54 protein-coding genes, 2 tRNA genes and 2 riboswitches (1 of these 58 cut by a window edge) are annotated in these 55,819 nt (G+C 57.3%); of the genes, 26 read left to right on the plus strand and 30 right to left on the minus strand.

From position 1 onward, the window contains the following. Window positions 1-175: 175 nt before the first annotated feature. Window positions 176-260, minus strand: a tRNA-Leu gene (locus LKR43_RS09845). Window positions 261-376: 116 nt separating this feature from the next. Between LKR43_RS09845 and rnr the strand changes: the two genes are divergently transcribed. The 10 genes from rnr to LKR43_RS09895 all read left to right on the plus strand — a co-directional run bounded on the left by rnr (window position 377) and on the right by LKR43_RS09895 (window position 10,178). Continuing rightward, complete coding sequence (gene rnr, locus LKR43_RS09850; RefSeq protein ID WP_227683887.1) at window positions 377-2,836, plus strand: ribonuclease R; 2,460 nt, start codon at window positions 377-379, stop codon at window positions 2,834-2,836. Window positions 2,837-2,982: 146 nt separating this feature from the next. Beyond that, window positions 2,983-3,732, plus strand: a complete 750-nt coding sequence (gene rlmB / locus LKR43_RS09855; RefSeq protein WP_227683888.1) for a 23S rRNA (guanosine(2251)-2'-O)-methyltransferase RlmB — start codon at window positions 2,983-2,985, stop codon at window positions 3,730-3,732. Window positions 3,733-3,774: 42 nt separating this feature from the next. Then, window positions 3,775-5,004, plus strand: a complete 1,230-nt coding sequence (locus LKR43_RS09860; protein WP_227683889.1) for a cystathionine gamma-synthase family protein — start codon at window positions 3,775-3,777, stop codon at window positions 5,002-5,004. 333 nt (window positions 5,005-5,337) lie between these two features. Beyond that, window positions 5,338-5,610, plus strand: a complete 273-nt coding sequence (locus tag LKR43_RS09865) for an HU family DNA-binding protein (protein ID WP_113931454.1) — start codon at window positions 5,338-5,340, stop codon at window positions 5,608-5,610. A gap of 145 nt (window positions 5,611-5,755) precedes the next feature. Continuing rightward, a tRNA-Val gene (locus tag LKR43_RS09870) sits at window positions 5,756-5,831 on the plus strand. A 236-nt stretch (window positions 5,832-6,067) separates the two neighbouring features. After that, complete coding sequence (locus tag LKR43_RS09875) at window positions 6,068-6,982, plus strand: energy transducer TonB (protein WP_227683890.1); 915 nt, start codon at window positions 6,068-6,070, stop codon at window positions 6,980-6,982. Window positions 6,983-6,995: 13 nt separating this feature from the next. After that, window positions 6,996-7,871, plus strand: a complete 876-nt coding sequence (locus LKR43_RS09880; protein ID WP_227683891.1) for a MotA/TolQ/ExbB proton channel family protein — start codon at window positions 6,996-6,998, stop codon at window positions 7,869-7,871. Then, complete coding sequence (locus LKR43_RS09885; protein WP_227683892.1) at window positions 7,872-8,372, plus strand: biopolymer transporter ExbD; 501 nt, start codon at window positions 7,872-7,874, stop codon at window positions 8,370-8,372. Between the two features lie 47 nt (window positions 8,373-8,419). Then, the gene (locus LKR43_RS09890) at window positions 8,420-9,094 is read left to right on the plus strand and encodes a response regulator transcription factor (protein WP_227683893.1); all 675 of its coding nucleotides are present in this window, start codon (window positions 8,420-8,422) and stop codon (window positions 9,092-9,094) included. After that, the gene (locus LKR43_RS09895) at window positions 9,075-10,178 is read left to right on the plus strand and encodes a HAMP domain-containing sensor histidine kinase (protein WP_227684103.1); all 1,104 of its coding nucleotides are present in this window, start codon (window positions 9,075-9,077) and stop codon (window positions 10,176-10,178) included. The genes LKR43_RS09890 and LKR43_RS09895 overlap by 20 nt, the downstream gene beginning before the upstream one ends. Window positions 10,179-10,201: 23 nt before the next feature. On the opposite strand, the gene LKR43_RS09900 is transcribed toward LKR43_RS09895, so the two are convergent. The 7 genes from LKR43_RS09900 to LKR43_RS09930 all read right to left on the minus strand — a co-directional run bounded on the left by LKR43_RS09900 (window position 10,202) and on the right by LKR43_RS09930 (window position 16,904). Continuing rightward, window positions 10,202-10,726, minus strand: coding sequence for a hypothetical protein (locus tag LKR43_RS09900; RefSeq protein ID WP_227683894.1), 525 nt, complete (start codon window positions 10,724-10,726; stop codon window positions 10,202-10,204). A gap of 123 nt (window positions 10,727-10,849) precedes the next feature. Beyond that, window positions 10,850-11,236: a monovalent cation/H(+) antiporter subunit G gene (mnhG, locus tag LKR43_RS09905; protein ID WP_227683895.1), complete on the minus strand. Its 387-nt coding sequence runs from the start codon at window positions 11,234-11,236 to the stop codon at window positions 10,850-10,852. Continuing rightward, window positions 11,233-11,514 (minus strand): K+/H+ antiporter subunit F, encoded by a 282-nt coding sequence (locus LKR43_RS09910; protein WP_227683896.1) that lies wholly within the window; start codon window positions 11,512-11,514, stop codon window positions 11,233-11,235. Before LKR43_RS09910 ends, mnhG begins: the two co-directional genes overlap by 4 nt. Continuing rightward, window positions 11,511-11,999, minus strand: a complete 489-nt coding sequence (locus LKR43_RS09915; RefSeq protein ID WP_227683897.1) for a Na+/H+ antiporter subunit E — start codon at window positions 11,997-11,999, stop codon at window positions 11,511-11,513. Before LKR43_RS09915 ends, LKR43_RS09910 begins: the two co-directional genes overlap by 4 nt. After that, on the minus strand, window positions 11,996-13,630 hold the full coding sequence (locus tag LKR43_RS09920) for a monovalent cation/H+ antiporter subunit D (protein ID WP_227683898.1): 1,635 nt from the start codon (window positions 13,628-13,630) through the stop codon (window positions 11,996-11,998). Before LKR43_RS09920 ends, LKR43_RS09915 begins: the two co-directional genes overlap by 4 nt. Next, a complete protein-coding gene (locus LKR43_RS09925; RefSeq protein WP_227683899.1) occupies window positions 13,627-13,971 on the minus strand; it encodes a Na+/H+ antiporter subunit C in 345 nt (114 codons plus the stop codon). Before LKR43_RS09925 ends, LKR43_RS09920 begins: the two co-directional genes overlap by 4 nt. Next, window positions 13,971-16,904, minus strand: coding sequence for a monovalent cation/H+ antiporter subunit A (locus LKR43_RS09930; protein WP_227683900.1), 2,934 nt, complete (start codon window positions 16,902-16,904; stop codon window positions 13,971-13,973). The genes LKR43_RS09925 and LKR43_RS09930 overlap by 1 nt, the downstream gene beginning before the upstream one ends. Before the next feature lie 219 nt (window positions 16,905-17,123). Here LKR43_RS09930 and hemN point away from each other — a divergent pair, with 219 nt between their 5' ends. Next, the gene (gene hemN, locus LKR43_RS09935; protein WP_227683901.1) at window positions 17,124-18,545 is read left to right on the plus strand and encodes an oxygen-independent coproporphyrinogen III oxidase; all 1,422 of its coding nucleotides are present in this window, start codon (window positions 17,124-17,126) and stop codon (window positions 18,543-18,545) included. Window position 18,546: 1 nt separating this feature from the next. On the opposite strand, the gene LKR43_RS09940 is transcribed toward hemN, so the two are convergent. Next, window positions 18,547-18,933, minus strand: coding sequence for a YbaN family protein (locus LKR43_RS09940; RefSeq protein WP_370632090.1), 387 nt, complete (start codon window positions 18,931-18,933; stop codon window positions 18,547-18,549). Window positions 18,934-18,985: 52 nt separating this feature from the next. Here LKR43_RS09940 and LKR43_RS09945 point away from each other — a divergent pair, with 52 nt between their 5' ends. Then, complete coding sequence (locus LKR43_RS09945) at window positions 18,986-19,669, plus strand: Crp/Fnr family transcriptional regulator (RefSeq protein WP_227683902.1); 684 nt, start codon at window positions 18,986-18,988, stop codon at window positions 19,667-19,669. On the opposite strand, the gene LKR43_RS09950 is transcribed toward LKR43_RS09945, so the two are convergent. After that, entirely contained in the window at window positions 19,650-20,990 is a 1,341-nt protein-coding gene (locus tag LKR43_RS09950) for a hypothetical protein (RefSeq protein WP_227683903.1), read from the minus strand. The two genes, LKR43_RS09945 and LKR43_RS09950, sit on opposite strands and share 20 nt — an antisense overlap. Beyond that, window positions 20,990-21,223 (minus strand): DUF2249 domain-containing protein, encoded by a 234-nt coding sequence (locus tag LKR43_RS09955; RefSeq protein ID WP_227683904.1) that lies wholly within the window; start codon window positions 21,221-21,223, stop codon window positions 20,990-20,992. Before LKR43_RS09955 ends, LKR43_RS09950 begins: the two co-directional genes overlap by 1 nt. 174 nt (window positions 21,224-21,397) lie before the next feature. Here LKR43_RS09955 and LKR43_RS09960 point away from each other — a divergent pair, with 174 nt between their 5' ends. From LKR43_RS09960 to LKR43_RS09980, 5 genes are read left to right on the plus strand one after another with little or no spacing between them, the layout of a single operon-like run. After that, window positions 21,398-22,603: an NAD(P)H-dependent flavin oxidoreductase gene (locus tag LKR43_RS09960; protein WP_370632091.1), complete on the plus strand. Its 1,206-nt coding sequence runs from the start codon at window positions 21,398-21,400 to the stop codon at window positions 22,601-22,603. 27 nt (window positions 22,604-22,630) lie between these two features. Then, window positions 22,631-23,680, plus strand: coding sequence for a peptidase U32 family protein (locus tag LKR43_RS09965; RefSeq protein WP_227683906.1), 1,050 nt, complete (start codon window positions 22,631-22,633; stop codon window positions 23,678-23,680). 55 nt (window positions 23,681-23,735) lie between these two features. Next, a complete protein-coding gene (locus LKR43_RS09970) occupies window positions 23,736-24,623 on the plus strand; it encodes a U32 family peptidase (protein ID WP_227683907.1) in 888 nt (295 codons plus the stop codon). Between the two features lie 14 nt (window positions 24,624-24,637). Beyond that, a complete protein-coding gene (locus tag LKR43_RS09975; RefSeq protein ID WP_227683908.1) occupies window positions 24,638-25,255 on the plus strand; it encodes a hemolysin III family protein in 618 nt (205 codons plus the stop codon). Between the two features lie 27 nt (window positions 25,256-25,282). Continuing rightward, complete coding sequence (locus tag LKR43_RS09980; RefSeq protein ID WP_227683909.1) at window positions 25,283-25,768, plus strand: SCP2 sterol-binding domain-containing protein; 486 nt, start codon at window positions 25,283-25,285, stop codon at window positions 25,766-25,768. Between the two features lie 10 nt (window positions 25,769-25,778). On the opposite strand, the gene LKR43_RS09985 is transcribed toward LKR43_RS09980, so the two are convergent. Further along, entirely contained in the window at window positions 25,779-26,018 is a 240-nt protein-coding gene (locus tag LKR43_RS09985) for a DUF2249 domain-containing protein (RefSeq protein WP_227684105.1), read from the minus strand. A 119-nt stretch (window positions 26,019-26,137) separates the two neighbouring features. Next, a complete protein-coding gene (locus LKR43_RS09990) occupies window positions 26,138-27,286 on the minus strand; it encodes a YbfB/YjiJ family MFS transporter (protein WP_227683910.1) in 1,149 nt (382 codons plus the stop codon). 213 nt (window positions 27,287-27,499) lie between these two features. On the opposite strand from LKR43_RS09990, the gene LKR43_RS09995 reads away from it, so the two are divergent. From LKR43_RS09995 to LKR43_RS10010, 4 genes are all read left to right on the plus strand, one after another. Further along, window positions 27,500-27,700, plus strand: coding sequence for a CsbD family protein (locus LKR43_RS09995; RefSeq protein WP_227683911.1), 201 nt, complete (start codon window positions 27,500-27,502; stop codon window positions 27,698-27,700). A gap of 206 nt (window positions 27,701-27,906) precedes the next feature. After that, window positions 27,907-29,076, plus strand: a complete 1,170-nt coding sequence (locus LKR43_RS10000) for an acetyl-CoA acetyltransferase (protein WP_227683912.1) — start codon at window positions 27,907-27,909, stop codon at window positions 29,074-29,076. Continuing rightward, complete coding sequence (locus LKR43_RS10005) at window positions 29,073-30,698, plus strand: acyl-CoA synthetase (protein WP_227683913.1); 1,626 nt, start codon at window positions 29,073-29,075, stop codon at window positions 30,696-30,698. The genes LKR43_RS10000 and LKR43_RS10005 overlap by 4 nt, the downstream gene beginning before the upstream one ends. After that, entirely contained in the window at window positions 30,685-31,539 is an 855-nt protein-coding gene (locus LKR43_RS10010; RefSeq protein WP_227683914.1) for a PCC domain-containing protein, read from the plus strand. Before LKR43_RS10005 ends, LKR43_RS10010 begins: the two co-directional genes overlap by 14 nt. 29 nt (window positions 31,540-31,568) lie before the next feature. Here LKR43_RS10010 and LKR43_RS10015 read toward each other — a convergent pair whose 3' ends face one another. Beyond that, a complete protein-coding gene (locus tag LKR43_RS10015) occupies window positions 31,569-33,011 on the minus strand; it encodes a sodium:solute symporter family protein (RefSeq protein WP_227683915.1) in 1,443 nt (480 codons plus the stop codon). A gap of 87 nt (window positions 33,012-33,098) precedes the next feature. Then, window positions 33,099-33,207, minus strand: a riboswitch (TPP riboswitch). Between the two features lie 56 nt (window positions 33,208-33,263). Next, a riboswitch (TPP riboswitch) is annotated at window positions 33,264-33,365 on the plus strand. Between the two features lie 42 nt (window positions 33,366-33,407). Between LKR43_RS10015 and LKR43_RS10020 the strand changes: the two genes are divergently transcribed. Beyond that, a complete protein-coding gene (locus tag LKR43_RS10020) occupies window positions 33,408-34,190 on the plus strand; it encodes a 3-oxoacyl-ACP reductase (RefSeq protein ID WP_227683916.1) in 783 nt (260 codons plus the stop codon). A 22-nt stretch (window positions 34,191-34,212) separates the two neighbouring features. Continuing rightward, on the plus strand, window positions 34,213-35,499 hold the full coding sequence (locus LKR43_RS10025; protein WP_227684106.1) for an LLM class flavin-dependent oxidoreductase: 1,287 nt from the start codon (window positions 34,213-34,215) through the stop codon (window positions 35,497-35,499). Between the two features lie 30 nt (window positions 35,500-35,529). Here the strand turns inward: LKR43_RS10025 and LKR43_RS10030 are convergent, their stop codons facing one another. The 6 genes from LKR43_RS10030 to LKR43_RS10055 form a co-directional block, all read right to left on the minus strand. Further along, on the minus strand, window positions 35,530-36,066 hold the full coding sequence (locus LKR43_RS10030) for a cytochrome b (RefSeq protein ID WP_227683917.1): 537 nt from the start codon (window positions 36,064-36,066) through the stop codon (window positions 35,530-35,532). Beyond that, on the minus strand, window positions 36,063-37,424 hold the full coding sequence (locus LKR43_RS10035) for a saccharopine dehydrogenase family protein (RefSeq protein ID WP_227683918.1): 1,362 nt from the start codon (window positions 37,422-37,424) through the stop codon (window positions 36,063-36,065). The genes LKR43_RS10030 and LKR43_RS10035 overlap by 4 nt, the downstream gene beginning before the upstream one ends. A gap of 40 nt (window positions 37,425-37,464) precedes the next feature. Next, window positions 37,465-38,568 (minus strand): carboxynorspermidine decarboxylase, encoded by a 1,104-nt coding sequence (locus LKR43_RS10040; RefSeq protein ID WP_227683919.1) that lies wholly within the window; start codon window positions 38,566-38,568, stop codon window positions 37,465-37,467. A 6-nt stretch (window positions 38,569-38,574) separates the two neighbouring features. After that, on the minus strand, window positions 38,575-38,895 hold the full coding sequence (locus LKR43_RS10045; RefSeq protein WP_227683920.1) for a helix-turn-helix transcriptional regulator: 321 nt from the start codon (window positions 38,893-38,895) through the stop codon (window positions 38,575-38,577). 331 nt (window positions 38,896-39,226) lie between these two features. Further along, window positions 39,227-41,173, minus strand: a complete 1,947-nt coding sequence (locus tag LKR43_RS10050; protein ID WP_227683921.1) for a PhoX family phosphatase — start codon at window positions 41,171-41,173, stop codon at window positions 39,227-39,229. A gap of 112 nt (window positions 41,174-41,285) precedes the next feature. Beyond that, window positions 41,286-41,468: a hypothetical protein gene (locus tag LKR43_RS10055; protein WP_227683922.1), complete on the minus strand. Its 183-nt coding sequence runs from the start codon at window positions 41,466-41,468 to the stop codon at window positions 41,286-41,288. 189 nt (window positions 41,469-41,657) lie between these two features. Between LKR43_RS10055 and LKR43_RS10060 the strand changes: the two genes are divergently transcribed. Beyond that, window positions 41,658-42,098, plus strand: a complete 441-nt coding sequence (locus tag LKR43_RS10060) for an NUDIX hydrolase (RefSeq protein WP_227683923.1) — start codon at window positions 41,658-41,660, stop codon at window positions 42,096-42,098. 26 nt (window positions 42,099-42,124) lie between these two features. Here LKR43_RS10060 and LKR43_RS10065 read toward each other — a convergent pair whose 3' ends face one another. The 9 genes from LKR43_RS10065 to LKR43_RS10105 form a co-directional block, all read right to left on the minus strand. After that, the gene (locus tag LKR43_RS10065) at window positions 42,125-43,135 is read right to left on the minus strand and encodes a YeeE/YedE family protein (RefSeq protein ID WP_227683924.1); all 1,011 of its coding nucleotides are present in this window, start codon (window positions 43,133-43,135) and stop codon (window positions 42,125-42,127) included. Window positions 43,136-43,151: 16 nt separating this feature from the next. Next, on the minus strand, window positions 43,152-44,447 hold the full coding sequence (locus LKR43_RS10070; protein WP_227683925.1) for an NAD(P)/FAD-dependent oxidoreductase: 1,296 nt from the start codon (window positions 44,445-44,447) through the stop codon (window positions 43,152-43,154). Next, window positions 44,447-44,806, minus strand: coding sequence for a c-type cytochrome (locus LKR43_RS10075; protein WP_227683926.1), 360 nt, complete (start codon window positions 44,804-44,806; stop codon window positions 44,447-44,449). Before LKR43_RS10075 ends, LKR43_RS10070 begins: the two co-directional genes overlap by 1 nt. Before the next feature lie 136 nt (window positions 44,807-44,942). Further along, complete coding sequence (soxZ, locus tag LKR43_RS10080; RefSeq protein WP_227683927.1) at window positions 44,943-45,269, minus strand: thiosulfate oxidation carrier complex protein SoxZ; 327 nt, start codon at window positions 45,267-45,269, stop codon at window positions 44,943-44,945. Window positions 45,270-45,282: 13 nt separating this feature from the next. Beyond that, window positions 45,283-45,789 (minus strand): thiosulfate oxidation carrier protein SoxY, encoded by a 507-nt coding sequence (locus tag LKR43_RS10085; RefSeq protein WP_227683928.1) that lies wholly within the window; start codon window positions 45,787-45,789, stop codon window positions 45,283-45,285. After that, window positions 45,776-47,104 (minus strand): FAD-dependent oxidoreductase, encoded by a 1,329-nt coding sequence (locus tag LKR43_RS10090; RefSeq protein ID WP_227683929.1) that lies wholly within the window; start codon window positions 47,102-47,104, stop codon window positions 45,776-45,778. The genes LKR43_RS10085 and LKR43_RS10090 overlap by 14 nt, the downstream gene beginning before the upstream one ends. 132 nt (window positions 47,105-47,236) lie before the next feature. After that, window positions 47,237-47,983, minus strand: coding sequence for a ParA family protein (locus tag LKR43_RS10095; RefSeq protein ID WP_227683930.1), 747 nt, complete (start codon window positions 47,981-47,983; stop codon window positions 47,237-47,239). After that, the gene (locus LKR43_RS10100; RefSeq protein WP_227683931.1) at window positions 47,980-49,512 is read right to left on the minus strand and encodes a CHAD domain-containing protein; all 1,533 of its coding nucleotides are present in this window, start codon (window positions 49,510-49,512) and stop codon (window positions 47,980-47,982) included. The genes LKR43_RS10095 and LKR43_RS10100 overlap by 4 nt, the downstream gene beginning before the upstream one ends. Next, window positions 49,512-49,691: a hypothetical protein gene (locus tag LKR43_RS10105; protein WP_227683932.1), complete on the minus strand. Its 180-nt coding sequence runs from the start codon at window positions 49,689-49,691 to the stop codon at window positions 49,512-49,514. Before LKR43_RS10105 ends, LKR43_RS10100 begins: the two co-directional genes overlap by 1 nt. 121 nt (window positions 49,692-49,812) lie before the next feature. Here LKR43_RS10105 and yghX point away from each other — a divergent pair, with 121 nt between their 5' ends. Then, window positions 49,813-50,703: a YghX family hydrolase gene (gene yghX / locus LKR43_RS10110; RefSeq protein ID WP_227683933.1), complete on the plus strand. Its 891-nt coding sequence runs from the start codon at window positions 49,813-49,815 to the stop codon at window positions 50,701-50,703. Between the two features lie 17 nt (window positions 50,704-50,720). On the opposite strand, the gene LKR43_RS10115 is transcribed toward yghX, so the two are convergent. Beyond that, complete coding sequence (locus tag LKR43_RS10115; RefSeq protein WP_227683934.1) at window positions 50,721-52,682, minus strand: bifunctional UDP-sugar hydrolase/5'-nucleotidase; 1,962 nt, start codon at window positions 52,680-52,682, stop codon at window positions 50,721-50,723. A gap of 432 nt (window positions 52,683-53,114) precedes the next feature. Between LKR43_RS10115 and LKR43_RS10120 the strand changes: the two genes are divergently transcribed. Then, window positions 53,115-55,819, plus strand: partial view of a hypothetical protein gene (locus LKR43_RS10120; protein WP_227683935.1) — the 5' portion only. The gene runs 85 nt beyond the window's last position; 2,705 of the gene's 2,790 nt are visible here — the first part of the coding sequence; it begins with the start codon at window positions 53,115-53,117; its stop codon lies off the right edge, out of view.

A 55,819-nucleotide genomic window follows, 5' to 3' on the forward strand; every position in this document is an offset into this window, starting at 1 on the left:
GCGTATGGATTCAGGAACTTTGAGAATTACCGTATGAGAGTCTTGGCTCAATGCGGTTGGAATGGTGTAATTAACCGAGTGTGATGAATGCCCTGATCCCCCGATAACGGAGTAGAGCCCACAAAACAAAAACCCCGTAAATCAATGAATTACGGGGTTATCTGTTACTACTGAGTGGTGCCCAGGAGAGGACTCGAACCTCCACACCTTGCGGCACATGGACCTGAACCATGCGCGTCTACCAATTCCGCCACCTGGGCATAAAGTGTATGCTAGCGCTTTACCGTGTTTGCGATAATACTGCTCTTTGCGTTTTGCACAACATCTTTAAGAGGCGCAAAGTATAACCCATATTTTTAATAAATGGAAATCACCGTTGATCAAACGATCTAAAAAAGACACAAACACCCACGAAAGTGGCTCCAGGCATGAGTTGCCGCCGGATTTCGATCCGGATGTGCCCAGTCGGGAAGTCATTTTGCAGTATTTGCGCGCCAATCCGGCACCCGTTGCACCCGAGGTGCTGGCAAAGGCTCTCGGCAGTTCCGCCGCATCCGTTGGGTTCGACCGTCGCCTGAAAGCCATGGAGCGCGATGGTCAGGCTTTCTTCAATGCACAGGGTCAGGTGCTTTTGAACAATCAGCTGGAATTCATTGCAGGCAAGGTGCAGGGGCACCGTGATGGTTTCGGGTTTCTGCTGCGCGACGACGGCGGCCCCGATCTATTTCTTTCCCCGCATGAAATGCTCAAGGTTTTGCACGGCGATCGTGTTTTGGCAAAACCCGACGGCGAGTACCGGGGCAAGCCCGAGGCCACTATTGTTGAAGTGGTCGAGCGGCGTACCAACAAGCTGGTAGGGCGTTTTCTTAAGGAACGTGGCGCCTTTATTGTTGCGCCCGAAGATCAGCGGATCAAGCACGACATCCTGATCGCCTCGTCCGATACAGGCGGGGCCGAGCACGGGCAGGTCGTAACTATTGAAATCCTGCAACAGCCCACGCGTCATACGCAGCCTTTGGGGCGGGTGGTGGAAGTGCTGGGAGAAATCGATGATCCCGGCATGGAGATCGAAATTGCAGTGCGCAAGTTCGACGTTCCGCATGAGTTTTCCGAGGCCACGCTGCAACAGGCTGCAAAGATCCCCCCCACAGTCAAACCGTCCGAACTGAAAGGCCGTATCGACTTGCGTGACATTCCATTCGTCACCATAGATGGCGAAGATGCGCGTGATTTCGACGACGCCGTATTTTGTATGCCTGTGGATCTGGGCACTGAAAAGCGCAAGCGCCCCGGATGGCGTTTGCTGGTTGCTATTGCAGATGTCAGTCATTATGTACGGCCGGGCGACAGTCTGGACGACGACGCCATAGACCGTGGCACCAGCGTGTATTTTCCGCGCAGGGTCATTCCCATGCTGCCCGAGTCCTTGTCCAACGGAATTTGTTCGCTGAATCCCGATGCCGACCGCCTGGTGCTGGTATGCGATATGGTGATTGCAGCCAGTGGAACCAAGGCGGGCAGTATTACCGCCTACCAGTTTTATGAAGCGGTCATACATTCCCACGCGCGTACTACCTATACCGATGTTTGGGCGGCGTTGCAGCAGCCGGGCGGTCCGGCAGGGCAGGCCATGCTGCCTGTCTTGCCTCATATACAGAACCTGTACGAGCTCTATCAGCTGTTTGCCCAGGCCCGTGTCAAACGCGGGGCCATAGATTTCGACACACTCGAGACCCGTATAGTTTGCAATCTGCTGGGCAAGATCGAGCGCATCGAGGCATATTCCCGCAATGATGCGCACAAGCTCATTGAAGAGTGCATGCTGGCAGCGAATACGTGCGCGGCCGAGTTCATGAAGCGTAACAGGCGCCTGGGGCTATATAGGGTGCACGAAGGCCCTACGCCTGAAAAACTGAAAACCTTGCGCGACTATTTGCGCAATCTGGGCCTGACCCTCGGGGGTGGCGATGATCCCACCACGACCGATTACGCCCGCCTGATCAAAGAGGCGCGCCCTCGTCCAGACTTCGAGGTCATACAAACCATGTGCTTGCGCTCATTGCAGCAAGCCATCTACAGCCCGGAGCAGTCCGGACACTTTGGCCTGTCCTACGATAACTACGCCCATTTCACATCGCCCATAAGGCGCTATCCCGACTTGCTGACACATCGGGTCATCAAGGGCGTCCTGCATGACAAGCGCTATATCCCCCAGCTTGACGATATCTCAGCTGCCGCCGCCTTGCCCAAAGGCGAGCGCGAACACGCCATATGGGAAAAATTGGGGCTGCTCTTGTCAGCCCGCGAGCGTCGTGCCGACGATGCCTCGCGCGATGTCGAGGCATGGCTAAAGTGCTGGTTTGTCAAAGAGCATGTGGGCGAGGTGTTCAGTGGTCGGGTCACGGGCGTTGCCAGCTTTGGTGTTTTTATTACGCTCGATACCTTGTATGTCGAGGGGATGGTGCATGTCTCCGAGCTCGGATCCGACTATTTTCAGTACAACGAAGCGATGAATGAATTGCGGGGCGAGCGTACCGGTATCCGTTACCGTCTGACAGATGCTGTCCAGGTGCAGGTGTCACGGGTTGATCTCGAGGCCCGTCGTATTGAGTTCCGCCTGGTCAAGGGCACGGGTTTCAAACAGCTGAAAGCTTCCATAGAGCCCGAAGCATCAGGAGCCCGGCGCGTCAAGCGGGCTGCATCGACAAAGCCTCCGGCCCTGAAGGGCACGACCGCGCAACAGCGCAGGGCGGCTGCCAAGCGTAGTGCCAAGGCCGCGGCCTCAGGCAAAACCAGCAGGTCAGGCAAAGGCAGTAAAACCAGCCGCAAACGCTGAGTTGCGGCTCCTTCGGTGTGAGCGCATCGCGGCGCCAGGCCAAGCGCGATAAAATACAGCTGCCTGTTTCAGGCTCACATGGCAGTGCCATCCGTTGATTCGGGTGGCATGCCATGCACCCATCAAGCCTATTTCAAAGGAAAACAATGTCGTCTCATCAGGTTCTGGCCGGTTTTCATGCCGTGGTTGCCCGCTTGCGGCATGCGCCAGACTCCATCAAAGAGCTGTACGTTGAAGCGTCCCGACGTGACAAGCGCATGCAAACGTTTATTGAACAGGCCCAGGCGGCCAATATCCGTGTGCGTCCGGTTCCTGCCGAGCGGCTCGACGGGCTGGCCCGGGGTACCCGTCATCAAGGCGTTGTGGCGCTGGCCGAAGCGCGCGAGATTGCAGCCGATGTCGATGAAGTGCTTGATTTGCTGGAAGACAAGGGCGAACCGGCGTTGCTGTTGATTCTGGATGGCGTGACCGACCCGCATAATCTGGGGGCATGTCTTCGAACCGCAGATGCTGCGGGCGTGCATGCCGTTATCGCACCAAGAGATCGTTCGGTCGGGCTGAACAGTACCGTTCAGCGGGTGGCGTGCGGAGCGGCCGAAACAGTCCCTTATATTATGGTGACCAATCTGGCCAGAACGATGCGTAACCTGAAGTCGCGCGATGTCTGGCTGGTTGGCACAGACGACCAGGCTACCGGCAACTTGTATCAGGTTCAGGCCCGTCGTGCGATGGCGTGGGTGATGGGAGCCGAAGGTGAGGGCATGCGCCGCCTTACCCGGGAAACCTGCGACGAACTGGTAACGATACCCATGCTGGGGTCGGTGGAAAGCCTTAACGTCAGCGTAGCCAGTGCAGTATGCCTATATGAGTCGGTGCGTCAACGCACCACTGTCTGAGTCCACCAGCGACCCGTCATTTCACTTACTTCTTTTCCCATCATGGATAAAAACGGCTTTACCACCACAATAGTACATTCCGACCGACGAGCCTCGGTCGAGCACGGCGCCATTCACAAGCCCATGCACCCCTCATCGGAATACGCGTTTGCCGACGCTCGGGAATTGGCGGCTGTGTTTCAGGGCAAGGCTGGTTTTACTTACGCGCGTCAGGGCACGCCCACCACGACGGCGCTTGAGCTCAAGGTCACGCAGATGGAAGGCGGAACGGCGACGGTCAGCTTTGCAACCGGCATGGCCGCCCTGGCCGCCATCTTTTTTACCCTGCTCAAAGCGGGCGATCACCTGATCAGCAGCAAGCATATTTTTGGCAATACAAATAGTCTGCTTGGAACGCTGGCAGGTCTTGGTGTGCAGGTAACCCTGGTTGATGCGACCGACGCCCGCAATCTCGAGCAGGCCTGGCGTCCGGAAACCCGCATGGTATTTACCGAGGCTTTGGCAAATCCCGGAACACAAATCGCTGACCTCGCGGCGATAGGTGAGTGGTGCAAAAGCAAGGGTCTGGTATATGTAGTCGACAGCACACTGGTGACGCCGTTGCTATGCCAGGCCAAAAACGTGGGCGCGTCCCTGGTGATGAACTCCTTGTCCAAACATATTGGCGGACATGGTAATGCCTTGGGTGGTTCGGTTACCGATACCGGTCTCTATGATTGGTCGGCTTATCCAAATATTGCTGAGCCCTATCGCAAGGGCAATCCCACTTCCTGGGGCTTGACCCAGATCAAGAAAAAAGGGCTGCGCGATATGGGGGGCACATTATCCTCGGAAGCGGCGCACCGCCTGGCGACCGGTGCGGAAACATTGTCTTTGCGTATGCACCGGATTTGCGAGAACGCCCTGGCATTGGCGCAGGCCTTGAGCCAGCATCCCAAAGTTGCCAGGGTGCATTATCCGGGCCTTCCCGATCATCCCCAGCACGAACGTGCCCGACAGCTGTTTGGTGGCTTGTATGGGGGCCTTATGGGCATCGAGCTGATCGACGATCTTGATGTATTCGAATTCCTGAATCGTTTGCGTGTTCTTGCGCTGGCCACGCATCTGGGCGATAACCGGACACTCGTGTTGCCCATGGCGCACACCATTTACTATGAAATGGGCCCCGAGACAAGGGCTTTGATGGGTATTTCCGATAACTTTCTGCGTGTGTCTATAGGTATAGAAGATATTCAAGATCTTATCGGCGATTTTGAGCAGGCCCTGGTGTAATTATTGCCTGAGCCTTACATCCGTTCCGGCCATGGCATCGAACGCCTGGCAGGTGCTGCCGGCACGTGTGCAAAAAATCGTCAATGTTGCAGTGTAAAAGTATAAAAGTCAGCAACGATGCGGGTTTTGGGAGCTTTTTCGCTTGACACGCTCCTTATTCAAAGGCTTAATACGCGGTAGCCAACCAAGACTGCTTTGCTGTGATGCAAGCTGGTTGTGCTCACAGGATCTTTTGTGAGTAGTACGAATTGCGTCCTTAAGTATTTTTCAATCAAATGCCGGGCCAGCCGTCAGGCGGCGTCGGCTAAAAATAATTTTTAGGGGTAAACCTTAATGAACAAAACCGAGCTCATCGAACACATTTCCACCAAAGCAGATTTGTCGAAGGCCGATGCAGGCCGCGCACTTGAAGCGTTCATCGGTGCCGTCAAAACAACGCTGAAGAAGAAGGGCAGCGTTACGTTGGTCGGTTTTGGCACATTTGCTGTTTCCGAACGCGCTGCACGTACAGGCCGTAATCCTCGCACTGGTGAAGCCATCAAGATCAAGAAAGCCAAGGTGCCTAAGTTCCGTCCTGGCAAGGCACTGAAAGACGCCGTTAACTAAACTACCCGGCAATTGCATTTTGCGGCGCGATGATATATAATTTTTTTCTTATCGCGTTTTGCAGCAAGTGCAATACCCGAATTTGCATAGGTTTACCGGCCAATAGCTGGTTCGTATGAACAATTGGTTTATACGAATGCAAAAAGGGTGCTTAGCTCAGCTGGTAGAGCGGCGCCCTTACAAGGCGTAGGTCGGCGGTTCGAACCCGTCAGCACCCACCACTTAAAGCAAAACGAAATCAGGCACTTAAGGCAACTTAAGTGCCTTTTTTGTTTTTCAGCTTCAGTGCTTGTTTGTCGTTGGCAATAACGTTGATAAAACGCAAAACCTCGCCAGTAAGGATCCCGGATTTATTATTGCGAACAATTCGCATTATTGTTAATATATTCACCTCGAATAAGTAGCAGCTGTTAGTTCACGACGCCGACGCTGTTCAACCCTTACTATTGCTGGATACATGTCGCGTTTTCGTGCCCAACCCAAGTCCTCGTCCATGCTTGTCAAAGTGTCGGGAGCTATTATTGTCGTGGGCCTGCATCTGGCGGTGGTTGCGGCCATCATTAGCGCCAAGCCGCCTGCCAAGCCCGAGCTTGAACTGCCAGAAACTGTAGAAATACGCTTTGTCGAGATCGCGGACGAGGTCGTTGATGCTGCGCCGAATATCGAGCAGCCAGAAGAGCCCGTCGAGGCCGAGATTCCTCCGCCGGAAGAGATTCCTTATCCGCCGCCTGAACCTGATATCACCCCGGAACCGCCCGAGCCCGAGCCCGAGCCCGAGCCAGAGCCCGTTGAGGCCGAGATTCCTCCGCCGGAAGAGATTCCTTATCCGCCGCCCGAGCCAGAGATCATTCCCGAGCCTGAGCCTGAGCCTGAGCCGGAAACTATCATCGAGCCCAAACCGGAGCCGCCGCCACCGCCGCCCAAGCCCAAGCCCAAGCCGAAACCGGAGCCACCCAAACCCAAGCCCAAACCAGAGCCTAAGCCTAAGCCGGTCATCAAACAGGCCCCTGCGCCCAAGGCGGCACCACCTTCGGGCAAGGCGGCAGCGCCTGCCGTTCCCAAGGCGCCGACCAAGCCGGTCGATCCAAACCGTCCGCGCATGATTGGTAAGGTTGACTATCAGGGCAAGCGGCCGATGCCGGTTTATCCGCGTGCGTCCGAACGGCGTGGAGAGCAGGGCAGAGTGGTGATTCGTGTGTTGATTTCTGCACAGGGAGGTGTAGTCAACGCTTCCGTGCGTACATCGTCGGGCTATAGCAGGCTGGATGAGGCTGCTCTAAAGGCCGCTCGGTCGGCACGCTTTAAACCTTACACGGAGAACGGCATTGCCTATAAAGCCATGGCCGATATCCCTTTTGATTTTGTTTTATAGGACCTAAGCAACCATGTTCGATTTACTAAATAGCGCGATGCATGTGCTTGCACAACTGGGTGAGGCAGCGCCCGCTGTGCAATCGGGCGCAGCCGAGGCCGCGGGTCTGGCTGTTTCTGCAGCGCCTGCCGCTCCGGTGGGCACCACGGCTGCAGATGTAGCCCAGGGTGGCATGCTGCACTTTATCGCCGGCAGCGATATTGTCGGGAAAACACTTTTCGGAATTCTTGTGCTGATGTCGTTGATCAGCTGGTATCTGATTTTCGTAAAGTCGTTCACCAACATGCGTGTCCAGATTCGATCCAACAAGTTCTTGCGTGAGTTCTGGGCAGCCAGCTCGCTGGAGCAAGTCGAGAATGAAATTGCCACGCATGGTGCGAATGAACCGTTTGCCCATCTGGCCAGCCATGCCATTCATGCACGCAATCATCATGCCAAATACGGTGCGCTCAAGCTCGAAGAAAAAGGCTCTACCAGTGCATTCATTACGCGCACGATACGCAAGGTGATCGATGAAGAAACCGCCAGGCTTGAAAATGGCCTGACGGTACTGGCATCGATAGGTTCCACCGCGCCATTTGTAGGCTTGTTTGGTACGGTCTGGGGGGTTTACCATGCCTTGGTCGGAATAGGCCTGTCCGATGGCGTGACGGTCAACCGGATTGCGGGTCCTGTAGGCGAAGCGCTCATCATGACTGGACTCGGGCTGGCTGTTGCGATTCCGGCAGTGCTGGCTTATAACGGATTTGTTCGCGGTAACCGTGTTTATCTGGCTCGTCTCGACGCCTTCGCGCATGATTTGTTTACTTTCCTTTCTACCGGGCAGCAGGTCCATGAAACGTCGGGCAAGACGCGTCGCGTAACGCTTGCCGCTTCCAAGGGTGAATAAATGGCATTCGGCAGCTTTGACAATGGCAACGGGCGAAGCCATGCAGTCTCCGAGATCAACATGGTCCCGCTTATAGACGTGATGCTGGTTCTGCTGGTGATCTTCATCATCACTGCGCCTTTGCTCAGTCATTCCATCAAGATCAATATCCCTCAGGCAACGGCACAGCCCGTAGAGCAGGAGCCCAAGATTGTCGACCTTGCGGTTGATGCCGACGGCATGCTGTTCTGGAACGAGCAGCCCATAGGCATGGATGAGCTTAAAGAGCGATTTGCGGCTGAAGCTGCGCTTGACCCGCAGCCCGACCTGCGTATACGCGCCGACCTGAACACGCGTTATGAAGTGCTGGCCCAAGTCATGAGCAGCGCACGCACCGCAGGAATGAAGCGGCTGGGCTTCATTACACGGCCCGGCGCCGACGCGCAGGCCGGGGCTGACGTGCCGTCCGGTACGCCGGCAGCAGCACCGGCTCCAGCACCAGCGACGGCTGCGCCGGGCTGATGCCTTTCTGATCGGCACGGCGTGGTACTTCGATATAGAATCACGGAATGCGAGTTCTAGTTATTGAAGACGATACGACGCTGGGTCACGCCCTGCAGGAATTTCTGGTTGAGCAGGGTTACGCTGTCGACTGGCTGGCCGATGGCGATCAGGTGCCGGGCGCGGTGGCTGGTCAAAGCTATGATCTGCTGCTGCTCGACCTTAACCTGCCCGGACAAAGCGGGCTCGAAATCCTGGCCAAACTACGCGCCGCCGGCGAGCAGGTTCCCGTACTTATCCTTACTGCACGTGATGGTGTGGAAGACCGCGTTGCCGGGCTGGATGCGGGGGCGGATGACTATGTCACCAAGCCCTTTGAACTGAGCGAGCTGGCCGCCAGGGTACGCGCTTTTGGTCGCAGGCGAGCCGGGCAGGCGCAACCCTTTATCGAAGCGGGCCCGTTGCTGTTTGACTCGGTAGGGCGCGAGGTAAGGGTAAACGGCGAACGCTTGTCCTTGTCGGTGCGCGAGATTTCGGTACTCGAGATGCTCATGGCACGCGTCGGTCGAGTCGTGACCAAGCGCCAGATTGTCAATTCCTTGTCAGCCTGGGATGCAGACTTCAGCGAAAATGCCGTCGAGGTCTATGTATATCGCCTGCGCAAACGGCTGGAAGGAACCGGCGCCACCATACAGACCGTGCGTGGTTTCGGTTATCTGCTTGATGTGGAAAGTGCTGGCTAAGCTTCGCGCGGCGGTGCCGCCGCCAGGGTCTCTGGCCCGCCATTTGGTATTGCGGCTTTTTCCTGCCGTTATCGTGCTGGTTATCCTTGACCTGGCTGCCACCTGGGTCATGACGCGCAAGATCGATTTTGATACCTGGCTGCTGCGGGATATTTTCTGGGCCATGATTCTCAGCCAGATTATCCTGATTTCGATTTTTGCCTGGGTGCTGATTTCAGGTGTTCGCTCCGGCCTGGCCTCCATTAACCGTTTGTCACACGAAATTTCCCAGCGCTCGGTCGACGATTTGCAGCCACTGGACATGGCTGGCCTGCCTGCAGAAGTGGCACCGTTGGTTACGCACTTCAATGATTTACTACTGCGACTGGATGATTCCATGCAGGCTCAGAAGCGCTTCATAGGTCAGGCCGCCCATCAGCTGCGTACGCCCCTGACCGGACTCAAGCTCGAGTCTGAACTCATGTTGACCCGCAACTTGCCCGATGACGTGCGCGAGCGTGCAGAGCGTATCAAGTCCGTGAGTGACCGAATGATCAGGCTGGGGCAACAGTTGCTGGTGCTGGCCAAAGCTGACCCCAGTGCCCGGCGCCCGCAGGACAGCTTCAAGCGTATGGATTTGTGTGAGTGGGTCAGGGTCAGTGGTGCCGAGTGGATACCTGCGGCCAGAGCGCAGCAGATCGACCTGGAGTTGTCAGCACCTGACGAACCAGTCTGGGTAGACGTCGACCCCTTGCTGCTGGAGGAACTGCTCAGCAACCTGATCGACAATGCCATGCGATATGGCGTGGGAGCTACGGTGATCACCCTCAGAGTGACTGCAAACCCTCCCTCTCTTTCCGTCGGAGATAACGGACCAGGCATAGATCCGGCAGATGCCACGCGGGTTTTTGAGGCTTTCTATCGCTCGCCGCGCGCAGGTGCGGGGGGATCGGGGTTGGGACTGGCCATCGTAAGGGAAATAGCGCGCGCGCATGGAGCCTGGTGGAATCTGGTCAGCAGACCAGAATTCCCCGGTACCCGCATCACGGTGGTATTTCCGGGCCCGCGAATAGGGGCCAGACTAACCCGGCAAGAGCAGGAATAGCTGCTTGCCGGGGAAATGGGAATTTACTGTGAGTTTCCCGGCATGGGGCTGACGTGGGTGCCCGGGACGGGTATTGCCGGGGTTGCCGGTGAGGCAGGCATTGCCGGTGTAGCCGGTGACGTTGTCGGAGCGGCTGGCATTGTGATGGTTGTTTCACGCAGCACGCCACCACCACCGACGCTGCCGGTAACTGTAGTGGACTGTGTAGCGGTGTTGGGTGCCGACATCTGCAGCAGGCAATCTTCACGCTCGCTGGCCGGCAATGCTTCGCATCGCTGGGTCTGGTTCTTATCGTAAGCCTGGTTGCTGCTGGTCAGGCGATGACGGTTGGCTTCATCACGGGCGGCGCCGGCTTCCTGCAGGCAGGTAGCTTTGTCCTGGTTGGTTTGTCCCGAGTTGCAGCGCTGTACATCCAGCTCGTAGCGGGCCTGAATGTCGGCAGACGAAGCGCTGCCGGCTGCGAAAGCTGCCGGTGTGGCAAGGCATGCACCCAGCGCGCAGGCAACCAAGAGGCGGCGCGCGGGAAAATCCGGTCGAGTATGCATCATGTACGTACTCCTATGATTCAGGTTTGTTTCCTTCCGGGTAGAAGGTCTGTGTACAGTATATAAGCCTGGATTGCAGTTGGTGTAAATGAATATTGCAGACTGGTAACTATTCCGGAAGCCTGACTAAGGCAGTCCTGTGCCTGTGGGTTCATCCAGAGCCGCGTCCGCTACGCTGCCTTTTTCACGCATCAGCCTTTCTTCCTGGCGTGCCTGGCGCTTGATGCCTGCCCGCATCAGCAGGGTGGCGGTAACCGGTGAGGTGATGACCAGAAAGATGGTAATAAGAATCTGATGTACGACCACTCGGTGCTCCAGCATCGAGGAAACCAGGATGGAAGCTACCAATACGCAGAACACGCCCAGTGTATTGCCCAGGGTCGGTGCGTGAATGCGGGAAAAAAAAGTCGGCAGACGCAGCAGGCCCAATGAGCCGGTCAGGGTCAGTAGCCCGCTGATGATCAGCAGCAGCGAAACGGGGATGGATATCCAGATGGGCAGGGTTTCCATCATGGTTCAATGACCTCGCCACGCAGCAGGAATTTGGCCATGGCGACCGAGCCTACAAAGCCGAACAGGCTGATCAGCAGTGCAATGTCGAAATACAGGGTGGAGTTAAATTGCAGGCCCAACACCAGAAGTATCAGCATGCCATTGATGTACATGGTGTCCAGTGCCAGCACGCGATCAGCTGCGGTGGGTCCCTTCAGTATGCGCACCGCCGCGAAGGTCAGGCTCAGTACAAAGCAGCCGAGCGCGAAGGCGGTTGACCAATATATAAGTTGATTCATTCGAAAATCTCCAACAGTGGGCGTTCGTAGCGCTGCTGTATGGTGTACAGCCATTCTGATTCATCTTTCAGGTCGAGCACGTGCAGGGTCAGCAGGCTGTCCTCTTCGGAATAATCGGACCAGACCGTGCCCGGTGTATAGGTGACTATGCATGCAAGCGCGGCCAGTCCGTGAGGGTCGCGGATACGCAAGGGGATTCTGATGAATCCCGGTGTCGCGTTGGCGCGGGCGCCCAGCCAGACGATGCGCCCGACGGCTATGTTCGATTTGGCGATGTCGATGGCGACGTGGACAATCAGCCGCATAGCAATCAGAGGGTGTTTCGGGGTTGCCCGCAAAGGGCGCAGGTTGGATGCGGCCCATGCAAGCAGAATGGCAAGGATGGTGCCCAGTACGATTTGTCCGGCCGAAAACGAGTCGTTCAGCAACAGCCAGATAACGAGCAGAATGACCGGCAGCATCAGTAGCGTCTGGAGGCGTCTCATTGGCTGACTCCCGTAACGGCGCGCTCAGGGCTTTGCGACAGGACGGCATTGACGTATGAAATCGGGCGATCCAGATAGTTGGCGGTCAGCTCCATTTCGTGCATGACAGGACCGGCCCAGAATGCAAGCGCGATCGTAGCCAGTATCAACAGACCGACCGGCGCAGCCTCGCTGATGCGCAGTCGGGGTGTAACGGTGTCATCAGAGCTCCAGAACAGGCGGATTCCGGTGCGGCTCAGGGCAATAATGCCCACCAGGCCGGAAAGCAGCATACCTGCGACCAATGACCAGGCAGCCAGAGATGGTGTGTCAGTTGCCGAGGTTTGCAGGGCGGCGGACAGCAGTGCAAACTTGCCAATAAACGCCGACGTGGGCGGCAGGCCTATGATCAGCAATGCACAGAATCCGAACGACATGCCCAGAAAAGCCATTGCGGCCGGTATGGCGACACCCACCACGTCATCGGATCGATCGGCTGCTTCAGGGTCTTCCAGGTCGAAGGCCTCCAGACTGACCGCCAATACGTCCGCACCGAAAGACTGCGTGCGCTCGACCAGTTCCAGCAGCATGTACAGCGCACCGATGGCAAGCACCGAGCTGATGAGGTAGAACAGGGCGGGGCCGGTAAGTGTTACGCCGGGCATGCCCAGCGCCGCAAACAGCGTGCCCGAAGACATGATGACGCAGTAGCCGGCCTGGCGTTCTGTTTGGGCAGCGGCCAGCAGGCCTACTGCACCGAAAATAAGGGTGGCCATTCCGGCTGGAAACATCCATGAGCCGCCGAATGCAGCCGGAGCTCCGGTGGGCAGCAGCAGGGATCCGATGCGCAGCAGCGAATAGATGCCTACCTTGGTCATGATGGCGAAAATTCCGGCTACCGGTGCGCAGGCATTGGCATAGGCGGCAGGCAGCCAGAAGTTCAAGGGCCAGGCTGCTGCCTTGATCAGGAAAGCGATGCCAAGTATGGCTGCGCCGGTTTCAAACAGCAGCCTTTCGGATCCTGCCAGCAGTCCGGCGCGTACAGCCAGGTCGGCCATATTCAGTGTGCCGGTGACGCCGTAGATAAGGGCCATGGCAATCAGCAGCAGGAATGAGGCGACCAGGTTGACAGCGATATAGTGCAGTCCGGCCGCCACGCGTGAACGCCCCGAACCATGCAGCATCAAGCCGTAAGAGGCCGCCAGCAGGACCTCGAAGAAAACGAAAAGATTGAACAGATCGCCAGTAAGGAAAGCCCCGTTCAGGCCCATGAGCAGGAATTGGAACAGGGGATGAAAGTGCGAACCCGCGCGGTCCCAGCGGGCGGTGGCGTAGACCCAGGTTGCTGCTCCCAATATGGAAGTCAGGATCAGCATGAGGGTAGACAATCGGTCGACCACTGCGACAATCCCGAACGGCGCCGGCCAGTCCCCAAGCAGGTAAACGCCTACGCCATCTGGCCAGTTGCTGGGCAGATAGCCTGCCGACAGGCAGAAAAGTGTGACCGCACAATAAGCCTGGGCGGCGATCGACAGAAAACCCAGGGTGAGCCGGGTGCGCCGATGCGTATCGTTGATAAGCAGCATCAGGGCGCCGACCATGAGTGGTATAGCGACAGGGAGAATGGGTAAGTGTTGCAGCCATTCGTTCATTGTGGGCGCTCCCTGCCGTCAACGTGGTCAGTATCCGAAAGGCCGCGGGACGCAAGCAACACCACCAGGAAAAGCGCCGTGGTGGCGAAGCCGATGACGATAGCCGTCAGGACCAGTGCCTGTGGCAATGGGTCTGCGTACTGGCTGGCGGTGGCCGCCCAGTCTGTCTGTACGACGGGCGGTGCACCCAGGGTGACCCGGCCCATTGAAAATATGAACAGATTGACGGCGTATGAAATCAGGGTCAGGCCCATGATGACCTGGAAGGTGCGTGGCCGCAGCAGCAACCAGATGCCTGATCCGGCTAACACGCCTATGGCAATGGACAGGACGATTTCCATCAGGGAGTGTTTCCTTGTACGTTGGAGGCTTGTGTTTGGGTGGCAGCCGGTTTGCGATACAGCCTGAGCGACTGGTGAGCCAGAGCCACTAGCATCAATACCGTAGCGCCCACAACCAGCATGTACACGCCTATATCAAACAACAACACGGTCGACATGTGTACGTGACCCACCATGGGGAGCACGAGATCCCAGCTGAAGGCAGCCAGGAAAGGTTTGGCCGCCCACCAGACGGACATTGCAGCGGTGCCGGCACACAAAAGGCCCAGGGCAATCCAGTACTGTGGATGGATGCGTGGCCGGGCCTCGACCCAAATGACTCCGCCAACCATGTACTGCAAGATAATGGCAGTGGCCATGATGAGGCCACCGACAAAGCCGCCTCCGGGCAGATTATGGCCGCGTATCAGGAAGTACAGCGAAATCAGCGCGGCGATGGGCAACACCAGGCGCACCAGGACGGCGGGCACTTTCATGACTCCACCGGGGATCTCTGCCGCTGCATCGGGTTCGGCAAACGAGTCAAGCAGCCGGCCATAGGTAGGTGGCTTCTGGCGCGCTTTGGGCAGACTCATGGTCTCGGGTGGTGGACGGAAGCGACGCAACAGCGCATAGACAGTCAGTGCCACGATGCCGAGTACGGTAATTTCACCAAAGGTATCGAAACCACGGAAGTCGACCAATATGACGTTAACGACGTTCGCTCCGCCACCCAGGGGAATCGATTGCTCTACGAAGAAGGATGATATGCCTTCCGGATGCGGGCGGGTCATTACTGCGTAAGCAATGGCCGAGAGCCCTGCGCCGCTGATGACGGCGATGATCAGATCGCGAAAACGCCGTACGAAAGCCTTGAGCTTGTTCTGCAGGGGAGGATGTTCATCGTCACCTTCGACACGGGGTGGCAGCCAGCGCAAGCCCAGCAGGATGAGGACCATGGTGACGACCTCAACGGCCAGTTGGGTCAGGGCCAGATCGGGCGCCGACAGCCAGGCAAACGTCAGGGCAGTGACCAGGCCCGCGCCTCCGGACAGCAGCAGCGAAACGGCACGATGGTATTTCGCCTGACGCGCGGCGCCTATGGCACAGGCTGCCCCGGCCACCCACATCAGGGCAAAGAAGGGGTCGATGGTTGTGAAAACCTCGGGAACCAGCCAGCCACCATACAGTAGCGGAAGCATGGCTACAAAAAAAGTGCTCAGGACGATCAGCAGCAGCTGGGGCTGCAAGCGCGGTGAACGCGTCCAGGCCAGTACGACATCCGCGGCTGCATCCAGCCACTCCAGAACCAGATCGAAGGTTCGGCGGCCGTCGAAGCGATAGATAAAGGGTGCCTGGCCGGGCTGGGAGCGATGCCGATGGCGCAGCAGCCACAGAAGCAATACACCGCCTGCCAGGGCCACGAAGCTCATGGCCAGAGGCAGGTTAAAGCCATGCCAGATGCGCAAATCGTACACGGGGGTGGCATCCCCAAGTATGGACAGCGTTGCGTTGTGCAGGAAGGGGCCGACCGTATAGCTGGGCAAAATGCCAACCACAAGACAGGTCAGAACGAGAACGGCACTGGGTATGAGCATGCGTAGCGGTGGCTCATGGGGCGCGCGCGGCAGATCGCGTGGTGGTGGTCCAAAGAAGACCTGGACCACGAAACGCAGCGAGTAGGCAACGCTGAAGGCGCTGGCGATCACCGCTGCAAAGGGCAGGCCGTAGCTGGTGAAAAGGTTGCCGCTGGCAAAGACTGTTTCGGCAAAGAACATTTCCTTGGACAGAAAGCCGTTAAGCAGCGGCACACCTGCCATGGAAGCAGATGCCACGACGGCCAGGACGGCGGTGATAGGCATGCTTCGGTACAGGCCAGAGAGTCGACCGAGGTCGCGCGTACCGGTTTCGTGATCAACGATGCCGGCCGCCATGAACAGCGATGCCTTGAAGGTGGCGTGGTTGACCATGTGGAAAATGGCGGCGACCAGCGCCAGCTTGCTGTTCATGCCCAACAGCAACGTGATCAGGCCCAGATGGCTGATGGTCGAATAGGCGAGTACGCCTTTCATGTCCATCTGGAATGTTGCCGCATAAGCGCCCAGCACCAATGAGCATAGTCCGGCCCCGCCTATGATATAGGCCCACTCATCAGTACCGGCCAGAATGGGCCAGAAGCGGGCCAGAAGGAAGACGCCGGCCTTGACCATCGTGGCCGAGTGCAGATAGGCAGACACCGGTGTCGGTGCCGCCATGGCGTTGGGCAGCCAGATGTGAAAAGGAAATTGAGCGCTTTTGCTAAGGGCGCCCAGGGCCACCAGTACGACGATGGCGGTATACCAGGGGTGAGTACGTATAAGATCGCCCGAAGCCAGGACGGCATCCAGATCGTAGCTGCCTACGACATGCCCCAGCATCAGCATGCCGCCCAGCAGACACAGGCCGCCGGCCCCGGTAATGGTCAGCGACATGCGGGCGCCGCGTCGCGCGTCCAGGCGATGATGCCAGTAGGCGATCAGCATGAACGACGAAAGGCTGGTGAGCTCCCAGAACACCACCATCTGAATCAGGTTTCCGGACAGCACCACCCCCAGCATCGAACCCATAAATGCCAGGAAAAACGAGAAGAAGCGCGGAGCCGGGTCTTGCGGCGATAGATAATACCGCGCATAGAGCACGATCAGGGCGCCCATGGACGTGATGATCATGGAGAACAGCCATGAATAACCATCCATACGCAAGGTAAAGTCCACACCCAGGCTCGTCATCCAGGGGATGACATTCTTGATTACATGCCCGTCGAAAATGCCCGGAAGCTGGCTGAACACCAGTACACCGCACAAGACGGCGACTAAACCTGCCAGCCAGGCCTCGAGCTTTCGCGCGTTTGCAGGCAGCAGCGCGGCAATAATACTGCCTGCAAAAGGTAAGACTAGAATTAATACAAGCGACATCGGGGCGGGTAATTGAGTTTGTCTATGAAACCAGCCCTAATAATACGATATGTTGCGTTCAGCTTTAAGAAAGCTCTTGCAGATAGACAATGTATTTTTACTTGACTTAGGTCAAAATTATTTTTTGCGCAATCTTGCACAATACCGCCTAGGGCTTTGCAGGCCTTTTTCGGTGGTGCAAGCCAAGCGCCCTGAGCATGCATCAATCGGAGACCGGCCATGAGCGCCCCCAACCCAGCAGTTACTGATAACACAGTCTCGTTCCCGGATATCGAGATTTCCGAAGCCCTGATCAGGCGCTTCGATAGTTCCGGGCCACGCTATACATCCTATCCAACAGCCGATCGCTTCAATGCGGGGTTTGGCCAGGATGACTACGTTGGCTATTTGTCCGGCCGTGCCGGTGCCAGCAACAATCCCTTGCTCTCGGTCTATGTGCATTTGCCGTTTTGCGAATCGCTTTGCTACTTTTGCGCCTGTAACAAAATTATCACGCAAGATCACGAGCGCTCCGCCGAGTACCTGCGCTATCTCGATAAGGAAATGGCGCTTGTAGCCGGGCATCTTGGTCCGGATCGCAAGACCGGGCAGTTGCACCTCGGTGGCGGAACCCCCACGTTTTTGAATTCTGCCGAACTCACGCATCTCATGGAAACGCTGCGGCAGCATTTCGAATTTACGCCGGATGCGGAACTGGGCGTGGAAATCGATCCGCGTACGGTCAACGACAAAACGCTTGCCATGCTGTCGGGGCTGGGTTTCAACCGCACCAGCTTTGGCGTGCAGGATTTTGATCCCGATGTACAGGCAGCGGTCAATCGCATCCAGCCGCTGCCCATGGTCGAAGCCGCTTTGAATGCCAGCCGCCAGGCCGGATTCGAATCGGTAAACATAGATCTGATCTACGGCCTGCCCAAACAGACGCTGGCCAGTTTCGATCACACGCTGGATAAGGTCTTGCGTCTGTCGCCCGATCGCATTGCCCTGTATAACTATGCGCATTTGCCGGCACGCTTCAAGGCACAGCGCCTGATCAAGGCCGCTGATCTGCCCTCAGCCGAAGAGCGATTGCAGATATTCCTGATGTCCATGCGGCGGCTGCTCGAGGCGGGTTATGTCTATATCGGGCTGGATCACTTCTCCAAGCCCGACGATGAACTGAACAAGGCACGGCTCGATAAAAGTCTGCATCGGAACTTTCAGGGCTATACCACGCGCGCAGAGTACGACATGGTTGGCTTCGGCGTGTCGGCCATCGGCAAGGTGGGTCGATCTTACAGTGCCTCGGTGCGATCATTGAAAGCCTATTATCAGCATCTCGACGAGGGTCGCCTGCCCATAGAGCGTGGCTACAACCTGACTGATGACGACGTCTTGCGTCGCGAAGTCATCATGACCCTCATGTGCAGCATGCCGCTTGATTATCAGGCGATACAACAAAGGCACGGTATTGATTTTTCCAGCTATTTTGCAACCGAACTTCAGCGGCTTGACCCGTTCGAGCAGGCGGGCATGCTGGTACGCAGTGAAAATGATCTGAGTATTACGCCCAAGGGTCGCCTGTTTGTGCGTGCCATAGGCATGGTGTTTGACAAGTTTCTGGGCCGGCCAACTGTGTCGACGTACTCCAAGCTGATCTAGGTCAGTCAGGTGTGCCTTCCAGTTCCTGTGGTGTCAGGGTCTTCATCCTGAGCAGGTAAATGGTTACGCCTATACCCGGGACAAGCAGCAGCACCCTGACCCAGGGTAGGGGTACGTACCAGGCCGAGAAAGCCAGCGACGCCCACATCATGGTCAGGGCGATGACCTTGCTGCGCATGGGAATGCCACGGCCTGCCTGGATGTTGCGCAGGTATGGCCCCAGTATCCGGTTGCCCATTAGCCAGCGGTGGGCCCGTGTCGAACCGCGCAGGTAGCAGGCCGAGGCTAGGAGCAGAAAGGGGGTAGTCGGGAGCAGGGGCAGGAATATGCCCAGCAAAGCCAGAAACAGGGCCAGCGTACCGACAACATTGAACAGAATTTTGATCACAAGCTTCTTGGTTTGAAGGACAGCAGGTACATCGTTACAGGATTCTAGCAATATGGCAACAAACAAAACACGCATACAGGATTTTCTGGCGAAACTGCCGTTATTCAATGAGTTGTCGGAGCGGGAGCTCGATACCATTGCGGCCGGCACCACCGAGGTGCAGGTTCAGCGCGGCGAGATGCTTTTTCATCGTGGTGATCCCTGCGTGGGGTTTCACACCGTGGTGTACGGGCAAATCAAGCTCATGTTCGTCTCGCCCATGGGGGGTGAAAAAGTCGTACGGCTGATAGGGCCCGGTGACTGCTTTGGCGAAGCGCTGATGTTTCTGGACAAGGCTTACATCGTGTCTGCCCAGGCGCTGGCCGACACGATGCTGCTGCATGTGTCCAAAAACGTGTTGTTTGCCGAGATCGACAGTCAGCCCGGATTTGCACGCAAGATGCTGGGTGGACTAAGCCAACGCCTGCACAGTCTGATGGGCGATGTCGAGGCTTACTCGCTAAGGTCGGGCACACAGCGGGTCATAGGCTACCTGCTGAAAGACGGCGGTACCCACCAGGACGGCCGCCAGTTCAGGCTGGAAACCAGCAAGACCGTTATTGCGTCGCGTCTGAACCTGACACCCGAACACTTTTCCCGCATATTGCATGACCTGGGAGCCAATGGGCTGATCAAGGTCAAGGGTCGTGAAATCACGATTATGGATGCTGCCAAGCTCAGCGCTTATCAGGGGTAAGCTGCCAGGGTGGCGTAGCCGTCTTCAGTGCCTGGGCTATTTCCTGCCTGGCCCGTACGAACAGCCTTAGCGCAAGCATAATGTTCCATCCCAGCCAGAGCACGGACACTGCCAGCGCGAGTGCGGCTGCATGGGTGAACATCATGGGTTTGAGGCTGGCTGCGACGAGCAGCAGCAGGGCCGCCAGATGCGGCCAGAATTGTCGGGCAGCGATCTCGTCGGGAATGATTTGTTTGACTTTGGGTACAACCCTGAGAGCAATGGTCAGATCTTTCTGCAGGTGATACCAAAGCAGGAACGGAATGATCTTGTAGAGCATGCCGTTGATGGCAGACCAGGCAAATCCAACCAGAAACAGCACGCCCAGCGTTACGGTGAAGTCGCCGGTGCCGGAAATCTGCAACAACCAGACGGGTGCACAGCCAGCAAGGCTGATCATGGCTGTGCGCCAGAACAGGGTGGTGGTGTCAGGTTCCGGGCGTTTGCGCGTCCAGAGCAGCTGAAAGGTGATGGCGGCGAATATCAGGCAGCCACCAAGCAGCAACAAGGCAATCGCACGGCCGATTTCCCATTGTATGGAGCTGGCCAGGTAGTGATTGGCTGTGAACGCCACCAGCAATACGAATAAAGCAGGAGCCAGCCAGCGGGTGACAACCTTAGGGTAGAGTTCCGTAACCTGAAAAATGGGAATTACCTGATACGCCATGCCTATGATGAGCAGGCCGACCCATCCCAGCAAACCCCATGCAGCATGTACGTCGGTCAGGGGTCTGGATAGCGGCAACCAGCCCGCCCAACCCGCCGCCAGAACGACGCCTATTGTTGCCGTAACAGCTAGGGCCAGGATGGCGAAGCGAGTGGCGGACAGGATTTCGATAGACCCTTTCGTAGCTTGCTTGCGGTAGAGCCACAAGCCGCCCGCGCAGGCCAGCGCCAGCCATAGCAGGGCGCCGCCCAGTAAACCGCCGGCTAATGGAAATAGCCCGGTCCGTCCGGAAAGAAAACCGGCAGCCAGCACCAGGGTGCCCGAGCTGAGCAGCCCGTGTACGGCCGTCGAGGTCATGCGCGGTGAGTAAACATTGATGCCGGTGGCGACGGGCAATATTTGCATCATGGCGCCGGCCATTGCACTGGCCAGTGCGCCCAGGGTGAGCAGGTGAGTGATTGCCAGGGTGGGGGCAGTCCAGCGCGAGACCATGGCTGTGGGGCCTTCCCACAACAGCAGCAGGGCGGCCAGCAGGACAAATACAGGCGCGCTGAGCAGCAGTCGCAGGGGTACGCCGATATCGGGCGAGCTATTGAGCGATAGGGCGCGTTGCATCAGTCTTTGTGCCAGATGAGAATTTCGTAGCGGTAATCGGCCAGGGTATCTACCTGATACCGGAAGTTGTTCTTGTCGAGAATGCCATACAGCGGGTGCGGCTGACGATCTATGAGCATGCGTATGCGCTGGCCGGGTACGAGCACGGCCAGCATATCGAGCACACGTTCCAGCGGCTCGGGTGGCTCAAGGCCACGTACGTCCAGAAGCAGGTCTTCGTCAGTTTTCTTCATGTGTTTAACCATACACGAGACAAGTGTTTTCGGCGTTCAAGCCCATATTGTGCACAAGGCAATAGTAGCTTCAGCTATCCGTCATAAAGTTGATATTTATTAAGGAATGTCTTGTCTTATGCCTGCATAGTGATGGCTGCGTTTAAAAGCGAACATTTCGCAAGGATAAATCAAGTGTTGCAAACCGTTTTAGAACGACTCAAATTGAAAGGCAAGTCGCTGCTACCCATCGTTCAGGGCGGCATGGGCGTGGGTGTTTCCGCTCATCGGCTGGCCGGAACAGTCGCATCATATGGTGCCATGGGCACGATATCCAGCGTCGACTTGCGTCGTCACCACCCCGACCTCATGCTGCAAACCGGTCGTTCACGCGACAAGGCCCTCATCGATTCCGCCAACCTGGTCGCCCTCGATCGCGAAATTCAGTCGGCAAAAGCACTGTCCAAAGGCAATGGGCTTATCGCCGTGAATGTCATGCGTGCCGTGTCCGAGTATGCTTCCTACGTGCGTCAGGCCTGCGAAAGCGGGGCCGACGTCGTCGTGGTCGGTGCTGGCTTGCCACTGGATCTTCCCGAACTCACCGAAGGCCACAAAACGGGCATTGTTCCCATTTTGTCCGATGTGCGCGGCATTGGTCTCATTCTGAAAAAATGGATGCGCAAGAATCGCCTTCCCGATGCCATCGTCATCGAGAATCCAAAGTTCGCCGCCGGCCATTTGGGCGCACCCACGGCCGAAGCGCTCAACAATCCGAACTTTGCTTTTAACAATGTGCTGGAAGGCACCCTGCAGCTTTTCAAAGACATGGGCCTTGAAAAGGAAAACATTCCTCTTATCACTGCCGGTGGCATACACAGCCACGAACAGGTTCTGCAGCTCATGGGCATGGGTGCCAACGCAGTCCAGCTGGGTTCGGCTTTTGCAGTCACCGAAGAAGGTGATGCACATCCCAACTTCAAAAAGGTGCTGGTCGAAGCCAAACCCGAAGACATTGTTACCTTCATGAGCGTCGCCGGATTGCCGGCCCGTGCAGTGCGCACGCCCTGGTTGGCCAATTACCTTGAAAAAGAAGAAAAGCTGCAGCGTATTGCCAAGAAACGGCCTTGCACCGTGGGCTTCGATTGCCTGGCTTCCTGCGGTTTGCGCGATGGCATCAGCAAACACGGCCAGTTTTGTATAGATACCCAGCTGGCGTTTGCTTTGGCGGGTGATATCCGGCGTGGCCTGTTCTTCCGGGGTTCCGAAAAGCTGCCGTTCGGCGATGCAATCCGCTCGGTTCGTGAGCTTATCGAACTTCTGATCAATGGCGTCAAACCCACCATAGAAGCTGTTCGTGCCCCTACCGTTCGCGCGGCCGACGAGGCCTTGGCGCTCGCTTAACGCAGATACACTTTTTTCTTATCTGAAATGACTAACGCAACTGCTGTAATGCAGGCTGCGGCGGGGGCTGCTGCGCCCGCCGTTGAGCTTGTCTGTCCCGCGGGCAGCCTGCCCGCCCTGAAGGCCGCCGTCGATAACGGGGCCGATTGTGTTTATCTGGGCTTTCGCGATGCGACCAACGCGCGCAATTTCGCCGGCCTGAATTTTGATGAAAACGCCATTAACGAAGGCATACGCTATGCGCACGCAAACGGGCGCAAGGTATTCCTGGCATTGAATACCTATTCCCAGCCCGCAGGCTGGCAGGCCTGGCGTCAGGCCGTAGACCGTGCCGCCCAAGCTGGTGTCGATGCCATGATCGTGGCAGATCCGGGCCTCATGATGTATGCGCATCAGCGATATCCGCAATTGCGCCTGCACTTGTCCGTACAGGGTTCGGCCACCAATTACGAAGCCATCAATTTCTATCGCAAGCATTTTGGTGTGGTCCGGGCCGTTTTGCCCCGTGTGCTGTCGCTGGCCCAGGTCGAGCAGGTTACCGAAAACACCGAAGTCGAAATCGAAGTCTTTGGCTTTGGCAGTCTGTGTGTAATGGTAGAAGGCCGTTGTGCGCTGTCGTCCTATGTCACGGGCGAATCGCCCAACACCCATGGTGTGTGCTCGCCGGCCAAATCAGTGCGTTGGCAGCAAACCGACAAGGGCCTTGAGTCACGGCTGAATGGCGTACTGATAGACCGCTATGCCGATGGCGAGAATGCCGGCTATCCCACACTGTGCAAGGGCCGGTTCGATGTGAATAACGAAAACTACTACGCCCTCGAAGAACCTACCAGTCTTAATACCCTGGAATTGCTCCCCAAGCTCATGCAAATGGGTGTGCGTGCGATCAAGATAGAAGGCCGTCAGCGCAGCCCGGCATACGTGGCCCAGGTCACGCGTGTGTGGCGTGACGCCATTGATCAATGCTTGGCCAGCCAGCAGCGTTACTCCGTCAAACCACTCTGGATGACTGAGCTGAATAAGGTCGCCGAAGGGCAGCAGCACACACTGGGTGCGTATCACCGCCCCTGGAAATGAATTGAGTTGAACCGGCCGACTGTCTGGCTTCGCCGCATCGGGAAAAGGAAGTAACGTGAAAATCGCATTGGGACCCGTTCAATACTACTGGTCGCGCATCACCATGATGCAGTTTTATGAGTCGGTGACCGACACTCCGGTCGACATCGTCTATTTGGGGGAAACCGTTTGTTCGCGACGCCATGAGCTGCGTCTGCCCGACTGGCTCGAGATCGCACACATGCTGGCCGATGCCGGCAAAGATGTTGTGCTGTCCACGCAGGTGCTGCTGGAATCCGGGCAAGATCTCACCACCATGCGCAAGATTGCCGCAAACGATGGCTTTCTGGTCGAGGCCAACGATATGGGAGCCGTGCATTGCCTTGATGGCAAGCCCTTTGTGGCCGGCCCCTACCTGAACGTATACAGCAGCCCTACGCTTGAATTGCTTGCCGGCCAGGGTGCGCAGCGCTGGGTGATGCCGCTGGAAATGGGTCGTGAGGGTCTGGCGCAACTGCAGGCAGAGCGGCCGCAGAACATGCAGACTGAAGTGTTCGCCTACGGCCGCATGCCATTGGCTTTTTCAGCGCGTTGCTTTACAGCCCGCCATCGGAACATACCCAAAGACAATTGTCAGTATGTGTGTATGGACCACCCCGATGGCCTGCTGCTCGAGACACGCGAAGGGCAGCCCTTTCTTGTTTTGAATGGAATTCAGACCCAGTCGGCGTTGGTCTACAACCTGATTAACGAAACGCAGGCTATGCGTGATTTGGGTGTAGACGTATTGCGCATCAGCCCGCAGTCGCAGCATACAGGCGATATCGTGCAACTATTCCGCCAGGTGCTTGATCAGCAGCTCGACAGCAATGCCGCGTTCGAGCAAATGCTGCCCTTGATGCCTGCCGATCCCTGTAACGGCTATTGGTATGGCCGTCCCGGCCTGGAGCAGATGGTCGCCTGAATAAGGGCTGTGCAATGTATTACGGCGAACGATTCAACAGTATTTCCCACCTCACGGGTGCAGTGCTGGCCGCTATCGGCGCGACACTGTTGATCGTTTTCGCGGCTGGGCTTGGCGACCCCTGGAAAGTGGTCAGTTTTGGCATTTATGGCGCGATGCTGCTAAGCCTGTATCTGGCATCTACGCTCTATCACAGCCTGCGCGGGCGCGCCAAGCGTATCTGGTGCAAGTTCGATCACTGCGCCATTTACTTACTCATCGCAGGCAGCTATACGCCTTTCGCGCTGGTAAGTTTGCGGGGTGCCTGGGGCTGGTCGTTGTTTGGCGTGGTCTGGGGTCTGGCCCTGTTCGGCATCATTCAGGAAATCTGGCTGGCCAAAGGCCAGCGCGTGTTGTCCCTGATCATCTATGTTGCCATGGGTTGGCTGGCGATCATCGCCGCCGTGCCTTTGATCAATGCCCTGAGCTGGGAAGGTTTCCGCTGGCTCTTGCTGGGCGGCATCATCTACACCGTCGGAATCGTTTTCTATGCCACCGACGAAAAATGGCGGTATGGCCATGGCGTCTGGCATCTGTTTGTCATGGGTGGCAGTGCTTGCCACTATTTCACTGTTGTGTTTTATGTGGCCTGATTTCCGGGCCGCTTCAGGGAGTTTGTCGTGAGCTCAGGCCATCATTCCGTTCCTGCCCCTTTGGGCAAGCTGCTGGCACGTTTGCCGGCCTATCCTGGCTCGGCCATTTTTGCTACCGGGCTGAATCTGATTCTGGCGCAGCATTTGCCAGCCGATACCCTGCACATGCTGCAAGGAAGAATACTCAGAATCCAGGCAACAGATGCCGGTATTGCTTTTGATTTCGTGTGGCGTAACGGGAAATTCGTGGCTGTGGCGCCGGGTGGCGATATTGCTCTGACCATTGCGGCCAGCCTGCATGATTTTTATCTGCTGACGCAGCGTAAGGAAGACCCGGACACTCTGTTCTTCAGCCGTCGGCTGTCAATGGAAGGCGACACTGAACTGGGCCTGCTGGTAAAGAATACGCTTGATGCGCTGGATATGTCGTTGTTCGCACCCGATCAGTTGCTGCCAGGCAGGCTGATCGGACGCTTGCTGCCAAGTCGCAGCTCAAGGTCTGGTGCCTTCTAGCTGCGTTAACTCAGGCCACGATCTGGAAGTCGATAACTATTTCACCAGGTTCGCGTGCAACGTAATCGATTTTTATATGGTCGCCGAAATGCCCCATTAATTGCTGCAGCAGGGGCAGCGGATCATGATCGTTGCAAAAGCGCATGGTCTCGCCCGGATGCAGGGCAGACAGGGCGCCAAATATGGCTGCATGCCTGAAACGCTTGGCTACGCCGCGTGCGTCGAAGGGATAGACAGCATCGGAAAACATGGGAACAGGGGTCGAACTAGACACGATTGCATCCTTGAAAGAGTAAAAAAATCGTGTCCTGATTATAGGTAGCGAGCCTCGATTTTCAGGCTGGAACCACATTGCCAACAAGGTTGTATTCAGGCGCTTACCAGCGGTTTCTGCGTGCAGGCGATCAAGACACCCACCAGCAATATTGCGCTTGAAGCGGCCAGTCCGGTGCTCAACGAATCAGACAGGTCGCTGATCCATCCGGTGGCGACCGGCCCTATGGCCTGTCCCAGTGCAAACAGGCTGGTTGCCACGGCCAGCGCACTTCCCCAGGCGGGCTTCGGCAGATTGGTCTTGATGAAACCTGTGGCGGCGGATGGCACCATGAATACGCTGGAGCCCACCAACGCGGCAGACAGCCATAGCCCGGTGATCGTTGGCAAAACCAGTGGCAGACTTGCCCCGATTGCCAAGACCGTCATGGATGCCGCCATGGGCCGGCCATCGCGCCTGCCGTTAAAGACGGGGGCCCAGATCAACGGCGCCAGCAGCGTCATAATGCCCAGCAGGCTCCACATGATGGAAGTGGTGGCCGCTATGGACAGTGAAGAGTTCAGTGATTGGCGCAGCCACGCAATAATGAATGTCATGTATGCGATGTAGCCAAGACCGAAGAGAAAATACGCAGTGAACTCGGGCACGCATGGGCGCCATGACCACTGAGCACGCAGGCCGGGTGTTGATGGTTCTTGTATGTCACGCATTGCGACCAGCGCTGCAATGGAAAGCGGGATGCAGATGGCTGCGCAAATGATCCATGCCCAGGGCCAGGAGGCTGGCCCCGCTGCATCGAATAGCCAGGGCAGCAGCGCGCCGGTGGTCAGCATGCCAATGCCGCCGCCACTAAAGAACACCACAATGGCCCGTGTACCCAGAACGCCCGATAAGACACCGCCGCATATAAAGGCGCCGGCTGCGCCGAAGCCGGCCAGAAACCGGCAGAGCGTAATGAGATGAAAGTGGTGCGTGAGGCCGTTGGCCAGCAAGGCTGCAGTAGTCAGTGCCAGGCCTGCGACAAATATTCGCCGGTTGCCCAGTCGCGATACACAGGCCAGCGTAAGCAGTGCGCCCAGCAAATAGCCCAGCGCGTTGGCTGTATTCAACCATCCCGCCTGTGCGTAATTCAGGTTCAGGTCCGTTTGCATCGCCGGCAGAATCAATGCGTAGCCAAACCGCGCAAAACCTACAGACACGGCGGCTCCGCCTGAAAGGGCCCAAGGTACCAACGCCGGGTTCATGCAATAGTCTCCTGAATAAATTTGATTGTTCTTGTTTGCCTGATGTTATCAGTAGTGGCGCAGTTACATTCGTCGTGGATTAGATAAGCAGATGTTACTGTGCCTGTAGCCTGCCTTGGGTGTTAGCGCCGTTCAGTTACATATAACGGCTTTTTGTAGGACCTGCCCAACCTAAAGACGTTAGGCTGAAGGCGTTATCACAGGAGGTCACTCATGAACAAAGATATCGTTGAAGGTCAATGGAAACAGTTAGCTGGCAAGGCAAAAGTGGCTTGGGGCGAGCTTACGGATGATGAGCTCACAAAAGTCGAAGGCAATGCCGAGCGTCTGACAGGTCTGGTACAGGAGAGATACGGCAAGACCCGTGAAGAAGCGGAGGCCGAAGTCAAGAAGTTCTTTGACGACAATCGCTAGGCTTCACACAAGAACAACGCGCACCATCACAGGCCCAGTCCAATCTGATTGAAAGATCAGATTGTTTGTCCACCACTTCTCAAGAGCGGTGGACTTTTTTTTATGGTGCGTGCTGCCAGGAGTCCCTATAGCCTTCTAAACAGATTCTCACTATTATCTCTGGCTATAGAGCCATTGCTCCTCAAATAACAACCGGAGATACTTTCATGAAACAAAATGCGTGCATCGTTGGCTGGGCGCACTCACCCTTTGGCAAGTCGGACGTACCGGATGTGGAAAGTCTGATCGCCAGCGTGGCGCGGCCGGCGCTGGACCATGCCGGCGTTGCACCGGAAGATGTTGATTTCATTACTGTTGGTGTTTTTAACAATGGTCTTACACCGCAAGGCTTCGAGGGTGCATTGGTATCACTCGGAGAGCCACGACTGCGCTTCACGCCCGCCATCCACGTGGAAAATGCCTGTGCCACCGGCACCGCTGCGCTGCATACTGCGCTTGACTTCATCGAAAGTGGCCGCGGCCGTATTGCACTGGTCGTTGGCGCTGAGAAGATGACTGCGCTGCCACCGCGGGAGCTGCCCAACATCTTGCTGAGCGGCGGCTATCGCAAAGAGGAAGACAACCCGCTGGGCTTTGCGGGCATCTTCGGAGATATCGCCACCACCTATTTCGAGCGTTACGGTGATCACCGTGAAGAGCTGGCAATGATTGCTGCCAAGAACCACGCCAATGCAGTGAACAATCCCTATGCCCACGTGCGTAAGGATCTGGGCTTTGAGTTCTGCAATACGGAGTCGGACCGTAATCCGCTGGTGGCTGGCCCGCTCAGGCGATCGGATTGCTCCATGGTGTCCGATGGTGCTGCCGCATTGGTCGTTGCCGATGCGCAAACCGCCGCAACGCTGCAACGTGCCATACGACTGCGTGCGCGTACGCATGTCAACGACTTCCTGCCTTTGTCGCGCCGGGATCCTATCGACTTCGAAGGCCCGCGCCTTGCATGGCAGAAGGCCCTGTCCACGGCCGGCATTTCACTCGATGATCTGAGCCTGGTGGAAACCCACGACTGCTTCACAGTCGCCGAGATGATCGAGTACGAGGCCATGGGTCTGATGCCGCGCGGCGAAGGCTGGCGAGCCATCAAAGAGGGGCTGACCCTGCGCGATGGCAAGCTGCCGGTGAATGTGACGGGCGGCTTGAAGGCCAGAGGCCATCCGCTGGGAGCCACTGGTGTGTCTCAGCACGTTATGGTGGCCATGCAACTGGCAGGCGAAGCAGGAGACATGCAAATGCCGAACGCAGAACTCGGAGGCGTCTTCAACATGGGTGGTGCGGCGGTCACGAACTACGTCTCTATTCTGGAGCGCGTGAAATGAAGATTATCCATCAGGATTTTCTGTCGCAGAGCGTGCCTAACCTTGCGTATATGGTCACGCAGAATGCACGCCGCTTTCCAGAGCGTCCGGCGTTGGTCTGGCGCGATGTGTCCTTGAGTTGGTCTGAGCTGGATGCCCGGGTCTCGGCGCTCGCCGCTGCCTTGCTTGACCTGGGCGTACAGCCCGGTGAAGCCGTGTTGGCGCATAGCAAGAACAGCAACGAGATGTTTGAAGCGATGCTGGCTACATTTCGCATCGCTGCGGTATGGGTGCCGACCAACTTCCGGCTCGCTCCCGATGATGTGGCTTACATGGCTGAAGTTACCCAGCCGCGGGTTTTTTTGTGCCAGACTGACTTCCCGGAGTATGCCGATGCAGTGGCTCAGGCCGTGGCGGGAGCGCAGCGTGTCTGGCTGACCGGCGATGCCGGTGTGGAAGACGATTCAGCGTGCCTGAGTACATTGATGGCTGCGCAGTCCGGCACGATTGTGCCGAATGCCGGCGTGCAACGGGATAGCGCTTGCTGGCTGTTCTTCACATCAGGAACCACCGGCCGACCAAAGGCTGCGGTACTCACACAGGGGCAGCTTGGCTATGTCATCACCAACCACTTGTGTGACCTGATGCCCGGATCCACCGAGCTTGACGGGTCGCTCGTGCTGGCTCCCTTGTCGCACGGTGCAGGCATGCATCAATTGAACATGGTGGCACGGGGCGGCGTAACGGTGTTGATGCCGTCAGAAAAATTTGATGCCGCGACGGCATTTCAATTGATCCAGACCCACGGTCTGACCAACCTGTTCACGGTTCCAACCATCCTGAAGATGCTGATTGAGGACTCGAGTGTGGATCAATTCGATCATTCGAGCCTGCGCTATGTTGTTTACGCAGGAGCACCCATGTATCGCCAGGATCAGAAGCTGGCGCTACAGAAGTTGGGCTCGGTGCTGGTGCAGTACTATGGCTTGGCCGAGGTTACGGGAAACATCACAGTACTGCCTGGCCGTGAACACGATGCCGGAGACGAAGAGCGCCGGCCTGGCACTTGTGGCTTTGAGCGCACCGGGATGCAGGTGTCGATTCAGGATGATGCCGGCAACGAAGTTGAGCCAGGCCAGATCGGTGAGCTCTGTGTTATTGGCCCGGCCGTCTTTGCCGGCTATTACAACAATCCCGAGGCCAATGCCAAGTGCTTCCGGAACGGCTGGTTCCGTACCGGTGACTTGGGCTACCGCGACAACGAGGGCTACATCTATCTGACGGGCCGCTCATCTGATATGTATATCTCGGGCGGGTCCAATATCTATCCCCGCGAGATCGAAGAGAAGATGCTGACGCACGAGGCTGTCAGTGAGGTGGCGATCGTGGGTGTTGCCGATCCGAAGTGGGGTGAGGTTGGTGTGGCGGTATGCGTGTTGCGCGAAGGAGCGCAATTGCAAGAGGCTGCGATGCTGGAATGGATGTCCAGTCGTGTGGCGCGCTACAAACTGCCCAAGCGGATTTTCTTCTGGCCGGAGTTGCCGAAATCGGGCTATGGAAAGGTGCCCAAGGCTTTGGTGCGCGATGAGTTGCGCCAGCGCGGTTTGCTGACCTCTACAGGAGCGCTTGATGCGAAGCATTGAACAGCCGGGGCCGGTGCATCCAGAGCGTGTTCAATACGCGCCAGCAATTATTCGAGCAATTGATGTCGAGTTACCGCCGGGAGTTTCCCTGCTCGAGGGACTGGCCGATGCTGTGCACTCACAGGGAGTATCCAGCGCAGTCTTTTCGCTGCAAGGCGGCTCATTCGAGCCCTTGGCGTATTACATGCCTGATCTTTCCGGCACACCGGAGCATGTCGCTTATTTCAGCGAGCGCTTTGATGCGCCGGGCGAAGCGCGAATCGATTCGGGCAGCATCACCTTTGGTGTGCGACAAGGTCAGCCGTGGTTGCATTGTCATGCGATCTGGGTTGATCCGGACGGTCGGCGCAGAAGCGGGCATTTGATGCCAGAGGCATCACGTGTCTCTTCCGCAGTTCGCCTTAAAGCCTGGATGCTTGATGGTGCAGGCTTTGACGTACAGGCTGATGCAGAGACGAACTTCAGTCTGATGCAGGTTTCTGCCGCTGCAGAACCCTTACAAGACGCCAATGCTTATGTGGTGCGGCTCAGGCCCAACCAGGATCTCTGTCTGGCACTAGAGGCGCTATGTACTAACCTGGGTATTCGTCGGGCTCGCATCCGCGGTGGTGTTGGCAGTCTCATTGGCGCGGTATTCGAAGACGGCCGGGTCATCGAGCCGTTTGTCACCGAGGTCTTTATCCAGTCCGGAGCAATTGATCTCAACAGCGATGGTGCTCCACAAGCCTGTGTGGACATCGGACTGGTCGCCCACACAGGTGAGATTGCCGAAGGCCGGCTCAAGCGTGGTGAGAACCCGGTTCTGATTACCTTTGAACTGGTGATTGACCCGCTGGAATGAGCGTTGGTTGTTGGTGCAACCGGCTCGCTTCAATCGTCCAGGTTGCGTACGGTCGCATGCAGGTTGCCTAGATCAAAGTGTGACCATCGTGCCCTCAGGCGCAGCATGAGGCATGACACCAGGGCGGGAACCAGCGCAGCGAGCAGGAATGATTCGAGCAGATAAGTGGGTTTTTCACCCGGAGCTGGAAAGAACATGATGCCTGCGATCAGTCCGCATAAGGTGCTTGCAAAGGCGATGGTACCGTTATGGCGCCGGTTATACAGGCCGAAAAAAACGGGGAAGGCCGCCGCTGAGCAGAACAGGTCGGCCAGTAGAAACAGGTAAAGCACGCTATATCCCTGGGCCGCGACGATCATGACTGGTATGGCCAACAGGAAGATTAGCCAGCGTGACAGCCCCATCAGAGTCTCTTTCTTCATCAAGGGTGCCAATCGGCGCACATCAACGGCAATGAGACTGGAAATGGCGCTGATCGTTGTGTCGGCGGTGCTCATGACCAGCGCCAGGCCAAGGGGAATCAGGGCCACGGTAAACCATGCGGGAATATGGGACTGCAAAACGCTGAATAGGGCAACGGAGCTGTCCCCGGTATGCCCCAGTCCTACGAAGGCCAGTCCGAACAGTCCCATTAACAGAATAAATGGGCCGGCGAACAGGCCACCAAGCAAAAAGCCTCTGCGCATGGTGCGTGTGTCGCGGGCAGAATAAACGCGTTGCCAATTGCCCTGATGAAACAGTCCGGTCAGCAGGATTGCGACGAAAAAGGTAAGACCCGCCTTCAGCCCTGTAGGATCAGTCAGGCTGAGTAACTGAGGCGCTTTTTCGTGTAACCCTTCCAGGACCGGAGCAGGGCCGCCCGTGGCGTACCAGCCCAGCGCGATCAATGTCAGCAGCAGTGGAACAATAACCACCATTTGCACCTTGTCTGTAAAGATTGATGCACGCAGGCCGCCGTAAGAGGTATAGAGCAGCGTTGAACCCATGACGATGGCAGCGGTGACCCATAACGGTACTGGCGCCAGCAACCGCACCAGTTTGGCGATTGCGGTGATCTCGGCAGCCAGGGTGATGAACATGTAGAACATCATGATCAGCAGGACAAGCCCATACATGGCCTTGCCGTAACGCATGATCACGAACTCGGTCAGTGTGTGGCCTTGCGGCATGAGTTCACGCATCCGCTGTCCTAGTGGGATCATCAGCCAGCGGGGTGAAGCGGCACCCAGGCCATAGCCGATGACAGCTGCCAGCCCGCCCCAGGTTGCCGCCTGGGCTGGCGCGAATAGTATCCACGCGCCCAGCGATGTGGCCAGCAGAGTCAGAATCGTGGCGGTAGTTCCCTGCGTGTTGCGAGCGACGACATAGTCTTCAAGGCTGCCGCGATCGTGTCTGGAATACAGCATGCCGGATACGGCAAAGCCTGCCGAGAACAGCAATAGCCACAGTACGGCGGAGGTGCTGGTAAGCATGTTTTTCCCTGGTTGTCCGGCGTGCCGGTACACGTACAGCCAGCCTGGTGACCGGCAACGAACGGGTATAACGGAGAAAGGGGGGGCGTAATGCTTGGTGTCCTTCCCTTCGCCGGCATTACCCGGATCAGGTTCAAAGGGTTACCGCATTGATTTGCGGAGTCTCAGCCCGTGACAGGCTCCCCCAGGAATTGTCGGCAAGCTTAATGTGAGTGGGCCTACTTGTCAATTGCGCGTATTGCGTTATGATGGCGCAACGACACGGGGTGCCGGGTGTACATTGCCTGGCTGAGATCAACACCCGTCGAACCTGAAACAGCTAGTACTGGCGAAGGGATGTCGGCAAGCGGCCCGCAACCGCGCGCGCATACCTTCCTTCTTTTTAACAGGTATGCCATGAACAACAGCCACGAAACACTTTCCATTCCACAACAAATCGTTCTGGTCACCGGTGGTGCCCGAGGACTGGGCGAGCATATTGTCCGCGCTTTCCTGCGTGAAGGCGCCCGAGTGGTTGTGAACTATCTTCACAGCGCCGAAAGCGCGAACAAGCTTGCCGGCGATTCGGCAGGGCAGGCACTGGCATTGCAGGCCGACGTCGGTGATGCGCAGGCTGTGCAGGTCATGCTGGCTCAGGCTCGCGAGCACTTTGGCATGCCGGTAACGACGGTTGTCAATAATGCCTTACCCGCCTTTTCCTTTAATGGTGATGCAAGACCGCATGCGGATGCCTTGTCGGGCAGCGACCTGCAGCAGCAGTTTCAGGGAGTGGTTTGTGGCGCTCTGAACACCATTCAGGCAGCATTGCCCGGCATGCGCGAAATGGGGTTTGGTCGTGTCATCAATGTGGGCACCAATTTGTTTCAGAATCCCGTTGTGCCGTATCACGACTATACGGCTGCCAAGGCCGCTTTGTTATCCCTGACGCGCACCCTGTCTCACGATTTGGGGCCGGACGGCATCACCGTCAATATGGTGTCTGGCGGTTTGTTACGAACCACCGATGCCTCGGCGGGTACACCCGAGGCAGTCTTCGACCTGATTGCCGCGAGTACCCCGCTGCGTCGCGTCACCACTCCTGCGGAGTTTGCCGATGCTGTGCTGTTTTTTGCCTCTGCCTGGTCGCGATCCGTGACCGGACAGAACCTGGTTGTGGACGGCGGTCTGGTCAAGAACTGAAGGCAAGAACATGAGCAAGCGCATGATGCATCTGAATCTGTTCATTTTTGGCTGTGGCCACCACAGGGCGGCGTGGCGCCACCCACGGTCTTCAGTAGAGCGTCTGGGAGATATCGCCTATTACGAGGAGCTCGCACAAACTGCCGAGCGCGGCAAACTCGATGCGATTTTCTTTGCCGATGGGCACTCAACCGATAACCTGACGGATGGGCCACGCTGGTTTCTTGAGCCTTTGACGGCCTTGTCGGCCATCAGCCGTGCAACGCAGCGCATAGGCCTGATCAGCACTGTTTCCAGCACTTTCAATACGCCTTTTCATGCTGCTCGCATGGTGGCGTCGCTGGATCATATTTCGAAAGGACGGGTAGGGTGGAACGTGGTGACATCCATGTTCGATTCCGAGGCCCGCAATCATGGATACGATGCCATGCCAGGACACGACTGGCGTTATGCACGGGCCGAGGAGTTCGTGGACGTGGCTTTACGCCTGTGGGATTCCTGGAACGATGGCGCGCCGCAGTCTGACCGCCAGGGTGACTACGTGAGGCCAGAATCGACCCACGCCATTCATCACAAGGGAACGCATTTTCAGGTAGATGGGCCACTGACGGTGCCGCGCCCGCCGCAAGGGCATCCCGTACTGTTTCAGGCGGGCGCTTCGGAACAGGGCAGGGATTTGGCCGCCCGGCGGGCCGAGGCCATCTATGCCGTGGCTTTCGACCTGCAGGCTGCGCAGGAATATTATCGCGACATCAAACTCAGAGTGCGCAAGGCCGGCCGTCGTGATCCAGTACCGATCATGCCCGGACTGGTCACCTATGTTGGTTCAACCGAGGCCGAGGCGCGCGCCAAACAACGAGCGCTTGATGAATTGTTGCCATCGCAAGATGCACTGCGGCAACTGAGCATGTATGTGGGGCAGGATTGCTCGCGTTGGGAGCTGGATGCACCGGTGCCTGACTTGCCGCCTCTGGAAGAGTTTTCGGGGCCGAAAGGGCGCTATGCGACGGTATTGCGTATTATCCAGACCGAGCGTCCCAGCGTTCGCCAGTTGTTGGGCCGGCTTGCGGCCGGCGGCGGCCATTGCACCATGGTGGGTACACCTGATGCGATTGCTGACGAGATGGAGCGCTGGTTGTCGAACGACGGCGCCGACGGTTTCAACCTTATGCCGCCGTCATTGCCGGACGGCATAGAAGATTTTGTGGATCAGGTCGTGCCGGTGCTGCAAAAGCGTGGCGTGTTCCGCAAAGAGTATGAAACGGATACCTTGCGTGGGCATTTGGGGCTGGCGCGGCCCGGCCCCTGATACCATGCCTGGCAGAGCCGTGCTGTTGGCCTAGTGCCTGCGTTGCGGCAGCATGCGTGTCAGCACGTCGTCGCGGTCAATGAAGTGGTGCTTCAGGGCTGCGGCCACATGCGCCACGAATACGGCCAGCAACGTGTAGTTCAATATCTGATGCGCCTGTTTCAGCGCGTCGCCCAGCGCCCGGTCTTTGGGAACCAGGTCGGGTAGCGGCAGCACGCCGAACCAGACTACAGGAAACCCATAGGCCGAACTCATGGTCCAGCCGCTAAGGGGGATGGCCAGCATCAAGGCATACAGCACCCAGTGTGCGCCATGAGCAGCCAGACGCGCAGCCGGCGACATGGTGGCTGGCAGTGGTGCCGCCGCGTGTGTCAGGCGCCAGGCCAGACGCGCCGCAGCCAGCATCAATATGCTTGCTCCAGCCCATTTGTGCCAGGAGTACACCTGTAGCTTGGTGGGCGAGAGCGGCAGATCCTGCATGAAGAAGCCTACGGCAAAAGTGCCGATCAGGCAGGCTGCCATCAGCCAGTGAAAAAATATCGCGGTACGGGTGTAGCGTTGAGTCATCTTAGGGCGGATTTAACGTAGGCGTTGTTCTTGGGAAGCTTGTGTTCGCCTTTTGGATAGTGATTTGCTGCCACTTGCGGACTGCGTTTTCTGGCATTGGCCGAGACAACCGATTCATGCTGCGGATGTAGCACGCGATCGCCCTGAGCGTCGCGGATGCGGGTAACCAGGCCCATGCGGTTCATCAGATCGATAAAGGGCGCCGGGTCGAGCTCTTCGACATTGGCCATGTGACCGACGTCCCAGCTGCCGTTGGCAATCAGCATGGCCGCTGCAACCACAGGCACGCCTGCGGTGTAGGAAATGGCCTGACTGCCGACCTCGTTGTAGCTTTCCTTGTGGTCGCAGATATTGTAGATAAGGACTTCCTGCGGCTTGCCGTTTTTCTTGCCTTTTACCAGATCACCAATGCAAGTCTTGCCGGTGTAGTCGGGTGCGAGCGAAGCAGGATCAGGCAGTACGGCCTTGACGACCTTGAGCGGCACGACTTCCAGGCCTTCAGCGGTGCGCACAGGCTGTTCCGACAGCAGGCCCAGATTCTTCAGTACCGTGAACACGTTGATGTAGTGCTCGCCGAAGCCCATCCAGAAACGGATATTGGGTATGCCAAGGTTCCTGGACATCGAATGCAGCTCATCGTGTCCAGTCAGGTAGGTGGTGTTCTTGCCAACCACCGGCATGTCCCAGTCCTGGCGGCGTTCGAACATGGCGTTGGCTTTCCATTGACCCTGTTCCCATGACCACACAGTCGAGGTGAACTCACGGAAGTTGATTTCCGGATCGAAGTTGGTCGCAAAGTAGCGGCTGTGGCTGCCGGCATTGATATCGATGATATCTATGGATTCGACCTTGTCGAAATAGGTGTCCATGGCAAACCGCCCGTAAGCATTGACCACGCCCGGGTCAAATCCCACACCCAGAATGGCGGTGACACCGGCTTGCCGGCAATCTTCGCTGCGCTTCCACTCATAGTTTCCATACCAGGGTGGCGCTTCGCACACTTTGCCCGGATCTTCATGAATGGCGGTATCCAGATAGGCTGCACCGGTCTCGATGCAGGCCGTCATGATGGACATGTTAAGGAAGGGCGAACCTACGTTGATCACGATCTGGCTGTTGGTTGAACGGATCAATGCCTTGGTGGCCTCGATGTCGAGTGCATCGAGTTGATGCGCCTGCAGCAGGCCTGCGCCACGTTGGCTGCCTTTGGCCTTGATCGAGTTGATAATGGACTGGCATTTTTCCAGTGTGCGCGACGCAATATGAATGTCACCCAGCAGAATGTTGTTTTGTGCACATTTATGAGCAGCCACATGGGCCACGCCGCCGGCGCCGATAATAAGAACATTGCGTTTCATTGTGGATAATCCCCTAATTGTTGGAATAGGTGCAGTGCTGTCAGGACAGACTGTTGACGTAGTCGTCAAAGGAAAATTCGCGCACTACGCGCACGGAGCCATCGGCTTCCTTGATGGCAATCGACGGCATGTGGACGCCGTTGAACCAGTTTTTCTTGACCATGGTATAGCCCGCGGCATCACCTATCGAGATGCGGTCGCCGACCTTGAGCGGTGCCGAAAAGCGACCTTCTCCGAAGATGTCGCCTGCCAGGCAGGTTTTGCCGCAGATCATGTATTCGTGTTCGCCCTTGCCATCGCCCACCGGCGCCGTTTCGCGATAGATGAGCAGATCCAGCATATGAGCTTCGGTCGAGCTGTCGACCACAGCCAGGTGCTTGCCGTTGAAGCCTACATCGAGCACGCTGACTTCCAGTGTGGTGCTGTGGCGCACGGCGGCTTCACCGGGTTCCAGGTAAACCTGAACACCGTAATCTTGCGCGAAACGGCGCAGGCGCTGGCAGAAAGCGTCTAGTGGGTAGCCCTGGGCGGTGAAGCTGATGCCGCCACCCAGACTGACCCATTTCAGGCGTTTCAGGATCGTGCCGTAAGTCTGTTCGATCTGGCCCAGCAAGTCGTCAAAACGCGCAAAATCGTTGTTCTCGCAGTTGTTGTGGATCATGACGCCGTCGAGTTGATCCATGACGGACAGAATGCGATCGGGGTCGCCTTCACCCAGCCGGCTGTAAGCGCGGGCGGGATCGGCCAGGTCGAAGCCTGCGCAACTGATGCCGGGATTAAGGCGCAGACCCATGGACTTGCCTTGCGCAGCCGCTTCAAAGCGCTTTAGTTGGGCAATGGAGTTAAAAATAATCTTGTCGCAATTGGCCACGACTTCGTCGATTTCGTGGTCGGCGAAGGCAACGCTGTAGGCATGGGTTTCGCCGCCGAATTTCTGATATCCCAGCTTGACTTCGTAAAGGGATGACGACGTGGTGCCGTCCATGTGCGGACGCATCTGGTCGAAAACGGACCAGGTCGCAAAGCACTTCAGGGCCAGCAATACTTTGGCACCTGAATGCTTGCGTATGTAATCTATGGTGTCCAGATTGCGTTGCAATGCTGGCTTGTCGATGAGGTAATAGGGAGTTCTAAGGTTCTGCATTGTTGCTTAGGTAGCCGGAAGATTGCTGATGGCCGGAGGCTTTACATTGATGTTCTTATGCTTGGTGGGGTGCTTGCTGAGCCGTTCAATGATCAGCGAGGTACGGTTCGGGAACGTAGCCAGAATCTGCATGGTGCCTCCGACGCTTTCTATGTAATGCTGCAAAGTGGAAACCAGCATGTCGTCGCGCTTTTCTATGCGCGAGATCGTGCCCTGGCCGACGCCCAGCGCAATGGCCAGGTCGTCCTGGGTGTGCTGGGTGGCTTTGCGCAGCTCTTTAAGCGTGGCCACTTTGGTGGCGGTGATTTGGATATTTATGCCATTCACGAGTTTTTGCTTTGGTTTATTGCCAGCAGTTGCCGTTTTCGCCTTATTGGGCTTCTTGGGCATGGTGAATCCTTTGCTTGGTGTGGCCGTTGCGAGGGTGATGCCAGATTCAGTATTCAGGCATCAGTTAAGGTTCGTATGATATATGCTTTCAAAGCCATATGCAACCTAAGGCATATGGCTTTCAGGGCATGTCAATGAAAACACCCCGAAAGGTTGGAGAACGTCGTCCAACTTTTTGGGGTGTGGTTTTTGAAGCGCAGTTCAGCCTGCGCCCGGAACTGGATGATAGGCTGCGGCTTATCGGGCGGCAGCCGGTGCTGCAGCGGGCTTAAGTGCCGATTACGCCGCCGTCGTCCTTGGTAATGATCACTGTTGCCGAGCGTGGAATGGCTGTACCACCGTCCGGCCAATGGCTGTCGCCTGCTTCACCCGGATGCTGAATATTGATGAACAGGGTCTTGCTGTCCGGGGTGAACGCGATGCCGGTGACTTCGCATTCCTTGGGGCCGGTCAGGAAACGGCGGATCTCCTTGCTGACCGGATCGGCACAAAGCATTTGATTGTTGCCCTGGCCTTCGTAGTCGCCGCTGTTGCTGTACTTGCCGTCGGTCTGTATCCACAGGCGGCCATGGCTGTCAAAGGCCAGGCCATCCGGGCTGTTGAACGTATTGTCTGCAGTGATGTTGGCCGAACCAGAGGCCAGGTCGTTACGGTCAGTGTGCTTGATGGGGTTACCCGCCAGTACGAAAATGTCCCATTCGAAACGCGTCGCGGCCGCATCGCTATCGGCTTCGCGCCAGCGCACAATCTGTCCGTAAATATTATTCGCGCGCGGATTCACCGCATCCGGTGTTGTGCGTTTGTTGTTATTGGTCAGTGTTACATAGACTTCGCCTGTGGCCGGATGCACACTGACCCACTCCGGACGATCCATCTTGGTTGCACCGACTGCGTCGGCAGCCAGGCGGGCGTGTATCAACACCTCGGCCTGCGATGTGAAGCTGGTGTCGGCGGACAGTGTGGGGTTATCCGACTTGTCCAGCAGTATCCATTGGCCTGTGCCCATGAAATCGTCTGCGGTATCGCCATCGTCAAACCTGGCCACATAAAGCCTGCCGGCGTCCAGCAAAGACGAATTGTCGCCGCCCTTGCGATAGGTGTTGTCGGAGACGAACTTGTAGATATAGTCGTTGCGCTGGTCGTCTCCCATATAGATGACGACACGGCCATCGGCTGCCAGGGCATAGGCGGCATTCTCATGCTTGAAGCGACCAAGCGCCGTGCGTTTCCTGGGGGTCGAGGCCGGATCGAACGGGTCGATCTCGACGATCCAGCCATGCCGGTTGGCTTCGTTTGGTTCTTTGACGTAGTCGTAACGCTCCTCGAACTCTTCCCAGCGAAAGGCGCTGCCCTTGGCTGAAATGCCATAGCGTTTTTGTGCCGCGTTGCGTGTATCTTCCCCCGACAGGGTGCCGAAGTAATTATTGAAGTTTTCCTCACAGGCAAGGTAGGTGTTCCAGGGCGTCCAGCCGTTGCCGCAATTGTTGAAGGTGCCCAGCACCTGTTTGCCGCTGGCGTCCGCTTTGGTCCGCAACAGTGGGTCGCCCGCAGCCGGGCCGGTCAGTTCCATAGGCGTTGCGGCAGTGATGCGCCGGTTGTAGGGTGAATCGAGCTTGATTTCCCAGGTTCCGCCGTTTGTGCGAACGATATGAATGACCGAGACGCCATGGGCATGTATGGCCTTGTGTACCTTGTCCACCGTCAGGGGCCCGGTGCGGTCGGCGCCGAACAGCCAGGTGTACTCACCTTTCTTGACGGTTGCGTATTCGTGGTTCATGACCAGCAAACCTTCCGTGCTGCTGCCTTCAATGGCAAAGAAATGGATGCCGTCGTGGTTATCGCCCACCTGTCGCGCCTGGGCGGCCGCGTTGTCGCTGCCGTCGGCCTTCCACGCGGGGTCTCCTTTAAACAGCGGTGTGCCCCAGGGAGCAAAGACGGTGGCGGTATAGCCGGGCGCAATCTTTATGGTGTCGTCGGTGGAGATGGGGATGGCCTGGAATCCCAGCAGCCCCGCAGTGCCTGGTTGTGGGGATTTGCCTGTGGCTGCGCCGTAAGCGCTGATGGGCCCGCTCAGGAACAAGGCAGCCGAAAGCCCAATGCCTGATTTCAGGAATCCGCGTCGGCTGTACGCGCGTTCGACGACATCCTGAAAATGTTCGTTGGCCGAGGTGTTGCTGGGCAGGTCTTCAGGATCGATGGGACAGGAGTTTTGCATGGCGCTATTCCAACAGGATAGAAAAGCACCTAGTGTGGCCGACTCGTATTGCGGCGGTATTAATCCGTGCCATGCGTGGGGCGGGCCGCCCGGGGTAAAGGCAGCCCGGGCTTTACTTGGCGGCAGACTGTATTTTGTTGCCTGCTTGCTGGATCTGGTCGCCGGCGCTGCTGATGGCCTTGTCGATTTCCTTGCCCGCCTTTTCGGCCGGGCCTTCTTTTTGACAACCGGCCAAAGCGAACATCAGTGTTGCGGCTGCGAGTGCGGCCATCGTCTTGCTTTGATGACTAATCATTTTGGATCGCTGTAGTTAAGGATTTTGTAGCATACATCGCAAGGTCGGCTGCAGCACTAGCCGGCGCCGTAACGTTGTATTTTTGGCATAGTACTGTAATAAAATTTAAATGAATTGATCGCAAACTGATATAAAATTTTTTGCTGTTATTGTTATCTATGTCTGCATTTCCTGAGTATTAAAAACCATATGGCAAAGGAGCGTTCCACACCACTTGCTTCCAAGCGTGGCGCTTGGGCGGTGATCTATTGTGCAACGACAGGGAAATTCCTTTTAGGCAAGCGCTCCAGCGCGGTCAACAATAGCGGAGCCTGGAATCTGTTCGGTGGGCGTGTCGAATCTGACGAAGCACCTACCAAGGCATTGGTGCGCGAACTGGCTGAAGAGGCGGGCTGGCGTGTCAAGCCCAAGCGTCTGAGCAAGCTTGGACGGGTGGCAGGCAGCAAGAATAGTCAAAGGGTCGGAGACCGCGAACTCTACTACTACCTGGTGAAGGTCGACAAGGAATTTGTGCCACGTCTGAACCACGAGCACTCAGGCTACGGCTGGTTCAAACACAAGCGTCTTCCTGGTAAATACAATTTGCCCACTGCAGTGGCCATTGAGCTGGGTTTGCTCAAGAACATCTAGCATCAAGCCAGGCTGCCCGCGTCGCGTTACGCCGCTTTGTTGAGCTTCCAGGCCAGGCGCGCCCCAACAACGATGGCCAGTGCGGCAACCATAGAGCTGTAGGCAAGGGTGGATAAACCACTGAGACCCTGGCCTATGGTGCAGCCCAAGGCCAGTACACCGCCCACACCCATCAGTGTGCCGCCTGCAATATAGCGAGCCATCTGGCTGGCGGATTCAAAGCCCTGCAGACGCAAGCTGCCGCGCAAAAGGGCGCAAAGAAAGGAGCCGGCCAGCACGCCCAGTACCACCGTGATGCCAAAGCGCAAGCTCATGCCCGTGGAAATCATGGCGTACTGTATGGTGTCTCCGATGGGGGCGATGAAACTGAGCGATGCAACGGGAGCCGGATCAAAATCGTCGGCACCCAGCCATCCGGTTGTCAGCCAGCCGGCAACGACCAGCAAGCCGATCACCACGCCCCCCACCAGGTCTCGGGCGCGCTGTCCTGCTGCGCGCGGACGCAGGGCGAACAGCATGAGTGCTGCTGCCAGTATCCAGACGATCAATGTGCGGGGCAAGCCTGTTGGTATGGTTGTTGTACCCGGTGTGATCATGGTCAGCTGTGCGAGCTGGATGCGCAGGGGCGCAATTAGGCCGGTCAGGGTGATGTAGGCGGCAATGCCCAGGCACAGCAGCACGACGACAGACCTTAGATTGCCCTGCGCCAGCAGCACCAGTGCACGGGCCCCGCAACCGTTGGCCAGTCCCATGCCGTAGCCGAACAGTATGCCCCCAAGTGGCAGCAGCAACCACGAGAACGACGGCATCAGGTACACGGACTGGCCTATATCGACCAGGCCGTTCGACGTGACTATATGTGTGCCGGCCACGGCGATGGCCAATGCCATTGCAAATGCATGCAACTTGTAGCCATCGCGGCCAGACCAATATTCTTTCAGGCCGCGGTGCAGGCAGAAACCAGTGATCTGGCCAATGGCGCCAAAAATGGCGCCTATGGCCAGGCCCGCCAGGAGTACAAGTTCAGGCTGTGACATATGCGTTGCCGGCCGTTCAGGCCCGTGTTCCCCAGGTATCCAGTGCGATGGCCTGGTACCAGGCTTCGCCGTACTGTGCCTCGAGTTTGCGGAAGTTCGCATCGGCCTCTTTGGGGCTGACGCCGCCGGAGGCTTCGGCCAGCTTGCCGTCCTTGATGGTGTACAAATGGCCAACGGAAATGCCGTAGTCGGGGGCGATCAGGCTGTAGCAGGTGTTCGTGAACGATGCCTGCGCCGGTGGTTTGCCGGCCAGCGCATTGACGATGGCGGCGGCAGCGACCTTGGCCTGCGCGTTGGCCGAGAATCCCGACTTGGGCATGGGCGAGGCAATGGTGGCGTCTCCCACAACGTAGATGTCGGGAACGAGTTCGGATTCGAAGGTCTGTGGCTTGATGGGCACCCAGCCGCTGGCGTTCGTCACACCGGCCAATTCGGCAATGGCCCCCGCTTTCTGCGGGGGAATAACGTTCAGCACATCGGCCTTGTGGATCTCGCCAAACTCGGTTTCAACGGACAGGTTCTTCGCATCCACGCGGACAACCTTGCCGTCTTTCGACAGTGGTACCCATTCAATCAGATCGCCATAGAATTTGTTCCAGCCGTCCTGAAAAAGCCCTTGCTTCGAGAACGCATCTTTGGCGTCCAGGATGATGATCTTGGATTTGGGTTTGTTGTGTTTCAAATAGTGCGCCACCATGCTGACCCGTTCATAGGGGCCGGGCGGGCAGCGGAATGGGTTGGCGGGTGCGGCCATCAGGAAAGTGCCGCCGTCGGGCATGGATTCCAGCTGTTGCTTGAGCAGCCGGGTTTGTGCGCCGGCCTTCCAGGCATGAGGGGCCAGCTGAGCGGCCGCCTCGTCGTAGCCATCAAGGCTGTTCCAGCGAAAATCAATACCGGGCGACAAGAGCAGCTTGTCGTAGGCCAGTGTTTGGCCGCCTGCCAGGCGTACTGTTCTGGCCGACGCATCGACACCGGCGGCGAACTCGTGAACCACGTTAACGCCCAGCGCCCGCAGGTCATCGTAGCCATGGCCTTGCTGTTCGAAGGTGCGCAATCCGCCAAAATACAAATTGGTGAACGGGCAGGTGTAGAACGTTTTGGCGGGTTCGACCAAAGTGACATTGATGGCCGGGTTACGGCGCTTGATATAGCGGGCAGCTGTTGCGCCGCCAAAACCACCACCAATAACGACTACGTTGCCTGCCGAGGGACGGGCGTAGGAGGGAACAGACAATAACAGAGCGCCGGCGGCGGAGGTCTTGCCGACACGGCTCAGCCATTGCCGACGGGATACATTGATGGCCTTGTTCATTATTTCTTTCCTGCCTGGCTGGGTTGGGCTTGCGCCGGAATTTGCGAGAAATGCTGCGCAAGCGCGGCCAGATCCTCATCGCTGAATCCTTTTACCAAACGATTCATGATGGTGGTATTGGCAGGTGGTGTGTCTGACTTGAAGGCCTTGAGTTGTCCAAGCAGCACACTTTCGGGGCGTCCGGCTATGGAAGGAATACTGCCGGGTGAACGGCCATCGGTGCCATGGCAGTTGGCACAGGCGCCGGCCTGAACGGTGATATCGAACGTGGATTGGGCTGCGGCCGGGGGCAGAAAGATTCCGACCGCAAAGGCCGAAATCAGCGTTGCTGCGCACGCCATTCTTGAAGCTATATGCATGGATCTCGCCTTAGGCAATTTGTAAGAATTCGTATGGTACCCAGAGGCCTACCCAATGCAAACGACCATTAATATTGATGCTTATGCGTTTTTGTTATATGTGTGCCCCAGGTACATGGGCGCGTGCTTCAGGGGTTTATCCCGCCACCAGCAATGCTTTGCTGCCGGTGATGACCGTGCCTTCGTCGTCTACCCATTTGAACTGCAATTCACCCGATTTCCGGGCCACGAACGTGAACTCGATATACGGGTTCTGCGAAATGGCCGTCTCGGGTTGCCAGGTGAACAGCAGCTCGCCGTCGATACGGGCTTCGAACTCGGTAACGATGTTGCGCGCAATGGCATTGCCGTTGCTGTCGGGGCGCAAGCCGGTTTCCATGCGGTGTTCGATCAGGGCGCGTGTGCGAACTATCTCGCCAGGCTTGGGGCTGGCATTGCTGATCCAGATACGTGGTTTGCTCATGCTTGAACCTTGTTTACATGCCGCAGCCGCCGGCTGTCACGGTGATGTGCTGGCGAGCCATCAGGACTCGTCCGTCATTCATCCGGGCCAGGGCCCTGATGGATTGGGTTTCAATCAGCCGCAGTCGTACGGCGATCTCGGCCGTGCCTGCCAGGGGCGTAAAGGCAAAGCGGCAGGCCAGTGGCCGCGGATTGCCTTCTGCCAGAAGAATCATTTCTTCGCAGTAGGACTCAGGCGTGATCGGCAGTTCGACCATGGCCTTGACCGGCACAGCGGAGGGATTATCGCCAAGCACAGGCAGTTCGAGCTTCAGGCCTTGCTCCAGGGGCTGCCGGCCTTTCAGGAACTCGTTGATGATGGCCTGGATTTCTTCCGGATTGGCCGGTTTTAAAGGCGGTAGCGTTGTTTGTTGCGCCAACAGGGCGGTAGGCGCCAGCGTCAGGCCCAGCCCGAGCGCCGAGCCTGCAAGCAGCTGGCGGCGCTGGGCAAAGCCCTTGTTGCCATGATTAAAGGAAGTCATTGAAACGGTTTTTGATCCATGCAAAATCTTCGGCGACCAGATCGTGCGTGCGCACGTCCATGTCGATCTGGGTTTGTAGTACTTTGCCCGTGGCATCCAGGTTGTATTCGAACTTGACCGAGATCTCTTCCTGGGGATCGCCATTAACCATCATGTAGCACAGGTTGTCGGGCAGCACAGGAACGACCTCTTTGTCGGCAACGCGCTCAGCAATGTTGCGGGCAACGATCTGGCCGATGGCATTGGCAACGTGTGCGCTTTTCGGGTAATGGCCGAATTGGTCTGAAATGAAACCCATGGAGTCACCCACGATGTATACATTTTCATCGGAGTTGGCCGTGAATAGGCGCGGATGCATGTCGGCCCAGCCGGTAGGCTTGCCATCGGGGGTTTTTCCGATCAGGTCGGCATACCAGACCATGTCGGCTGCCTGATGCGGTGGCATGAGTATCGCATCGTCGAAATCAAAATCACCCGCTACGGTCTTGATCCGCTTGTTGTAGGGGTCGACCTCTTTGATGGCTGCGTTGGGCACGTGTGCAATGATGTCGGGGTACAGTTCTTCGAATGCGGCGCGGTAGCCTTCCCCTATGGGTGCGATCTTGGGCTTGGGGTCGAGTATAAGTATCTTGCCTGGTATCTTGTTGGTTTTGATATGCCAGGCGATCAGGCAGGCGCGCTCGTAGGGCGATGGCGGACAGCGGTGCGGCGGCGGCGGCAAGGTCATGACTATGGTGCCACCCTTGAACGCTTTGACCTTGTGCTTGAGCGACAGCATTTCTGCATTCGGCACGTAGGCGTTGGGAAAATGCTGGCGCGTGTACTCAGCTGTAGCAACGTCGTTGCCAAACCAGGCGTCGTAGGCGTTGCGTATGCCGCCCGACAAAATCAGGTAGTCGTAATCGATGCTGCCATGGCTGGTGCGCACGGTTTTCGTATCACGCTCAATGCCTATGACCTCGGTATTGACCAGTGTATAGCCATATTTAAGGGCAGGAGCAAGCATGTCGTGATTAAGGAAATCGGTATTCACGATATCGATCAGCCACTTGTTGCTCATGGGGCCCGACCAGAAGGTGGGGTTGCGTTCCAGCAGCACGACGTCGGCCTGGGGGATGAGCTCGCGCAGATAGCGTGCCGCCGTCATGCCGCCCCAGCCTCCGCCGCACACAACTATGCGCGGGCCTTTGCCGCGCCGAGGCAAGAGCTGAGTCTTGCCATGAATGGCCAGCGGTGCAGTCTGGCCGGTGGAAGAGAGGGCAAGGGTGCCTGTTGCCAGCACCGGAGTGGCCAGCAGAAAACCTCTTCTATTCATGGGAAGACTCCTTATAGTCATGACATGACATACAAAAAACCGTGCTTACTATAACCTGAATAGCGTGGGTGTGGTGGGCCGGCGCGCAAGCCGGAGATCAAGTTTTGATCAAGATCAGCTAGCGTTCATTACCTACAGGATACGGCTCATGATTTCTTCGGCTAGCTCGTGGTAAGCAATGCCTGCGGGGCTGTTGGCCGCGGTGGCCATGACAGGCGCCCGGTGTATGCCCATGCGCTCTATGTCGGAGGCAAATGGGATATGGGTTTTCAGGAAGCGTTTGCTGAACTTGTTTCCCATGGACTGCATGGTTTCGGCGTGAAGGTTTTTTACACCCTGCACCATGGAGAAAAAACCATGAAGCTTCTGTACCGGCAGCTTGTTCTCTTGGAAAAAGTCGATAAGCTGTTCGAAGGTTCGTTCAGAAAGCGTGGTGGGAATGACGGGCACCAGAATGGCATCGGCCGAGTGAAAGACATTCTGCGACAGCGTGGAAATGGTGGGAGGGCAGTCCAGCACGATCACATCGTACTCGCCTTTGACGGCCTTTAATGACTTATGCAGCCGATTATGGCTATTGCGCATTTGCGAGAGGAACACATCGAAATCCCGGAAGCTCATGTTGGCCGGCAGGATATCAAGGTTTTCGTAATCGCTGCCGCGAATCGCGCCGGCGAATTTTTCGGCGTCTTTGAAAAATGCCGTGTCGGCCAGCTTCCGGGATGGTTTGACGCGGAAATAAAAGCCCGACGCACCTTGAGGATCAAGATCGCACAATAATGTTCGATAGCCCGACGCGGCCATTGCATAGGCCAGGTTTACGGATGCGGCTGTCTTGCCGACGCCGCCCTTGTTCGAGTAGCAGGCAATGATTTTCATGGGGCTTGAACCTTGGGTTTTTGAAAAAGCGCACGGAATCTGTCTTGTGTTTCAGGACTGTTGAAGCGCGCGAAGCTTTTCACGATGCTGGAGCGCTCTTTGATTTGGCGTGCATGAAGCACGGCAATCAGCGCCCCCACGCTTTGGGCTACCTGGAATTTGTGGTTGCCCCGCCCGTCAGGCAGTGCGTCCAGCATTTCCTGAAGCTTGATTTGCTGAATCGAATAATCGTTGAATAATCCCAGGTTCGCTTGCAGCCGTTTTAGGGATTTGAACAATTTCCTGAAAGGTCCGGCGGGAAATATCGTGGCGAAGAATTCCATGAGATAGCGCAGCTTCTTGCACTGTATGCGCAAGGCGTGAATTTCGGTGTCGGGGGTGGCGGCATCGAGCCCTGACGCGATCTTACATACCTTGCGATAGCGCTTCCAGATCAGTTTGCTGGCGTACTCGTGTGCCGGCAATAGGGCGTTTGGCCCTTGGGGCAGGTTGCCGGCCTGCTCGAAACAAGCGGCCAGACCGGCGATTTCATGCTGGTAAGCCGGGCTGCGCAGGTGGCGCGCCAGCTTGCCGTGTTCGGTGTGCCGCTGTTCAGACAGCGCGTTGTAAAGGGTGTTCAGCCCCTGGTGCAGCTCTGTGGGTAAAAGATCGTAATAAGCCTGTTTTTCCAGCAGATAGACATCGAGGTCGCGTAGCGGGCCGGTGGGCGCCATGATGGCTGAGAACCTGGCTTTCAGGCTGGCGGTTTGGGCCTCGGCGTAGATCCCCTTGAACAGGCTCAGGACCGAGCGGATCTTGCGCAATTGAACACGATAATCGTGCAGGAATTCGGTGTCGTAGTCCGCAACTATGCCGTCTTCGTTCGCCCGGGCGATGGGCAGGTGGGTGGCGATGATCTGGTTTGCCGCAGTGAACGCGCTTGCATCGTGCGCTATGGAGATTTTCGGTTTGGCGGCATAGGCGGACTGCGGGGGAAAAAGCTGGCCATACAGTGCCATGCTATCGAAGGCCTCCCCGCCCAGATCGAGTATCTGTTGCTGTACCGCCGTCAGTGAGGCGTCGTAGCCCCTGATGGGCTGGACCAGTGCCAGGGCGGCGGCTTGTTCTTCCTGGGCCGTAATGAACAGCAACCGAACCCGGCAATGTGTTTTTTCTTCGTCGTCTGTGAAAGACAGTGTGGCGTACTGACGCTGACCTGAGCCGCAGGGCAGCAGCCGGCGCAGCGGCGACAGATCGGATAGCGCCTGCTTGAGGGGGCTTGCGGGCAGATCTGTGATGAAATTTGCAGCGCCCTTGGGCAAGGGCGCTGTGATGCGGCCGGACTGTCCGAACAGTTCCAGCGAGGTGTCGGTGTGCAACAGCATGCGCCCCGACTGGCGTAAGGGCTGATCGAAGCAATCGAGCAAGCTATAGGGCGATATATCGGTGTCGAATATGAGGACGGGTTTGAGCGGCCCGACAGATTGATTAATGATATTGTTTACTGACGCGACCGGCAGCTGATAGCAGGCAGGGGTGGGTTTATTCATCATTGCTTCTTTAAAGGGGTTTCCAGATATGCCTGTATCAGCGTTTCAATGATTCTCTGCACGCTGGTGTCTTGTTCAATAGCGCGAATCTTGAGTGCTTTCAGTGTCTTTTTTTCGAGCCGCAAAGAGGTGTTCTTTTTATCGTCGGCTGCTGTGCCTTCTGACTTGTGTTTTGCCATACTATTTCACTCTTACAATGACGTCATTATTTCATGACGTTTAAAGGTGGTCAAGAAAGCGCGCCGGCTTCATAATTCGGGTTTGCAGCTTCAAACATGCTGGCAACCGCCCGGAGGCGCGATGACCCGACTGACAGCCAAAGACTTTTCCCCTGAATTGCTCGAGCTCTACGATCATTATGTGCACGGGAAAATCGACAAGCGTGAATTCCTGGCGCTGGCGGGCAAGTTCGCCCTGGGCGGCCTGACCGCATCGGCCATCCTGGCAGCGCTGCGGCCCAACTACGCGTGGGCCCAGCAGATATCCTTTACCGACCCCGACATCGTGGCCGAATATATTACTTATCCGTCGCCCCAGGGGCACGGGCAAGTGCGGGCTTACCTGGTGCGGCCCGCCAAGGCACCGGGCAAGGTGCCGGCGGTGGTTGTGGTGCACGAGAACCGTGGCTTGAACCCCTACATTGAAGACGTGGCCAGGCGGGTAGCCAAGGCAGGATTTATCGCCCTGGCGCCCGATGGCCTTAGTTCCAAAGGGGGCTATCCAGGCAATGACGATAAGGGCAGGGAATTGCAGAAGCAGGTTGACCCGGTCAAGCTCATGAACGACTTTTTCGCGGCACTGGAATTCATGGCGGCTTACGAAGGTGCAAGCGGCAAGGTCGGCATTACCGGTTTTTGCTACGGCGGTGGCGTTGCCAATGCGGCGGCGGTGGCCTATCCCGAGCTGGCGGCGGCGGTTCCCTTCTACGGCCGCCAGGCCAATCCGGATGATGTCGCGCGCATCAAGGCGCCCTTGCTATTGCATTATGCCGAAAACGACCCGCGTGTGAACGAAGGGTGGCCGGCCTACGAGGCCGCCCTGAAGCAGCAGGGCAAAACCTACGAAGCCTATGTTTATCCCGGAACCAACCACGGCTTTCATAACGACTCCACTCCGCGCTACGACCAGGCGGCGGCCGAGCTGGCCTGGAACCGCACCATAGCCTGGTTCAAGCAATACCTGCTGGCCTGAACCAGGCTACGTGGCGTTTAGCCGCCGGCGGGGCCGATGAACGACTTGGTGCTGTACAGCGAATGCTCCAGCCTCTGGAGCACCGGCAACCCGGTCGTATCCTTGGGCAGCGAGTCGATGTAGGTCTGGAATACATCGGCGTCCTGCACGCCCACGTCATAGCGGCGCTCGTCTGGTATATTGGCCAGCGTCTTGTAGCCATCGCCGCCGGTGGCGTTGAAGCTCAGCACAAAGAGGTTATAGCTGCGGGCCTCGTCCAGGGGCTGCCAGGTTCCCGACGCGCTGTCGAGCACCTCGAAGTTGCTGGCGCGCGAGCCTCGCGGCTGGTTGACGTCCACATCCCAGCGCAGGCCGCCGGCGTAGGGGTAAGGGCCTGTGCTGCCGCCAGGGCCGAACACGGCTTCCATACCGTCCTCGATCATGGCCTTGGCTTCGGCGCCAGTGATGCTGAGCTTCCAGAGTTTGTTGTCGAAGGGCAAGACTTCGATCACGTTGGCTGCCGTAACCCGGCCTTCCAGCGGGATACGCACGCCACCGCCGCTTTGCAGCGTGAAATCGGCTCCGCCATATTGCTGATTAGCCACTTCCAGGTAAGACTGCGCCACGACTTGCTGGATATCTCCACCACGCACAGACACGCTGCCTTCCACATTGCAGTTGACGCTTGAGCGTGAGTAGTCGATGCTGCCGGGCCCGCCGGGAACCCGGCGGGAGCACAGCTCCAGCGGTGCGTTGGCCACCTCGGTTTCTTTATAGATATCCACGCTTTCCTTGTAGGGCAGCAGTGTGGCTGTGGCGTCGGCGTCCGGCTTGGTTACGCGCAGGAAGCCGCTGGCGGCGATATCTGCGTTGATGGCGGCCAGCTCTGCACCACTGGCGGCGCTGTCGCCTATCTTGAAGTTATCGCCTATCAGTACATGCGGCGTGCCTGCGCAGGCCGTGACCCGGCCATCGCTGTCAAAGCTCACCTTCAGCTCACCCACGACTTGCGAGTATTCCCAGGCCTGAGCCACGCAGACGGTGTCGCCATCCATGTTTTTCAGGGCTTCGCCATAGGCCCCGGCCGGAGAACCCACGTTGTAGGTGGCAAGGCTGTCCGGGCCAAGAAGGGTGTGCGAGTCGCCACCGACAACCACGTCCACTCCGGAGAGTCCGGCAACGACGCGCTTGTCTTCGGCATAGCCTATGTGGCTCAGAAGTACGATCTTGTTCACGCCTTGGGCTTGCAAGTCATCAATGGCTCGTTGCGCGGCCACGATTTCGTCCTCGAACGTGGTGTCAGGATCGGGGCTGGAGGAGGCCTTGGTCTTGGCCGCTATGGTCAGGCCCACGATACCGATCTGCTGGCCGTCGCGCTCAAGAATGGTGTAGGGCTTGACGATGTCGGGGGCGCGGCTGGCGTGCAGCGCCGAGTTTTCGCCGAACTGCACATTGGCGCTCAGCACCGGCGTCTGGCACTCCCCTGAATTGAGCAAGTCTATCCACTGCTTGAGCTCTGTGTCGCCTTTGTCGAACTCGTGGTTGCCTAATGCAAAGGCATCGAAGCAGACGGTGTTCATCATGGCGGCATCCGCTTCGCCAAGCTCGCCGGCCCGGCTGAAGTACAGCGTGCCCGTGAGCGCGTCACCGGCGTGTAGCTTGAGCACATGCTCGGATTGGGCCGCCAGTTCCGAGATGGCCGTAGTCACCCGTGGAAAGCCGCCCATATCCACCGAGACCTCTACGCGCTCGCCTGCGGCGTTGAGCAGCTGAAGGTCCTTGTTCTTGCTGTCCAGATTGGAATGGTGGTCATTGATATGCAGAATGGTCAGCTCCAGCGGCTTGGCTGCGGGAGGCGGCGGTGTTGTATCGCCATCGCCGTCGCTGGAGCCGCAGGCTGCCAGGGCGCCGGCGACCAGCACGCAGAGCGTCCAGTTGCGCGCGCGGCGAAATGTCGTGGGGGCATAGCTCAAGGGGTAACGTATCCGTTCCTGTTTCATGCTCATTTTCCGTCTGTGGATGGCGCCCCCTGCAATCTGAGAGGACTGTTTGGTAGAGGTGAGTCAGGATATGGGGCGAGTGTTACAAAACGTCGATATCAGCCAAAATTGATACTGTTTGTGTCCTGTGGCGAGGCTGAGGAAAAGAAAAGTCAATTTTCTACAATGATTTTCATCCGTTCGGCCATGGCCGGCTTGCTGCGAGACGATTTGTTTGTAACGGTTTTACTTCTTCCTTCTAAAAAATAACATTAACAATCATAGATTTACATTTAGCTTCTGAAATATTTCGATTGCTTGCTAATTGAACGATTTGGAAATGTCTTTGCCAACATCCGTCTCGCTATAGTTCCCTCCACTACGAACGTCGCAATACAAAGCGAAACAGCACGTTACCCGCAGTGTTCCCAACCCGGTTCTTACGGAGACGACATGGCCGATACTTCCTCACCCTTCTTCAATGCTCATTGGTATCTTTCCAAAAATCCTGATGTGGCGCAGGCTGTAGCGCGCGGCGAGATGACAGCAGAGCAGCACTTCAAGCTTTATGGCAAAGCCGAGGGCCGCGCTCCCAGCCCGTTGTTTGACGGTGCCTGGTATCTGGCCCAAAACCCGGACGTGGCTGAAGCGCAGGCTGCTGGCCAGATTACCGCTTACGATCACTTCGTGGCTTACGGGAGCAGTGAAGGGCGTTCGCCACTGGCTTTGTTTGACTCGGCCTTTTATCTTGCGCACAACCCCGACGTGGATGGGGCCGAGGGGCTTAATGCGGTGCAGCACTTTATGCTTTATGGCCATAGCGAGGCGCGCTACATCGCGCCTTATCTTGACCTGGGTGCTTACCTGGATGCCAACACGGACGTGGCCGATGCGGTAGCAGAAGGCACTTCCGCCCTGGGTCATCTGTTGCACTACGGCATTTTTGAAGGGCGGGATCTGGGCAATGGGGTGGATCTGTCCATTTTTGTCGATGATCCGGTGTTTGCCGCCGCACAGGCCTCCGGCGATGGCTGGGCGGCCATGGCAAGGGTGGCAGCGGTGGCTGCTTTTCTGCCCGATTTCGTGCGGCCCGAGGGCTGGACCCCTGCGGCCGACACACCCATTCCCCTTGATTTCGTGCCCATCGACGGCGTAAAGCTGATCGTGCCGCCCGAAGTGGAGATACCCGATGGCGTGGTGCTGCCCGATATCTTCGAGTCGGCGGATATGCACCTGGAAGGTACCGACGGCGCTGACAGGCTGACCGGAGGTTCAGGCAACGATACCTTGTTGGGCGGCGCCGGCGATGATGTTTTGCGCGGCGGCAAAGGCAGCGATACCCTGGACGGTGGCGATGGCGATGACCGCTTCGTGATTGTCGGGGATTTGTCCGGGGGTGGAAAAATTGACTCTGAAGAAGATAGCGATGCCCTGGGTTTTTACCTGACCGAATTGAACGGCCAGAACCTGGGCGAGGATGTCGATGCGGGTGTGATACGAGGCGGCGAGGGCGAAGACACCTTGTACGTATACGGCACAGCAAACATAGAGGCCTGGGACATCCAGGGGGTCGAGCATGTGGAAATCCGCTCGGATGTCAGCTTCTCGCAGGATTTCTTCGAGAACAACGATATTCAGACCATTAATGGCGACGGCAGCAGTACATTGCGCATCAGCAGCGAAACGCCCATCACGCTGGATCTGAGTGCGCTGGATGCAATGCGGCTGTCCAATATCGGCCATATCGAGCTTGGTGAACACGTCACATTGATCGTGTCGGATCTGGATGAACTTGGCGGCGCAAGAATTCTGACCGGATCGGGAACGATTATGTCGTCCTCTGGCGCACTGGACCTCGCCGGCTATACCGTTACCAGTTCGCTTGGCGTCAAGAACGAAGACGGCACCGATGCCACCGGGGCGGAAGTCATCGACAGCGTGATCGAAAGGGGCGAAGACGGTGTCTACGAAGGCACCGACGGTGATGATTACTTCTCTGGAAGCGCGGCGGCCGACATAATGATCAGCGGTGATGGCGATGACATCATGCTGGGCGGTGCCCATGATGATGTCTATCGTATTGATGGCTCCGGAGAAAAATACATTCTGGATAGCGCCGGCAGCGATACGCTGGACCTGAGCGGCGTGATGACCGGTGGCGCGGTCATCAACCTCTCGACCGGCGGCACGGCAGGTGACGGCACCGTTGTGCTCGGCAGCGGCTCGGGACGCGTTCCCATCGATCTTATGGTCCTGCAGGATGCGTCCGGCTCGTTCTCTGATGACGTTGTGACGGTCAGAAGTTTGCTCGACGACTTGTTCGCCGAAGTCCGCGATATTCATTCGGATAGCCGTTTCGGAGCGAGCAGTTTCGTGGACAAGCCGGCTTCGCCTTTTGGTAGCGAATACTCGGGTGATTATGTCTATTCCACCGATGCGAAGATCACCGGCGATACGACGGCCATCAAGGAAGCTTTCGAGATGCTGGAGGTGCGCAGCGGAAGTGACGGACCGGAGTCACAGCTCGAGGCCTTGTACCAGATCGCGTTGCGCACGATTAAAGATGATGGCACGACGACGACGCTGGATGATGAAATCGGCTTTCGTGAAGGGGCTATGCGCATAGTCGTGCTAACGACGGATGCCGACTATCACAAGGCCGGCGATCACGCCTCGGCGGGGTCGAACAACGGCGATACGGTACTCGACGGCGACCCGGCTGGCACCGGAGAGGATTATCCCGAGGTGGCGCAAGTCAAAGCAGCGCTTGAGCTTGCCAATATCTATCCCATCTTTGCGGTGACCGGCTCTTATCAGTCTACCTACGGCGATCTGGTGTCTGAGCTTGGACGTGGCGATGTCGTGCCCCTGTCTTCGGATAGCAGTGATCTGATAACGTCGATTACGACAGGTCTGAACGATTACAAGGCTGATTTCATCGAGCATCTTGTGGGCACGGGTTTCGATGACCAACTGACAGGAAATTCTCTTGATAACCGTATCGAAGGCGGCGCCGGAAACGATACCGTGGTCGGTGGGGCGGGCCTGGATACTGCCGTGTTCTCGGGCGCTATGGCAGACTATGCGATAGCCGTTACCGTCGTCGATGGCGTGAACATGCTCCAGGTGCAGGACGGGGTGGCGGATCGTGACGGTAC

This window comes from Pusillimonas sp. MFBS29 (genome assembly GCF_020687695.1).
Classification (GTDB): domain Bacteria; phylum Pseudomonadota; class Gammaproteobacteria; order Burkholderiales; family Burkholderiaceae_B; genus Pusillimonas_C.

What these genes read in the sequence shown, in the direction of transcription:
- LKR43_RS09975 (WP_227683908.1), top strand. Translation starts at nt 24,638, where the DNA reads ATGTATTACGGCGAACGATTCAACAGTATTTCCCACCTCACGGGTGCA.
- LKR43_RS09990 (WP_227683910.1), bottom strand. Translation starts at nt 27,286, where the DNA reads ATGAACCCGGCGTTGGTACCTTGGGCCCTTTCAGGCGGAGCCGCCGTG.
- LKR43_RS10030 (WP_227683917.1), bottom strand. Translation starts at nt 36,066, where the DNA reads ATGACTCAACGCTACACCCGTACCGCGATATTTTTTCACTGGCTGATG.
- LKR43_RS10015 (WP_227683915.1), bottom strand. Translation starts at nt 33,011, where the DNA reads ATGCTTACCAGCACCTCCGCCGTACTGTGGCTATTGCTGTTCTCGGCA.
- LKR43_RS10065 (WP_227683924.1), bottom strand. Translation starts at nt 43,135, where the DNA reads ATGTCACAGCCTGAACTTGTACTCCTGGCGGGCCTGGCCATAGGCGCC.
- LKR43_RS10100 (WP_227683931.1), bottom strand. Translation starts at nt 49,512, where the DNA reads ATGAATAAACCCACCCCTGCCTGCTATCAGCTGCCGGTCGCGTCAGTA.
- LKR43_RS09895 (WP_227684103.1), top strand. Translation starts at nt 9,075, where the DNA reads ATGTGGAAAGTGCTGGCTAAGCTTCGCGCGGCGGTGCCGCCGCCAGGG.
- hemN (WP_227683901.1), top strand. Translation starts at nt 17,124, where the DNA reads ATGAGCGCCCCCAACCCAGCAGTTACTGATAACACAGTCTCGTTCCCG.
- LKR43_RS09920 (WP_227683898.1), bottom strand. Translation starts at nt 13,630, where the DNA reads ATGAACGAATGGCTGCAACACTTACCCATTCTCCCTGTCGCTATACCA.
- rlmB (WP_227683888.1), top strand. Translation starts at nt 2,983, where the DNA reads ATGTCGTCTCATCAGGTTCTGGCCGGTTTTCATGCCGTGGTTGCCCGC.
- LKR43_RS09875 (WP_227683890.1), top strand. Translation starts at nt 6,068, where the DNA reads ATGTCGCGTTTTCGTGCCCAACCCAAGTCCTCGTCCATGCTTGTCAAA.
- LKR43_RS09930 (WP_227683900.1), bottom strand. Translation starts at nt 16,904, where the DNA reads ATGTCGCTTGTATTAATTCTAGTCTTACCTTTTGCAGGCAGTATTATT.
- LKR43_RS09890 (WP_227683893.1), top strand. Translation starts at nt 8,420, where the DNA reads ATGCGAGTTCTAGTTATTGAAGACGATACGACGCTGGGTCACGCCCTG.
- LKR43_RS09985 (WP_227684105.1), bottom strand. Translation starts at nt 26,018, where the DNA reads ATGTTTTCCGATGCTGTCTATCCCTTCGACGCACGCGGCGTAGCCAAG.
- LKR43_RS09950 (WP_227683903.1), bottom strand. Translation starts at nt 20,990, where the DNA reads ATGCAACGCGCCCTATCGCTCAATAGCTCGCCCGATATCGGCGTACCC.
- LKR43_RS09900 (WP_227683894.1), bottom strand. Translation starts at nt 10,726, where the DNA reads ATGATGCATACTCGACCGGATTTTCCCGCGCGCCGCCTCTTGGTTGCC.
- LKR43_RS09860 (WP_227683889.1), top strand. Translation starts at nt 3,775, where the DNA reads ATGGATAAAAACGGCTTTACCACCACAATAGTACATTCCGACCGACGA.
- LKR43_RS09965 (WP_227683906.1), top strand. Translation starts at nt 22,631, where the DNA reads ATGACTAACGCAACTGCTGTAATGCAGGCTGCGGCGGGGGCTGCTGCG.
- LKR43_RS10115 (WP_227683934.1), bottom strand. Translation starts at nt 52,682, where the DNA reads ATGAAACAGGAACGGATACGTTACCCCTTGAGCTATGCCCCCACGACA.
- LKR43_RS09915 (WP_227683897.1), bottom strand. Translation starts at nt 11,999, where the DNA reads ATGAGACGCCTCCAGACGCTACTGATGCTGCCGGTCATTCTGCTCGTT.
- LKR43_RS10000 (WP_227683912.1), top strand. Translation starts at nt 27,907, where the DNA reads ATGAAACAAAATGCGTGCATCGTTGGCTGGGCGCACTCACCCTTTGGC.
- LKR43_RS10035 (WP_227683918.1), bottom strand. Translation starts at nt 37,424, where the DNA reads ATGAAACGCAATGTTCTTATTATCGGCGCCGGCGGCGTGGCCCATGTG.
- LKR43_RS10075 (WP_227683926.1), bottom strand. Translation starts at nt 44,806, where the DNA reads ATGCATATAGCTTCAAGAATGGCGTGCGCAGCAACGCTGATTTCGGCC.
- LKR43_RS10060 (WP_227683923.1), top strand. Translation starts at nt 41,658, where the DNA reads ATGGCAAAGGAGCGTTCCACACCACTTGCTTCCAAGCGTGGCGCTTGG.
- LKR43_RS09880 (WP_227683891.1), top strand. Translation starts at nt 6,996, where the DNA reads ATGTTCGATTTACTAAATAGCGCGATGCATGTGCTTGCACAACTGGGT.
- LKR43_RS09945 (WP_227683902.1), top strand. Translation starts at nt 18,986, where the DNA reads ATGGCAACAAACAAAACACGCATACAGGATTTTCTGGCGAAACTGCCG.
- LKR43_RS09865 (WP_113931454.1), top strand. Translation starts at nt 5,338, where the DNA reads ATGAACAAAACCGAGCTCATCGAACACATTTCCACCAAAGCAGATTTG.
- soxZ (WP_227683927.1), bottom strand. Translation starts at nt 45,269, where the DNA reads ATGAGCAAACCACGTATCTGGATCAGCAATGCCAGCCCCAAGCCTGGC.
- LKR43_RS09995 (WP_227683911.1), top strand. Translation starts at nt 27,500, where the DNA reads ATGAACAAAGATATCGTTGAAGGTCAATGGAAACAGTTAGCTGGCAAG.
- LKR43_RS10105 (WP_227683932.1), bottom strand. Translation starts at nt 49,691, where the DNA reads ATGGCAAAACACAAGTCAGAAGGCACAGCAGCCGACGATAAAAAGAAC.
- LKR43_RS10070 (WP_227683925.1), bottom strand. Translation starts at nt 44,447, where the DNA reads ATGAACAAGGCCATCAATGTATCCCGTCGGCAATGGCTGAGCCGTGTC.
- LKR43_RS10055 (WP_227683922.1), bottom strand. Translation starts at nt 41,468, where the DNA reads ATGATTAGTCATCAAAGCAAGACGATGGCCGCACTCGCAGCCGCAACA.
- yghX (WP_227683933.1), top strand. Translation starts at nt 49,813, where the DNA reads ATGACCCGACTGACAGCCAAAGACTTTTCCCCTGAATTGCTCGAGCTC.
- LKR43_RS10025 (WP_227684106.1), top strand. Translation starts at nt 34,213, where the DNA reads ATGATGCATCTGAATCTGTTCATTTTTGGCTGTGGCCACCACAGGGCG.
- LKR43_RS10020 (WP_227683916.1), top strand. Translation starts at nt 33,408, where the DNA reads ATGAACAACAGCCACGAAACACTTTCCATTCCACAACAAATCGTTCTG.
- LKR43_RS09910 (WP_227683896.1), bottom strand. Translation starts at nt 11,514, where the DNA reads ATGAATCAACTTATATATTGGTCAACCGCCTTCGCGCTCGGCTGCTTT.
- LKR43_RS09925 (WP_227683899.1), bottom strand. Translation starts at nt 13,971, where the DNA reads ATGGAAATCGTCCTGTCCATTGCCATAGGCGTGTTAGCCGGATCAGGC.
- LKR43_RS10040 (WP_227683919.1), bottom strand. Translation starts at nt 38,568, where the DNA reads ATGCAGAACCTTAGAACTCCCTATTACCTCATCGACAAGCCAGCATTG.
- LKR43_RS10085 (WP_227683928.1), bottom strand. Translation starts at nt 45,789, where the DNA reads ATGACTTCCTTTAATCATGGCAACAAGGGCTTTGCCCAGCGCCGCCAG.
- LKR43_RS10090 (WP_227683929.1), bottom strand. Translation starts at nt 47,104, where the DNA reads ATGAATAGAAGAGGTTTTCTGCTGGCCACTCCGGTGCTGGCAACAGGC.
- LKR43_RS10010 (WP_227683914.1), top strand. Translation starts at nt 30,685, where the DNA reads ATGCGAAGCATTGAACAGCCGGGGCCGGTGCATCCAGAGCGTGTTCAA.
- mnhG (WP_227683895.1), bottom strand. Translation starts at nt 11,236, where the DNA reads ATGATGGAAACCCTGCCCATCTGGATATCCATCCCCGTTTCGCTGCTG.
- LKR43_RS10095 (WP_227683930.1), bottom strand. Translation starts at nt 47,983, where the DNA reads ATGAAAATCATTGCCTGCTACTCGAACAAGGGCGGCGTCGGCAAGACA.
- LKR43_RS09885 (WP_227683892.1), top strand. Translation starts at nt 7,872, where the DNA reads ATGGCATTCGGCAGCTTTGACAATGGCAACGGGCGAAGCCATGCAGTC.
- LKR43_RS10005 (WP_227683913.1), top strand. Translation starts at nt 29,073, where the DNA reads ATGAAGATTATCCATCAGGATTTTCTGTCGCAGAGCGTGCCTAACCTT.
- LKR43_RS10050 (WP_227683921.1), bottom strand. Translation starts at nt 41,173, where the DNA reads ATGCAAAACTCCTGTCCCATCGATCCTGAAGACCTGCCCAGCAACACC.
- LKR43_RS09955 (WP_227683904.1), bottom strand. Translation starts at nt 21,223, where the DNA reads ATGAAGAAAACTGACGAAGACCTGCTTCTGGACGTACGTGGCCTTGAG.